A 57671-nucleotide genomic window follows, 5' to 3' on the forward strand; every position below is an offset into this window, starting at 1 on the left:
ACGCGCAGCGATTCGCGCACGACGGTGCGGGAGACCTCGAAGCGCTGCCCGATCTCCTCCGGGACGAGCGGCCGGTCGGCGCCGAGGTCGCCGGAGACGATCATCTGTCCCAGCTGCTGGACGAGCTGGCCGTGCAGGCCGCGGCCGCGGCTGCCGGCCGAGCGGCGGCCGACCCGGCCGAGGTCCGTCTCCGCTCCTTCCCAGGAGGGCGGGCCCACGCGGTCGGAGACGGGGGCCTCCGCAAACGGGTAGCGATCGAGATCGCCCGAGGCGCCGAGGCCGGAGTCGACGGGGCGGGCGGCGGTCATCATGGTGTGCGCAAGGGTACTCACGCATCCTTTGTCGGCGCGGCCCCAGTGACCCTTGAGGTCTTTGGTGAAAAGCACACGAAAGGGTGATCGGCACTCGCCACACAATTGACGATTAATCGGACATAACCAGCCATTCTCAAGTGAGTTGCCGCTCAGGCGGAGACTTTCGATCTGGAACCGATCACCAACGCGCCTTCCGGCGAAAGCCGGTGAACAGATAGGCGCAGAGCAGGGCGGTCAACGACACCGCCAGGGCCACCCCCACGGGCTGGGCGACCACCCGCAACGCCCCCGCCAGCCAGCGATCGGCCGCCGGCGGCCACTCCAGGCTGACGAATTCGCGCAGCCGGGCGGGGAGTCCGGCGATCGGGCGTCCCGAAGGACCGGAGCCGACCTTCCCCAGCAGGGGCGCGAGAACCACCGGCACCGAGAGGACCGCCGCCACACCCGCCGCGGCCACCCGGAAGACCCCGGCCCCGAGCACCCCGGCCCAGGCGCAGCCGACGATCAGACCGAGCCAACTCGCACACAGTGTCGGCCAGTTTTCCGGTACGGAAATCAACTCACGACCATAGACGAGGCGGAGGACCTGCAGGTCGGCCGCCACGACGAGGACGGCCAGGAGCAGGCCGACGGCCGCCGCGACGGTGAGCTTGGCGAGCAACAGCCCGAGGCGGCGCGGAACCGCGCCACGGCCGGTGGTGAGCGCCGGGTAGCGGTACTCGTCGGCGAAGGAGAAGGCGCCGAGCAACCCTGCCCCGAGGGCGGCGGGCGGCAGTGGGGAGAGGGCGGGCCAGCCGGCGAGGACCGTGGGCATGGGCGCCCGGCCACCGCGCGCCAGCACCAACGAGATCACGAGGGAGGCGATCAGGACCGCCGCCGCGACGAGCGGCGTGGCCGGCACCCCGAGCATCCTGCGGACCTCGTACCGCAGGGGCCGGAGCGGCGAACGGGCCGGCCGTCGCGCCGCCGGCGGCTCGGACTCGACACCCCTTGCGGCGGCGGGCGCACGGTCGCCCACGGCGGGCGGCGTGGGAGGTACGGACGGGGGGTGCGGGCCCGTGTCGCCGACCTCCTCGGACAGTTGGTGGATGAGCACCCCGTGCCGGAACGCGGTCTCTCCGATCGCGGCGCAGTCGCTGCCGTAGACGGACAGCCGGTTGCCCCGCTCGGTGATCACCTCGACGGTCCGGCGGGCGGCGCGCGCCTCCTGGGTGACGGCGGCGGCGAGCCGTGCGGCATGGGGCGTGCGTACCACCACCCGAGGCCGCAGCCGGGTACGGGCGAACTCGGTGACGTCCTGATCGGCGACGAGGCGGCCGTCGGCGACCGTGACGACCCGATCGGCGTTGCGGGCCGCGTCCTTGGGGTCGTCGGTGGTGTAGAGAACGGTGCCGCCCTCCACCGCGTGGGCCCGCAGGAGCTCGTGCAGCCAGGCTCCGTCGCGTGCGGACAGGCCGGCCCCGGGCTCGTCGAGCAGAAGCGCGTGCGGATCGGCCAAGAGGGCCGAGGCCAGGCCGAGTCGGCGGTCGATCGCTCGCGGCAGGGTGCCGATGCGCTGGCCCTGGAGACCGTCGAGGCCCACAGCCCGGAGCATCTCGTCGGCCCGTGTCACGGGAACACCCGTCGCCGCGCAGAGCATCCGCAACTGGCTGCGCACGGTGCGCGAGGGATGCCCCGGGACATCGCCCAGCAGGACACCGACCTCACCGGCGGGTTGTGCGATGCGGTGGAGCGGGCGACCGCGGAAGTGCGTGACGCCACGGCCGGGCTCCAGGTCGAGCATCAGCCGCAGGGCGGTCGTCTTTCCGGATCCGGCGGGGCCCAGAAGGGCGGTGACCTGACCTGGGTGCGCCTCGAAACTGAGATCGTCCACGGCGGGTGGGAGGTCGCGGCGGGGGCTGCTGGTGAGTCCGATGGCCTGGAGCATCGCTTCTCTCGCGGTAGGTGACACCGCTCCGCGGCAGGGCGGCTATCGAAGCAAGATAACGCTACATTTCGGACTTTCAGCGCAGGGTTGAGGCCCCGGGTCGCCTCCGAGCGCGCCGATCAGACCTCGGGACGCAGCATGGGAGGGTTGAGCAGTGTCGCGCCACCTGCCCGGAAGAGCTGCGCGGGGCGCCCGCCCTGGCGCGTGGTGGTGCCCCCGGCGGGGACGAGGAAGCCAGGGGTACCGGTCACCTTCCGGTGGAAGTTGCGCGGGTCGAGCGCGACCCCCCACACGGCCTCGTAGACCCTTCTGAGCTCGCCGACCGTGAACTCCGGCGGACAGAAGGCCGTGGCCAGCGAGGAGTACTCGATCTTGGACCGTGCCCGTTCCACCCCGTCGCCCAGAATCCGCGCGTGATCGAACGCAAGCGGCTCCCCCTGCCCCTCCTCGCGTTCGACGGAGCCGTCCTTGCCCAGCAGTTCCTCGACCGGGGCCCAGCGCGCGCTGTTCGCGTCGCCACCCGCGCGTGGCGCCGGCAGGTCCGGGGCGAGCGCCAGGTGCGCGACGCTGACCACCCTCATTCGGGGGTCACGCTGCGGGTCCCCGTAGGTCGCCAGCTGCTCGAGGTGGGCGCCGTTGCTCGGCATGGGCGACGGCGCGCCCGGGTCGTGGACGCAGAGTCCGGTCTCCTCGACCAACTCGCGCGCCGCGGCGGCTCCGAGGTCCTCGTCAGCACGGACGAATCCACCGGGCAGCGCCCAGCGGCCCTGGAACGGTGCCTCTCCCCGTCTCACGACCAGGGCGCACAGGGCGTGGCCCCGCACCGTGAGCACGACCAGATCGACGGTGACGGCGAAGGGCGGGAAGGCCGACGGGTCGTAGGGAGGCATGCTGCGATCATAGTCGTCTTCCTGACGATAAACACTCCCCTCCGTCGCTTCGACCATGACTTCTTCTCCCTCTCCCGACGCTTCGCTCTCGGTCCCGGCGCGTCCGGTTCAGCCCCCCAGCTGGAGACCGTCGGCGGCTTCCTCGACCATGCCGAGCCCGAGCCGGCTCACCCGCACGGCGAACGGTTCGGCCGCGACCCGCAGACCTGACAGCCGTACCGCACCGAGCGGAGCCGACCGGACGGGGTGCAGGGACACGGCCCGGGCCGGCGCGTCGGGCCGAATCCCGACGAGTGTCGCCAGAAGGTGGACGCCGGCGGCCGCGGCCACGGCAGCGGGCCGGCAGGCCGCCGGATGCGGCACCGGCACCGCCCCGGCCGTGCGCTGGTGGCCCGCGTACATCTCGGGCAGGCGGTGGTCGAACGCCTCGGCCGCGTCGAAGGCGCCACGGAGCAGGGACGTGGCCTCCCGCTCGTAGCCCGCCGCCGCGAGTCCGGCCACGGCGACCGCCGTCTCGTGGACCCGCACCGCTCCGGCCCGGTGACCGAAGGGGTTGTGGCCGGGCTCCTTGGCACCGAGGCTGCGCAGCCCCCAGCCGGAGTCGAGGGCCGGGGTGCCGAGCAGCCGGGCCAGCTGTTCGGTCTCGGACCTGTCCAGCAGGCCGGGAGCGAGGCGGCCGCCGCCCAGGAGACCGGTGTCCAGGAGGTGTGCCGCCCAGCCCCCGAGCTGGGTCCACGGCCGGCCGCCCGGCACGCGCGCCGCGGCGGGTCGGCCGCCGGACCGGTCGTCGAGCCAGAACTCCGCGCGGAAGCGGGCGCGGAGGGTGCTCGACCATTCCCGCCAGGCGTCCCCGCCCGGGATGCCGCAGCCGTCGAGGAGGTCGGCGCCGAGCACGGCCGCCCGGTGGGCATGGGCCTGTGTCTCGGCCCGCCAGGGACCGGCGGGGCCCGGGTCCGGGACGAACCCGTGCGGGTCGGAGGCGGTCCGCAGCCATCCGAGACACCGCTCCGCGGCGGGCAGGAGTTCCTCGAGGTCCTGGCCGGGCAGTCCCCAGCGTCTGGCCTCGGCCAGGACCGCGGGGAAGGCGAGGGTGGCCTCGATGCCGGTGCAGCGGGGTGGCAGGTAGGGCCCCGCGTCCCGGAGAGTGCCGGGGATGAGCCCTGAGAGAGGTCCGGAACCGCCGATCTGGGTGCGGGCCAGTGTCCGGAGCGTCGTGACCGCGAGCCGGGTGCCGAGCGGCAGGGCCATCCGAGCGGCCCAGAGCGCTTCGGCGGTGGCGGGCCCGCAGCGCCAGGGCACGCCGGCCGCGAGATGAACGTCCGCGGGGTGCGCGGGGTCTCGCTGGAGGAGAGCCCGCAGATCCTCCACAGCCGTGCGCAGGAGCTCGCCGGCCCGTGGATCGTCGCCCTCGGCACGGGCGTCCGCCAGGACGGCCCCGCCCGGCCGACCACCGGTGCCGGGTGCCGGAACGGGGGCGGACCCGGGTGCCCCATCTCCGCGCACCCTGAGCTCGAGGGTGGCGGCGGCGCCGGGCACCAGGTCGATCTCCCACCGCAGGAGCCCGGCAGCGGCCAGCGCGTCCATCGGAGGCGGGTCGGCGGTGACGGCCGCGGACCGGCCGTCGTGCGCCGTCCAGCGCATACCGGTGCCGTGGACGCTGGGGAAGATCTCGGGCCCGGGCTTCCCGGAGGCCACCGCCCCCAGCTCCGCGAGATCCGTCCCCAGAGCGATTTCCACCGGGAGCCGCAACGGCCGGTCGGCCGAGCTGCGCAGGGTGATTCGTTCGGTTCCGTCGGCGCGGCGTGAACGCTCGACGGTGATCCCGGGGTCGGGTCCGTTGTCCGCCGTCGTACGCAGGACACCGACGAACACGGCCCGGTCGGCTGCGGCCCGCCGGCCCTGGAGTGCGAGGGGCTCGCGGCCCGCGACCCGCAGCACGCAGCGGGCGAGCAGCCTTCGTCCGGACAGGTAGACGCCTTCGAGGCCCTGTCCGGTGAGCTGTCCGTGGTCGGCACAGATGGCGAGGGCGGGCAGGGCGACGCAGATGAGCGCGCGGTGCACCGACGGCAGGTCGCCCGGTCGTGGGCCGCCCGGGAGCGTGAGACCGGCGAGGGTCGCGGGCCCGGCGGGGCGTCCGGGGGCCGGGGCGGAACTGGGAGCCATGGGTGGTCTGTGGCGCTCTCTGTGCGATCCGGACTGCCGGTGATCGGTCGGCGGGACGGGTCGAGGCGCTCCGCCACAGAGCTGAACGCCGCCGCGGGCGGCCTGGTCACGGGCGTCACCGCCCGCTCCTCGTCCCCCGCTGTCCGGTGCGCCTGGCCGAGGCGTCCCGCGGCGGCTTCGGTGCGGCCTTGCCGGGTCGGGTGCCGGCGGTGGGTCCGCCCTTCCTGACCGTCCGCGGACGGGGGCCACGGGGTGCCACCCGGCGTGCCGTGGCGCGTGTCCCGGTGGTCGTCGCCGCTCTCGCCCCTCGTTCCTCTCGCAGGCAACTGCGCAGCGACTCCGGGTCGAGCCCCTCGTTGCATGCCTGATGCAGCAGCCGGGCGAAGACGTACTCGGGGTCGGCGTCCAGCGCGAGACCCAGGGCCACCCGGGCTGCCGGCTCGTCGCCGGTGGACCAGGCCACCCAGCCGGCGAGGGTGAGCGGCGCGGCCGCGTGCTCGTCGTAGGGGGCGACGCAGCGCCGGGCCAGCACCCGCCACAACCGCAGGGCCGCGGCCCCTTCGGGACCTTCCATCCACTCCGCGGCCCGGTCCCGCGTGTCACGGTCCTGCAGGCCGAGGATCAGCGCCGCCGCCTCGTCGGGATCGACCAGCGCGTCGTCGGCCGCGTCGCGCTCCATCGTTCCCAGACCTCGAACCCGTTCCGCCACGGACGTCCGTACCGGTGATTCCGCCACGGTGGCCGGCCCGCCGAACCGCAGCATCATCTCGCGGGCGAGCGTGAGCGTCTGCTCCCTGACCTCCTCCCGCCCCGCACCCGGCGGGTCGGCGAGGATCTTGGGGACGATCACGGCCGCGGCCGCGTTCAGGGCCTCGCGCTGCGCCTCGCCGTCGGACGACGCGGGGGGCTTGAGACGCGCCTCCATGTCACGCAGGGATCCCCGCACCTGGATTCCGGCGTAGGCGGCGGAGGCTGCCATGACCGACGTACCGGTCAGGGCGAGTGGGGTGCCGTCGGGCGGGCAGCAGCGGCTGTCGGGGCAGACGTACGAGAAGTAGAGGCCGTCGGAGATGCACAGGACCTCGTGGACGGGAATGTCGAGCTCACCGCAGGCCGTGCGCAGTCGCTGGGCGAAGGGCCGCAGCCGCTCCATGACCCGGCGGCCGGTCTCGCCGGGCTCGGGGTCCTGGCAGAGGAAGACGACGATGCCGTCCGGGCGGGTGCCGCGCCGGGCGCAGCCGTCGACGAGGCATCCGGCGAGGTGCTCCGCGGTCGCGGGCCACTCCTTCGCCGAGCTCGGGATGCCGAGCCTGACCCGCCCGCCGAAGCGGCCGTGCTCGCCGTGGAGGGCGACGAGGACGACGGAATCGGTGGGATGGAAGCCCAGCATGAAGGGGAGGGCGTCGGCCAGCTCGGCGGGGCCGCGCAGGGTGATCTGCTGCGATTCGGCCGGTCCACGGGATTCGTGCGGGTTCGTGTTCATGGTCACGACGGTCTCGCGCTCGGTCCCGGCTCGGAAACCCCTGTGGATAACCCGGTCGGCGACTCGGACCCGGTTGTCCACAGGCTGCGCGGCTCGTTCGCGCAATGTCCGACCCATCGGGTTGCATGGGGGCATGACCAACGCAGACCGACTCGCCGACCGCGCGGGCCTCCGAGCCACCGCCGATGCCGTACTCGCCCGCCTCGTCGGGGACCCGACCGGCACGGCGAAGCTGCGGGAGGACCAGTGGCGGGCCATCGAGGCGCTCGTCGCCGACAAGCGACGAGCGCTGGTGGTGCAGCGGACCGGGTGGGGCAAGTCGGCGGTGTACTTCGTGGCGACGTCGCTGCTCCGCGAGGCCGGCAGCGGCCCCACGGTGATCGTCTCCCCGCTCCTCGCGCTCATGCGCAACCAGGTGGAGGCGGCGGCCCGTGCCGGCATCCGCGCCCGGACGATCAACTCGTCGAACACGGAGGAGTGGGAGACCGTCCAGCAGGAGGTCGCGGCGGGCGAGGTGGACGTCCTGCTGGTCAGTCCCGAGCGGCTCAACAACCCGGACTTCCGCGACGAGGTCCTTCCCCGCCTCTCGGCCGCCACGGGCCTGCTCGTGGTTGACGAGGCGCACTGCATCTCCGACTGGGGCCATGACTTCCGACCCGACTACCGCCGCCTGCGCACGATGCTGGCGGAGCTCCCGGCCGGTGTCCCGGTGCTGGCCACCACGGCGACGGCCAACGCCCGTGTGACGGCGGACGTCGCCGAACAGCTGGGAACGGGCGCGGGGACGGACGCGCTGGTGCTGCGTGGCCCGCTCGACCGGGAGAGCCTGAGTCTCGGTGTCGTCCGACTGCCCGACGCCGCTCACCGGCTGGCCTGGCTGGGCGACCACCTCGACGAGCTTCCCGGATCCGGGATCATCTACACGCTGACGGTCGCGGCCGCCGAGGAGGTCACCGCGTACCTCCGCCAGTGCGGTCACACCGTGTCCTCGTACACGGGACGCACGGAGAACGCGGACCGGCAGCAGGCGGAGGAGGATCTGCTGGCGAACCGGGTCAAGGCGCTGGTGGCGACCTCGGCCCTGGGCATGGGGTTCGACAAGCCGGACCTGGGCTTCGTGGTGCACCTCGGTTCGCCGTCCTCCCCGATCGCGTACTACCAGCAGGTGGGCCGTGCCGGTCGTGGCGTCGAGCACGCCGAGGTGCTGCTGCTGCCGGGCAAGGAGGACGAGGCGATCTGGCAGTACTTCGCGTCCGTCGCCTTCCCGCCCGAGGAGCAGGTGCGCCGCACCCTGGACGTGCTGGCGCACGCGGACCGGCCGCTCTCCCTTCCCGCTCTGGAGCCGTTGGTCGAGCTGCGGCGGACCAGGCTGGAGATGATGCTGAAGGTGCTGGACGTGGACGGTGCCGTCCACCGCGTGAAGGGTGGCTGGACCAGCACGGGCCGGCCGTGGGTGTACGACTCCGAGCGGTATGCCTGGGTGGCCCGGCAGCGGGCGGCGGAGCAGCAGGCGATGCGTGAGTACGCGGCGGCGACAGGCTGTCGAATGGAATTCCTGCGTCGCCAGTTGGACGACGAGGAGGCCGCACCGTGCGGACGCTGTGACAACTGCTCGGGGTCGCGGTTCGACCCGAAGGTGAGCGATGCGGCGCTCGATGCCGCCAAGGGTGAGCTCGGGCGGCCTGGCGTGGAGGTGGAGCCGCGCAAGATGTGGCCGACCGGACTCACGGCAGTGGGTGTCGATCTGAAGGGCCGTATCCCGGCGGGCGAGCAGTCGTTCGGGGGGCGGGCGCTCGGGCGGCTGTCGGACATCGGCTGGGGGAACCGGCTGCGTCCGATGCTGTCGGAGCGGGCCGCGGACGGTCCGGTTCCGGACGATGTGATGCAGGCCGTGGTGAGCGTCCTCGCCGACTGGGCCAAGGGGCCCGGGGGTTGGGCGTCCGGGGCGCCGGACTCTCCTGCCCGGCCGGCCGGTGTCGTCACGGTCGCCTCGCGCAGCAGGCCGCAACTCGTGGGCTCGCTCGGCCGACGGATCGCGGAGATCGGCCGGATGCCGCTGCTGGGTGCGGTCGAGTACGTCCCCGAGGCCGAGGACGTACGGATCTCCCGAACGAACAGCGCGCAGCGGGTGGTGGGGCTCCATCAGGCGCTGACGGTTCCGCCGGGACTGGCCGAGCGACTGGCCTCGGCCGGCGGTCCCGTGCTGTTGGTCGACGACATGTCGGACAGCGGCTGGACGCTCGCCGTGGCGGCCCGGCTGCTGCGCCGCGCGGGAGCGGAGGGGGTGTATCCGCTGGTACTTGCCGTCCAGGGGTGAAACGGGGAGTGAACAGTGGGTGGCTGGGCAGGGATATGAGTGCCATACCTGCCCATTCCAGTCAGCGGCCTCAATTGCTCGTTGCCGCCCGCCCACAGGCCCGCAAGAATTGGGAATCCGCCCCGCACGGCCCTGTACGCGGTCCGGAAGGACTGTGCCGTGGTGCGCCCTCACTCGACCCTGCCCGCCCAGCGGGCGCGTATCCGAAGGGAGGACCGTGACCTTCGGATTCGCCCCGTCCGCAGCCGCCTCGATCAACTCGCCGTCCGAGTCCGCCAGCCGCCTCGCCAGGATGCTGGAACCGTCCGAGTGGGCCGCCGCCGGGATCCCGCTGCTCCGTAACCCCCGTGAGGTCGTCAGCGGCCTGCACAGCCGCCATCGGCCGACGCCGACGACCGCCGTCGTCGCCGTGCTCGATCACGAGGAACGGCTCGCCGCCAGCGCGTCGTTCACCCGGCGCTCCGTTCCGGCGGACGGCTGGGAGTTCCGCAACGCGCTCCTCGCGCATCTGCGCCGTGTCATCCCGCACGACCTGCGGCGCCGCGCCCCCGTACGGACGGCTGTGCTGCTCTACTGCCGCGAGGGCGACGAGCGTTGGACGGAGGAGGACGGTGCCTGGATGTGGGGGCTGCGCGATGCCTGCACGCTCCATGGGCTCCGCTGTGGTGCGTACATCACGCTGACCCGTGGCGGTTGGCAGGTGCTCGGTGAGGGCCGGGGCGGGCGGCAGCCGGGCTCCGATTCCCGCCCGGCGGCCCTGGGGGACGTCGCCACCGAACTCGGCCTCCCTGCTCCGCGTACGGCGGGCGGCGCGGCGGAGCCGCTGCGTCGCACGGCGGCGCGCTGAAGCGCCCGCGCGGGCACGTCGGGGCCGGGCCCGGCCGCCCTCAGGGGGCAGCCGGGTCAGGCCCGCGAGACGTACCGCGCGTCAGACACCCGCGCCGAGCGCGGCGTTGATGCGCTGCGGGTCGCCGCAGACGATGAGCAGCGCGGTCGCGCGTCCCCTCGCCAGGGGCAGGGCTCGTGCGGCGGCGTCATCGGCTCCGCCGTTGACCGCCACGACGACCACGGGCCGGGCGGACGCCCGCTCCACGGCGGCGGCGTCCGCGAAGAACACGTCGTCGCGGGCCTCCTGCTGCGCCCAGTAGGCGGCATCGCCGAAGGACAGCTCGTGCGCCGCCCACGGGTGCTGCTCACCGGTGGTGAGGACGAGGATGTCGCCGGGCGGGCGGCCGGTCTCCAGGAGCAGATCGACGGCCTCTTCGGCGGCGTCGAGCGCGCCGTCGACCGGGGCGGGGATCAGCTGTACCTGCGGACCGGACCGCTGTTCGGAACGATTCTCCGGGCGGGACGACGGGGACTGCCCGGCGCCGGGGGCCGGGCGCTGCGCCGGCGGGCCGGGCCTGGCCGGTGCCGGGCTGGGGCGCCCTGGACGCGGTGAGGCCGCGGAACGCGGGCCGGGGACGGGACGAGGGGTCGGCGCGGGGTGGCCGGCGGCCGTGGCGCGGGGACCCTGGGCACTCTCGTGAATCTGAGGCTCCTCGGGTGTGAGAGGCATGGGTGGATGTCTATCAAACGCCGGTGCGGGAGGCTCCGGCGGGTGGGCACAATCGTGCGACCCGGCTGCGCAGTGGGCGTTGCCGGGAGGTTCAGAAGTCGAAGCCGAGCTGGCCCCCGCTTTCCAGTGCGACCGCCTCGGCGGAGATACGGACCTTCTTGAGATGCCGCCACCGGGGCAGCGCGTCGAGGTACGACCAGGAGAGCCGGTGGTGCGAGGTGGGCCCCCGCTCCGCCAGCGCGGCCTTGTGGACCGGCGAGGGGTAGCCCGCGTTGGCGCCGAACCCGAAGGCCGAGCATTCCTCGGCCATGCTCTCCAGCTCGGCCATCATCGCGTCGCGCCGCACCTTGGCGATGACCGAGGCGGCCGCCACGGCGATGCAGGACTGGTCGCCCTTGATCACCGTACGGACCTTCCAGGGGCTGCCGAGGTAGTCGTGCTTGCCGTCGAGTATCACCGCGTCGGGGCGTACGGGCAGGGCGTCCAGTGCGCGCACGGCCGCCGTCCGGAGCGCCGCGGTCATGCCGAGCTCGTCGATCTCCTGGGGGGAGGCGTGCCCGAGGGCGTAGGCGGTGACCCACGTCTCCAGTTCCGCCGCCAGCGCGGTACGGCGCTTGGGGGTGATCAGTTTGGAGTCGGTGAGTCCCTCGGGGGGCCGGCGCAGGCCCGTGACGGCCGCGCAGACCGTGACCGGACCGGCCCATGCCCCGCGTCCGACCTCGTCGACCCCGGCAACGATCTTGGCGCCGGTGGTGGCTCGGAGCGATCGCTCGACGCTGTGGGTGGGTGGTTCGTACGGCATGGCGCCAGACAGGTTACGCCGACGGACACCGCCCGCGATACCCGGATTCCCGTCGGATGTCCGAAGCTCGCCACGCGAAGGCGCATTTACGCGCCGGAGGTCGGATCGGCGACACCAAGATGTGACCGGACATCGCGGGGATCTCGGCGCCCGTCGATTCACCGGCGCGCATCGTCGCGCGGCACTTCGGCGCCCCCGGACGACGTCGGAGACGGGTCACCCGTGGCGGGTTCGAGCTACGAGCCGGAGGTGGTCAGGTCTCGGGCCCGGCTCCGCGGAGGTCCCGCCCGCCCCTGCCCTCTTCCCCGGCGAGCGGGCGCAGGAGGCAGGGGGCAGCGGGCAGGGGCTCCACCGTTCCAGGTGGGACGCGGCGACCGGGCTCAGGGGGCGCCGTACGGATCCACCTCGGCGTCCGGGTCGTACTCGTCTTCCCTGCTGGGCCCGTAGCAGTCCACCCGGGACCGCTCGATCCCGCGCTCGGCCAGCAGCGAGCGGGCCCTCGCCTCCGACCAACTGGTGGCGAACCACGCGCCGTCGTCGGCCCGCAGCCGCGCGTCGATGTCCATCAGCGCGCAGGAACGTTGCGGCTCGGGGAGCCGGTCGAGCGCGGGTACGGCGTCGGCCGACAGCCCTGCGAGGTAGGGGACATCGATCTTTCCGAGACGCTCGTACCGCTCGACATTGCGCTCGGCGACGATCGCGTCCGGCGAGGCCAGTCCGAAGGCCAGTACGGCGGCGCCGGCACTCGCGGCCAGCGCGCGGGGCAGCAGGCGGGCACCGAAGATCCCCGCGGCCATGATCAACAGGATCACCAGCCCCAGCCAGATCTCCATGGTCGTCACCGAGATACGCAGCCGGGTGAGCCCGTACGCGTCCACGTACAGGTCCATCCTGCGCAGCGCGGAGGCGACCACGACCAGAGTGAGCACACACAGGGTGCCGAGCACGGCTCGCACGAGCGTCCGGTCGCGGGCCTCGGCGCGCGGTGCCCATCGCAGGGCGAGCCCGATCACCGCGAGGGTGAGCAGGGTGGCTGTCAGGAGCTGCCAGAAGCCTTGGCGTGCGTACGCGGAGTAGGTCAGGCCGGTCTCTTCGAGCACCTTGTCGTATCCGCCGAAGAGAACCGTGAGTTGGACCGCGTTGAAGGCCGCGAAGAGCAGGTTCAGGACGATGAGCGGAGCCGCCCACTCGAACCGTGCCCGTGCTCGGCCGGGACGGATGACCATGCGGTCCCAGCGCAGCGGCGCGGCGGCCGTACGGGCGAGGGAGATCGCGCCGAACAGGCCCAGCAGGAAGAACGAGAGCCGCCACGGCACCTGGGCCGGCGAGACATCGGGCATGAGCGAACCGAGGAGATCGGCGAAAGCCGCGTCGGCGCCCGCGAACAGCGCGCCGAAGACGACGAGCAGGAGGACGGCCACCCCGACCGTTCGAACGACCGGGCCCCAGCGGCCGCGGGAGCCGTCGGCGCGGTCACGCAGCCCCTTCCACGCCCAGGTCGTACCGGAGCCCAGCGAGTCGATCAGGCCGAAAGGCGCGAACAGCATGCTCGGCCAGCCCTTGCCGCCGTGCAGGGCGAAGGCGGTCAGTACCAGGGCGGAGACGATCGCCAGGAAGGTGGGCCAGCCGGCGTCCCGCAGGGCGGGTACGCCGAGGAGGGCGAGTCCCCCGATCGCCCAGACCAGCGTCCAGGGGCGAAGACGGCGGCCCGCCGCTCGCGCGGCGAAGGCCGCGGCGAGGGTCGCGGGGACGGCCACGAGCACCAGATTGAGGCCGAGTCCGTCACCCAGCAGCAGCGCGCTGAGGAACGCGGTGGCCACGATCGCCGCGAGGGTCGTGGACGTGGCTCTGGTCGGCGCGGCGGGGCGCAGCGGTGTGAGCGGGCCGGCTGTCGGAGGCGTCGGTGGTCTCCACGGATGCTGCGGCCCTTGCCCCGCCGGCCACTGGGTGGACGCCGGTGCCCGATGCTGTGGCGGTACGGGCGATGTGGCGCCGCTCGGCTTCGCCGGAGTGGCCGCGGTGGCCGGGGCGACCGGCTTCGCCGGCGTGGCCGAGGCGGCCGAGGTGGCGGACGTCGGCTCGGACGGAGCGCTGTCCTTCGGTGGTGGTGCGGACGGTGTGTCGGACACGGGACCCCCTCCCGACCCGGTACGCGCATGGGCCATGACGGCGGAAGGCTGCGTCCGGGTGTCTCGTCGGCGCTCTCTCTTCATGATCAGCGCTTGGGAGTGGCCGACTCTAACCCTGGCCCCGGGCCTTCGGTCCGGCCGGGGCGGGCCTGTGGCAGGACCGTGACACATGCCCCCGGCCGACGGGAGCTCGTGTCGACGGCTGTGCCCGTCGAAGGCCACGCCCCGGGGACGGCCCGGTCCGGAGGGGCCGGGCGGTCGGGCGCCAGGCGTCGGGCGCCAGGTGTCAGGGGTCAGGTGTCAGGGGTGTACGGCGGACGGGAGCCAGTCCGGCAGCTCCTCCGTCTGCTCCAGCCAGGCGGCGGGAGGCGCGCCGGTCGTGGCGGAGGCCACGACGCCACCCGCGATGGCGCAGGTGGTGTCGACATCGCCGCCCACCTGGGCGGTCGTCCAGAAGACCCGCTCGAAGTCGCCCAGGCCACGAGCCGCCGACCAGAGCGCGAACGGCACGGTGTCGTGAGCGCTGGTACGGCGACCGCTGCCCAGGACCGCGGCCACGGTCGCCGGGTCGCCGTAGTCGAGCATGTCGCGGGCCCGGCGCAGCCCAGCGCCGACGGCGCTGCGCGGCACGAGCGCGATCACGCCGTCCAGCAGGTCCGTGGGGGTCGGAGGGCCCGCCGGGTCGGCGGCCAGCGCTGCGGCGGCGGCCACGGCCATCGTCCCGACGACGGCTTCGCGGTGCTGGTGGGTCGTGTACGCGGAGATCTCGGCCTGATGCGTCGCCTGCTCGGGGTCGTCCGCGTACCAGGCGCCGAGCGGGGCGATTCTCATCGCGGCACCGTTCCCCCACGAGCCCTGGCCGTTGAAGAGCGCCGCGGCCAGCTCCCGCCAGTCGCTGCCCTCCCTGATCAGCCGCAGCATCCGGTTGACCGCGGGCCCGTAGCCGCGGTCGAAGTCGTGATGCTCGGCGAACGCCTGCGCGAGCGCGTCCTGGTCGATCCGGTTGTGCCGCGCGAGCACGGCGAGGACGGAGCAGGCCATCTCGGTGTCGTCGGTCCATTGCCACGGTCCGGACGGCACTTCGCGTCGTTTGAGCAGCGGATAGTTGACGGGGACGAAGAACTGGGAGCCCAGGGCGTCTCCCACGGCCAGCCCTCGAAGGCTGGCCAGGGCGCGGTCGAAGCGCCGGTCGAGAGAGGAGTCAGCGGTCATCGCCCTGCCACTCTATCCGGTGGGACCGTACGGCTCGGGGGCACGCCAGCGTTCGAACGGCCGGTCCAGATGGTAGCGGCCGTCCTCGCCGAGCAGGAGCATCCGCGTCTCGCCGTTGCCCGGATTGGACAAGGACTCGAAGTCGGCGACCGTCCAGTGGAACCAGCGCATGCAGAACAGGCGCATGGTCAGGCCGTGGGTCACCAGCAGCACGTTCGGCGGATGGTCCGGCGCCTCGAAGCTGCGGTAGAGACTCTCCAGGAACGCCCCGACGCGGTCGTAGACGTCGGCCCCCGACTCGCCCTGGGCGAAGCGGTAGAAGAAGTGGCCGTAAGCGTCGCGGTACGCCTTCTGCAGCCGTACGTCGTCCCGGTCCTGCCAGTTTCCCCAGTCCTGCTCCCGCAGTCGCGGTTCTTCGCGCACACGCACCCGTCCGGGATCGAGACGGAACGCCCGGAAGGTCTCGTGGGTGCGGCGGTACGGCGACACGTAGACGCTGACCCGCTCCGTCCCGAACAGTTCCCGCAGCCGCTCCCCCGTCCGCTCCGCCTGCCGCAGACCCGTCTCGGTGAGCCTGAGCGCATGATCCGGCTCCCGTTCGTACACCGTGTCGTCCGCATTGCCGTCGGACTCTCCGTGCCGTACGAGAACGATGCGCCGCGGTCGTGCCATGCCATGACCCTAGATCGCCCTCCTCGGCCGGGCTCAGCCGAGGAGGCGTCCCGAGTCCATCCGGCGTATGCGGCCGGTGAAACGGCGACGCAGCTGTCGGTCGTGGGAGACCACGACCAGAGCCCCGGTCCACTGCTCCAGCGCCTCCTCCAGTTCTTCGACGAGGCCGAGGGCGAGATGGTTGGCGGGCTCGTCCAGGAGCAGCAGGTCGGCCGGGCGGGCCAGCAGGCGGGCCAGGGCGAGCCTGCGACGCTGCCCGGCGGACAGAGTGCCGACCGGCACGAAGAGATCCGTGGAGCGGAACAGTCCGTACGAGAGGAGCAGTTCGGCCTGCTCCTCCTCGGTGAGTCCCAGCCCGCGGCCGAAGGCGGCGAGAAGCCGCTCCGCCGGCCGGTGGGCCGGTATCTCCTGGGCCAGGTGTCCGATCCGCCCGCGTCGGCGCACCTCTCCCACCTCCGGCTCGGCCAAGCCGGCCATCACGCGCAGCAGGGTGGACTTGCCCGCACCGTTGCCGCCGTGGACCAGCAGCTTCTCCCCCGCCCGGACGGTCAGGTGATCGACATTCAGCCGGTCCGCGACACGCACGCCGGTGAGGGTGACCAGATTCCCCTGTGCGCCGCCGGCGACCGGCTGCGCGGTGAAGGCGAGCGGACGCGGGGGCTTGGCCACCGGCTCGGCGCGCAGGCGGCGAAGCCGCTCCTGGGCGTTGCGTACGCGTCCCGAGACGGATGCCTGGACCCGGCCGCCGGCCCTGTCATAGGCCATCTTGTTGTTGTCCTTGATCGAGCGGCCGGTGGCGACTCCGTGCGCGGTGGTCTCCGCGTACGCCTCCAGCCGCGCGGTCTCGGCGCACCACTCCTCGTACGCCTGCTCCCAGCGCTGCCGGGCAGCCGCCCGCGCGGCGCGGAATCCGGCGTACCCGTCCCCGTACCGGACGACCGTGCGGCGGTCGCCGTCGACCTCGAGGACGGCCGTTGCGACCCGCTCCAGGAAGAGGCGGTCGTGGGAGACGGCCACGACGATGCCTCGGTGGGCCGACAACGTCTCCTCCAGCCAGCCGAGGGCCTGCTCGTCGAGGTGGTTGGTCGGCTCGTCCAGCAGGAGGACCTCCGGAGCGGCGGCGATAGCGCAGGCGAGGCCGAGTCGGGCCTGCTCGCCGCCCGACAGGCTGCCCAGTCGGCGCTCCCTGCGCATGGAGGCGAGTCCGAGGCCGTGCATGGCCTTGTCGACCCGCGCGTCCGCTTCGTAGCCACCCCGCAGTTCATACGCGGTCAGCAGTTCTCCGTAGGCGAAGAGCGTGCTTCCGTCGGCGGTGCCGAGTTCCGCTTCGAGTTCCCTGAGCCGCCGCTCCATGGTGCGGAGCTCTGCCAGGGAGTCGTCGATCGCATCAGCGACAGTGTGCTGGCCCGACAGCCGCGGGGTCTGTGCGAGCAGGCCCGTGCCGCCGTCGACCAGAGTGACGACCTCCCCCTCGTCGGGCGTTTCGAGTCCGGCCAGCAACCGGAGCAGGGTGGACTTGCCGGCACCGTTCTCCCCCACGACCCCGATCCGCTCACCGGGGCGCACGGTGAGCGAGATCCGGTCGAGCAGCAGGCGGTCGCCGCGGGACACGGTCACGTCGCGTAATGAGATCTGTGTGGGCAAGGGCGCCTCCGATGTCGATCAGGAACAAGCGTGGACGAAACAGGAAACACGCAGGGCCGTGCGGGAATTGGAAAGGCGACCACTACGCGCCGAGAGAGCCGGCCGACGGGCACCGCACCCCGACCCTTAAACGCAACCTGAGTGGCGTTATGAGGAGTGTGGCACACTCGGATCACTAACGCAACGGGAGTAGCAATTGAATGCATCCATCGAAGGCGAGCAGGCGCCCGCGCCCGGCAGCCGACGGCCCGGCGGCCGCACCGCCCGCACCCGGGCCGCCGTGCGTGACGCGGTCCTGACGGGCCTGGCCCAGCACGGCTATCCGGCCCTCACCGTCGAGTACGTGGCGGAACACTCCGGCGTCCACAAGACGACGCTCTATCGCCGTTGGGGCAGCCTGGAGGGGCTCGTCGCGGATGCCCTCGACCTCGCGGGCGAGGACGACTGGACGCCACCCGACACCGGAAGCCTGGAGGGCGATCTACGAGCCTTGGCCCGCGAGGTGGTCGACTCATTCGCCGACCCGGCCGTCGCGGCGGCCCCCACCGCGTTCGTGGGTGCCGCGTTCCAGTCCGAGCGGGCCGCCGAAGCGCTGCGCGCCTTCTACACCGAGCGCTTCGCGCGCTGCGAGGCGGTGGTCGAGCGGGCAGCGGCCCGCGGCGAGGCGCCCCCGGGCACGGACGCCGGCGCGGTCGTCCGAGCCGTCTCCGCACCTCTGTTCCTGCGCCTGTTCGTCACCCGCGAGCCGGTCGACACCGTGACGGCGGACCAGGCGGCCCGAGCGACGCGGGCCGCGGTCACCGCCGGCGCGTTCGTACGGCAGCGGGCTGAAGACAGCGGCCCGGACCCGTCCACCGACGAGTGACGGCAGCCCAGACCCAACCGCCGATGAGTGACGGGAGCCCCGATCCGTCCACCGACGAGTGATCAGACCGTCCAGGTCGGCTCGAGCTGCACCACGTCACCCGTCAAGGCCGCCACGTCGGCGTCCGTCTGGGCGCGCAGTCCGAGCCGCTCGACGCGCTCGACCCGGTACTTGCCGTGCTCGGCGGCGGACCGCCACATCGACAGCACCACGAACTCGTTCCCGGGCGCCTCGCCGAACAGCCCGCGCAGCATCCCGGGGGAACCGGCCATCGCAGGATTCCACACCTTCTCCTGCATCAGCGCGAAGTGCTCGACCCGGTCCTCATGGACGCGACAGTGCGCCACCCGTGCCACGTCGGCGTCGGCGAACTTCGGCTCGAAGCCGGTCTTCACGTCGAAGCGGTGGTCGAAGAGCTTCGCCTGGAAGTCCTTGTACGTGCCCGCCTGCGCGGCCGCGAGCCGGTCGTGCGAGCGCGCCATGAACGAGTCGTAGAACGCGCGGCTCTCCCAGAAGGCGAAGACATGGGCGACATCCGGCCGCGCACGGCTCCAACCTCCGCCCTGCCCCCGGAACCCCGGTTCACCGAGCAACCCCGCCCATTTCCGCTGCCCCCGCTCGAACCCCCGACGGTCCACCACGGTGCAGCGAATCCACTTGACCAGCACCGCGCCATCGTACGGGGCGGGACAGCGCCCCCGTCAGACTACGGAGCAGTGCACGCACAATGATCGCGAGAACACCGAACGCACATGACACCATGAACAACCTGTCCGAGACCAAGGGCAGTTGACCGGTCCATCGGCACGAGTCGTACACACAGAGAGGGAATTCACGGTGAGCGGACTCAACAAGGGGGTCGGCAAGGTCGAGGTGACGCTCAAGTGGGACCCCAGTCCGATCGGCGCCCCGGCGCACGACCTGGACATCATCGCCGGGGTGTACACGACGGACGATCCCTACGGCTCTCCCGCCTATCTGGTGCACTTCGACAGCCGCTCCCCCGACGGCACGATCGCGCTCAGCCGGGACAGCCGTACGGGACAGGGCTTCGGGTACGACGAGGCCATGGTCCTGGAACTGAACCGGCTCGCACCCCGGTACGCGCGCGTGGTGGTGGGCGTGGCCGTCCAGCAGGGCGGCGGCCGGCTGACCTTCGGCGACATCGCCAACACCGGCGTACGGATCCGCGAGGGCTACACCGACCTCGCCGAGCACGGCTTCGAAGACGTCGCCGGGGCCACGGCCGCGACGGTGGTGGAGTTCACCCGGGGCGACGAGGACCGCTGGTCGTACCGGTCGGTGCTCCGTGGATTCGACGCGGACCCGCAGACCTTCGCGACGCTGATGGGTGCCCGGCACGCCTGACGGCGCCGCGCCGGAGCCGGACGACCACGCCCGCGCCGGACGACCACGCCCGCGCCGGACGACCAAGCCCGCGCCGGACGACCAAGCCGGCGCCGGACGACCACGAAGGGGACCGGCCATGGGCCGGTCCCCTTCGTCAGTCACCGCTCAGCGGTTCAGCTGCAGCCGCTGGTCGAGCCGCAGCCCTCGCAGATGTAGCAGGAGCCCGCTCGCTGCATCTTCGTCCCGCAGGAGAAGCACAGCGGGGCGTCCGCGCTGATGCCCAGCTGCATCTCGACGAGTTCTGCCGAGGTGTGCGCCTGCTTGGGGGCCGGGACCTCCGCCTTGGCGGCCGGGGCGACGGCCTTCAGGGTCTCCGTCTGGCGCGGGGCGGACTGGGCCAGGCCCTCGACGTCGACCTCGTCCTCGGTGGGCTCGTAGGAGCCCGTCTCCAGGTGACGCTGACGCTCCTCGGCCGAGTGGATGCCGAGCGCGGAGCGCGTCTCGAAGGGCAGGAAGTCCAGCGCCAGGCGGCGGAAGATGTAGTCGACGATCGACTGCGCCATCCGCACGTCCGGGTCGTCCGTCATGCCGGCCGGCTCGAAGCGCATGTTGGTGAACTTCGAGACGTACGTCTCCAGCGGGACGCCGTACTGCAGGCCGACCGAGACGGCGATGGAGAAGGCGTCCATCATGCCCGCGAGCGTCGATCCCTGCTTGGACATCTTCAGGAAGACCTCGCCGAGACCGTCGTCCGGGTAGGAATTGGCGGTCATGTAGCCCTCGGCGCCACCGACCGTGAAGGAGGTGGTGATCCCCGGACGGCCCTTGGGGAGGCGCTTGCGGACCGGGCGGTACTCGACGACCTTCTCGACGGCCTCGCGGATCGTCGCCTCGGTCTTCGCGGTGACCTCGGCCTTCTCCGTCTCCTTCTTCTTGGCGGAGAGCGGCTGGCCGACCTTGCAGTTGTCGCGGTAGATGGCGAGCGCCTTGACGCCCATCTTCCAGGCCTCGAAGTAGACCTCCTCGACGTCCTCGACCGTGGCCGTCTCCGGCAGGTTCACGGTCTTGGAGAGGGCGCCGGAGATCCAGGGCTGGATGGCGGCCATCATGCGGACGTGGCCCATCGCGGAGATGGAGCGCTCGCCCATGGCGCAGTCGAAGACCTCGTAGTGCTCGGTCTTCAGACCGGGGGCGTCGATCACATTGCCGTGCTCGGCGATGTGGGCGACGATCGCCTCGATCTGCTCCTCCTGGTAACCCAGGCGGCGCAGGGCCTGCGGGACGGTGCCGTTGACGATCTGCATCGAGCCGCCGCCGACCAGCTTCTTGAACTTGACCAGGGCGAGGTCGGGCTCGAGGCCGGTGGTGTCGCAGGACATCGCGAGACCGATGGTGCCGGTCGGGGCGATGACCGAGGCCTGGGCGTTGCGGAAGCCGTTCTTGGCGCCGAGGCGGATGACGTCCTGCCAGGCCTCCGTGGCGGCGGCCCAGATCGGCGAGTCGAGGTCGTCCATGCGGACGGCCTCGGTGTTCGCGTCGGCGTGCTGCTTCATGACCCGCTGGTGCGGCTCGGCGTTGCGGGCGTAGCCGTCGTACGGGCCGACGACCGCCGCGAGCTCGGCGGAGCGCCTGTACGAGGTGCCGGTCATGAGCGAGGTGATGGCACCCGCCAGGGCGCGGCCGCCGTCGGAGTCGTACGCGTGGCCGGTGGCCATGAGCAGGGCGCCGAGGTTGGCGTAGCCGATGCCCAGCTGGCGGAAGGCGCGGGTGTTCTCGCCGATCTTCTGGGTCGGGAAGTCCGCGAAGCAGATGGAGATGTCCATCGCCGTGATGACCAGCTCGACGACCTTGGCGAAGCGCTCCGAGTCGAACGACTGGTTGCCCTTGCCGTCGTCCTTGAGGAACTTCATCAGGTTCAGGGAGGCGAGGTTGCAGGACGTGTTGTCCAGGTGCATGTACTCGCTGCACGGGTTCGAGCCGTTGATGCGGCCGGACTCGGGGCAGGTGTGCCAGCGGTTGATCGTGTCGTCGTACTGGATGCCCGGGTCGGCGCAGGCCCAGGCGGCCTCGGCCATCTTGCGGAACAGCGACTTGGCCTCGACCTCCTCGATGACCTCGCCGGTCATACGGGCGCGCAGGCCGAACTTGCCGCCGGACTCGACGGCCTTCATGAACTCGTCGTTCACGCGGACCGAGTTGTTGGCGTTCTGGTACTGGACGGACGTGATGTCGTCGCCGCCCAGGTCCATGTCGAAGCCCGCGTCACGGAGGGCGCGGATCTTCTCCTCCTCCTTGACCTTGGTCTCGATGAAGTCCTCGATGTCGGGGTGGTCGACGTCGAGGATGACCATCTTGGCCGCGCGGCGGGTGGCGCCGCCCGACTTGATCGTTCCGGCGGACGCGTCGGCGCCGCGCATGAAGGAGACCGGGCCGGAGGCGTTGCCGCCGGAGGAGAGCAGCTCCTTGGAGGAGCGGATGCGGGAGAGGTTCAGGCCGGCGCCGGAGCCGCCCTTGAAGATCATGCCCTCTTCCTTGTACCAGTCGAGGATCGACTCCATGGAGTCGTCGACGGACAGGATGAAGCAGGCGGAGACCTGCTGGGGCTGCGGCGTGCCGACGTTGAACCACACCGGGGAGTTGAAGCTGAAGATCTGGTGCAGGAGGGCGTACGCCAGCTCGTGCTCGAAGATCTCGGCGTCGGCGGGCGAGGCGAAGTAGCCGTACTCCTCGCCGGCCTTCGTGTAGGTCTTCACGATCCGGTCGATGAGCTGCTTGAGACCGGTCTCGCGCTGCGGGGTGCCGACGGCCCCGCGGAAGTACTTGCTGGTGACGATGTTGACCGCGTTCACCGACCAGAAGTCGGGGAACTCGACGCCACGCTGCTCGAAGTTGACCGAGCCGTCGCGCCAGTTGGTCATGACGACGTCACGGCGCTCCCAGACCACCTCGTCGTACGGATGCACGCCGGGGGTGGTGTGGATGCGCTCGATGCGCAGGCCCTTGCTCGCCTTGGCTCCCTTGGCGCGGGAACCTCGTGCCGGACCGCTCGCCGTCTCTGTCATGCCGCCTCCCATATACGGGCAAAACACCCTGAAGTGCCCAGATAGTCCCAGGGCACCGTCTTCTTGTCTGCTGTCGCGAGTCCCGCTCAGGGCACTCGCGACACGTCTTTTCGGCCGCTCGCGGCCGGCCGGGCCGGACCCTGGGGTCCGGCCCGCCGGTCAGTCGGCGGCGGTGGCGGGAACGGGGACCCCTGGGGCCGCTCCGGTCCCGCAGTCCTCTGCGGTGGGCCGCCGCTCGCGGAGTTCCGCGATGGCGGCCTCGAAGTCGTCGAGGCTGTCGAAAGCCTTGTAAACGGATGCGAAGCGCAGGTACGCGACGAGGTCGAGCTCCTGCAACGGGCCGAGGATGGCCAGACCCACGTCGTGGGTGGTCAGCTCGGCACTCCCGGTGGCGCGCACCGCCTCCTCGACCCGCTGGCCGAGCTTGGCGAGGGCGTCCTCGGTCACCGGCCGCCCCTGGCACGCCTTGCGCACGCCGGAGATGACCTTGGTACGGCTGAAAGGCTCGGTCACGCCGGACCGCTTGATCACCATCAGCGATGCGGTCTCCACCGTCGTGAAACGACGGGAGCAGTCGGGGCACTGGCGGCGGCGTCGGATCGACGTCCCGTCGTCGGTGGTGCGACTGTCGACGACACGGCTGTCGGGGTGCCTGCAGAAGGGGCAATGCATGGTTCCGACCCTCCCTCACGGCACGACTGAATAGCTTCGCCGGGCCCGTCAAGGCCCTTTGAAGCGACCACCAGCATAGGCGATGCGCGTACCCCCGTCAGACCCGGGGACCACAACTTGTAGGTGGTAGATGCAATCCAACCACTAGATCTGGGGTTGGGGCGCTTTTCCGGCACTTCGCGCGTGTCGCGCCGCCCCCGCATCCACGACCGGCCACGAGGGTACGGGAAGCGCGCGGCTCCGCCGATTCCGGGCCCCCGGGTGCCACACTGGAAAGGCACCCCCCACCCCCATGCGGCTGCATGGCGAACGGTACCGTAATGACCGAATTGGCACCGGCGCTCGGGCTCGCATATACACCCACCCGCGCATACACGTAAGGCAATCTGCGTTTTTTCACTCGAACGTGTGTTTGGCGCAACCTTTCGAAAGCCACTACCGTTGTGCCAGCCAGGGAGACCATTCGAGAGGGGCCGCCGACGTGACCACCACCGCAGACAGTGCCACCATCACTGCCCAGGACCGCTCCCAGGGCCGACTCGAGCCGGTGCATGCCATGCCCATGAATGACGCAGCCATGAACGGGGACGGGGAGCCAGGCCGACCTGCGCGCTCGTTGCCCGGGCGACCTCCAGGGATCAGGGCGGACAGCTCTGGGCTCACGGACCGCCAGCGGAGGGTGATCGAGGTCATCCGGGACTCGGTCCAGCGACGCGGCTACCCGCCGTCGATGCGCGAGATCGGCCAGGCGGTGGGCCTCTCCAGCACCTCCTCGGTGGCACACCAGCTGATGGCACTGGAGCGTAAGGGCTTCCTGCGCCGCGATCCGCACCGGCCCCGGGCCTACGAGGTGCGCGGCTCCGACCAGCCCAGCACGCAGCCGACGGACACCACGGGCAAGCCCGCCGCCTCGTACGTGCCGCTCGTCGGCAGGATCGCCGCCGGTGGGCCGATCCTCGCCGAGGAGTCGGTGGAGGACGTCTTCCCGCTGCCCCGGCAGCTGGTCGGCGACGGCGAGCTCTTCGTCCTCAAGGTCGTCGGAGACTCGATGATCGAGGCCGCCATCTGCGACGGCGACTGGGTGACCGTGCGCCGTCAGCCGGTCGCGGAGAACGGCGACATCGTGGCGGCCATGCTCGACGGCGAGGCGACGGTCAAGCGCTTCAAGCGCGAGGACGGCCATGTCTGGCTGCTGCCGCACAACGCGGCGTACCAGCCGATCCCGGGTGACGAGGCCACCATCCTCGGCAAGGTTGTCGCGGTCCTGCGGCGGGTGTGACACCACCCCGCCGGCTCTGACCGGGCCCCGGGACCCACTGCGCCGGTCCCGGGGCCCTGCCATGTCTCCCCACAGGGCCCCGGCCGGAGCGGCGGGGCCCTGTTCGAGTTCTCTAGACTCCCGCCGCCTTCGAGGCGGCGTCGATCGCCGCCAGGGACTTGCGCACCTGGTTACGGTCCGTGGTGTACCAGAAATCGGGCAGCGAAGCCTTGAGATAGCTGCCGTACCGGGCCGTGGCGAGCCGCGGATCGAGTACGGCGACGATGCCACGGTCCCCGGTGGCCCGCACGAGCCGCCCCGCGCCCTGCGCCATCAGCAGCGCGGCGTGCGTGGCCGCGACGGCCATGAAGCCGTTGCCACCCGCGTCCTCCACCGCCTTCTGGCGAGCGCTCATCAGCGGGTCGTCCGGGCGCGGGAAGGGGATCTTGTCCATCACGACCAGCTGGCAGCTGGCGCCCGGGACGTCCACTCCCTGCCAGAGCGAGAGCGTGCCGAAGAGACAGGTCTGCGGTTCGGCCGAGAAGTTCTTGATCAGCTCGCCGAGCGTGTCCTCACCCTGCAGCAGGATCGGATAATCGGGGATGCGGGACCGCAGCTCCTCGGCCGCGAGCTGAGCGGCACGCATCGAGGAGAACAGGCCGAGGGTGCGGCCGCCGGCCGCCTGGATCAGCTCGGTCAGCTCGTCGAGCATGTCCGTCCGGTCGCCGTCCCGCGCGGGGCGGGCCAGGTGCTTGGCGACGTAGAGGATGCCCTGCTTGGGGTAGTCGAACGGCGAACCGACGTCGATGCCCTTCCACACCGGCACGTCCTCGCCCTGAGTGCCCTCCGGGGCCAGGCCGAGGGAGGCCCCGACGCCGTTGAAGTCGCCGCCGAGCTTGAGCGTGGCCGAGGTGAGCACCACGGAGCGGTCCGCGAAGAGCTTCTCGCGCAGCAGCCCGGACACGGAGAGCGGTGCCACCCGCAGGGAGGCGCCGAAGCGGTCGTGGCGCTCGTACCAGACCACGTCGTACTCCGAGCCCTGCGTGATCCGCTCCGCGACGCCATGGACGGTCTCCACCGAGGCCATGGCCTGCTTACGGACGGCGTCCTCGTCCTGGACGGACTTGTCACGGGTGGAGCCGAGGGACGTGATGACGGCGCGCGAGGCGTCGCGCAGGGCCATCAGCGCGTAGGCCAGATCCTCGGGGATCTTCTCCAGCCGTCCCGGCAGCGCCAGCTCCATCAGCCGCTCGAAGCCCTCGGCGGCGGTCTGCAGCTGGTCGGCGACCTTCTCGTCGACCAGCTTCGCGGCACGGCGGACGGCGCGATTGACCTGGCCCGGGGTGAGCTCGCCGGTGGCGACGCCGGTGACCCGGGAGACCAGCTCATGGGCTTCGTCGACGATCAGCACCTCGTGCTGGGGCAGCACGGGGGCGCCCTCGATGGCGTCGATGGCCAGCAGGGCGTGGTTGGTGACGACGACATCGGCGAGCTTGGCGCGCTCGCGGGCCGCCTCCGCGAAGCACTCCGCCCCGTACGCGCACTTGCTCGCACCCAGGCACTCCCGGGAGGAGACCGACACCTGCGCCCAGGCACGGTCGGAGACGCCCGGCGTCAGGTCGTCCCGGTCGCCCGTCTCCGTGTCGTCGGACCAGTCACGGAGCCGCAGCAGGTCCTGGCCCAGCTTGCTCGTGGGGGCCGCGGCCTCGAAGGGGTCGAAGAGGCCGTCCTCCTCGTCCTGGGGCACGCCCTCGTGGAGTCGGTGCAGGCACAGATAGTTCGACCGCCCCTTGAGCATGGCGAACTCCGGGCGCCGGCGAAGCTGCGGGTGCAGCGCCTCGACCGTACGCGGAAGATCGCGCTCCACCAGCTGGCGCTGAAGCGCCAGGGTGGCCGTGGCCACGACCACGCGCTCGCCGTGCGCCAGCGCCGGCACCAGATAGCCGAGGGACTTTCCGGTGCCGGTGCCGGCCTGGACGAGGAGGTGGGAGCTGTCGTCGATGGCCTCGGCCACCGCTTCGGCCATGGTGACCTGGCCGGGGCGCTCCACACCGCCGACGGCGGAGACGGCAGCGTGGAGGAGGTCGGGGAGGGATGGCTTCGTCATAGCTCGTCCAGCCTACGGCGCGGCACTGACAGTCTGATCACGCGAGCGGATTCGGGACCGTCCCGTGGACGGCGGCATGGGGCCGCTGGGGACGGTCACGATAGCCGTCCAGGTGCAGACGGTTCCGGTTGAGACAGAGGCGCTCGATCCGGGGCGTGAGGAGATCGAAGAGCTCGAACCGTTCCTTCAGCTCGGGGAAGCGGGCCTGGTGCCGCAGGATCTCGGCGCGCACCAGTGCCCAGAAATCCTCCTCCGGGACCGCGAGTTGGTCCTCGCACAGAGGGGCGAGGAAACGGAAGACGCCCACGAACAGCCCTGAATGGATGAACTGGGTGAGGAAGCCGGGCTTCTCCCTGAGCAGGACGGACCGGACGTCGTCCGGCATCGCGTCGTGTTCGGGCAGGGGCCGGTCGCTGATGTTGATGTCGTCGACGAAGTCCTTGATCGCCAGGCGTACGGGGACGTCGTGGTCGTCGTAGACGACGATGGCGTTCTCGCCGTGCGGGGAGAAGACGGTGCCGTACTGGTAGAGGAAGTGCAGCAGCGGCGGAAGCAGGGCCGCGAAGAGGTGCTGGAGCCAGACGGCGGGGGCGAGACCGGAGCGCTCGACGAGTTCGGCGACGAACGCCCGGCCGTTCGGATCGGTGTGGAGCAGGGAGGCGAGCGTACGGGCACGCTCGTCGGCCGGGAGCCTGAGCGGTTCGCGCCAGATCGCTCCGAGGAGTTCCTTGTACTGGTACGGGACCTCGGGCAGCCGGTCGTAGAGGGGGTGCTCGACGGTGACGGAGGCGACCTCGCCGAGAAGGATCACCCCGCACTCGTCGCGCAGGAACGGGTCGGCGTCGCGCAGTCCGTGGACCCAGGAGGTGACGGCGGGGGCCGCGAGGGTCCGCTCCGTGGGGAGTCCGCGCCAGACGAGGGTGTTGAGGATCGACAGCGGCAGCTTCACGGTGTGCCGGTCGGGCCTGCTGGTGTTGAGGAACGTACGGATCGACTGCTGGGGCACGCGCAGGTCCCCGTCGGCCGGCAGCGGCACGACGGTCCCGGCGGCGACGGCGGGGGCGTAGAGCGGCAGGACGATCTCGTCCCACTGCCAGGGGTGGACCGGCAGGAGGAGGTACGTCTCGGGATCGAGGCCGCGGGCGCGCAACGTGGCGCGGAAGCTCTCGAGGGTGTCGGTGCCGAGCTCGCGTGCGTAGAGCCGGTCCGGGGTGTCGAGGCCGGGGACTCCGCGGTAGGCGGCGAGGTCGGTGCTCACGGCGATCCAGGGGAGACGGGTCGCGCTGCGAGCCTCGGGAGCCCACCGGGCCGCGTCGGTCGCGGAGAAACCGATCCGGCCCTTGTTGAGGACGAGCCACGGGTGACCTGTCTGGTGTCCCTCGAGTTCGGCGTAGGGGAGATCGGCCAGCCGGTCGGCCGTCAGCGCCGTCCGATCGAGGCGTGCGTCGGCGGCGAGGGTGGTGGTGAGCTCGCGGATGAGGTGGCCGAGAGTGGCGCCGTCGAGGCGGAGGAGCTTGCGGGCCCGCACGAGGAAGTCGAGGGGGTCCGTCATCGGCTGCCCGTCGAGGGCGAGCGAGTCGGGTGCGACCTGCCAGCTTCCGTACGCCCCGCGGCGGGCAGCGAAGGTCAGTGCCGATCCGTCGTCGAGGCGGAGGAGGTAGCGCCGGGGCTCGCGCGGGGCGTCGGCGGGATCGCGGTCGGCGGGGGCGGTCTCGGCACGGGCCGGGGTGTCGGCGGCGGTCGTGTCGGTCGCGGTGTCGAGGAGGACGGGCTCGACGATCTCCTCGTACGCGAACTCCGCGAGGGTCTTGGCGAGCAGGCGGGCAGCGGCCCTGGTCCAGGCCGCGGGGGTCAGCTCGGCGGGTGCGAGCAGTGCGGAGTCATGGGTGGCAGGGGACGACGGCACGGGGACTCCTCGGGGTGGGAACCGCTGTGGGTCGAGCGGTATGCAAGGCAGGGAGGCGTTCACAGGACGTGGCGAAGGGCGCGGTCGCGGACCATGAGGGCGGCTCGTTTGTCGGGGAGGTCGACTTCCGCGGAGAAGCGGAAGCCGGCGCTCAGGAAGGCGGAGACGGACGGGGTGTTGCGCAGGTCGGGTTCGGCGACGACACGGGTGCAGCGAGGCCGGTGGTCGAGTACGAGATCGGCAACGGCTCGCAGAAGAGTGCTGCCGACTCCTCGGCCGCGGTCGGCGACGCTGCCGAGGAGGAGGTGGATACCGGTGTCATGAGGCCGGGCGGGATAGTGCCGGGCGAGGGGGTCGAGGTCGGCGCGGTAGATCTCGAAGTAGCTCATCGGCAGGGAGTCGAGGACTCCGAGGCAGGGGACGCTGCGGCCGTCACCGTGGAGTTGGGCGAGGAGGTGTGCCTCGGTGACGGTCTCCGGGCCGGCGAGCTCCCAGAAGGCGGCCACGGCCGGGTCGTTCATCCAGCGGGTGAGGAGCGCCAGGTCCCGCTCGATCCGCACGGGTACGAGGTGGAAGGAGCCGGCGGGAGTGGGAGCCGGGCCCCAGGTGCCGACGTCGTCCAGGAGGTCGCCGTCGGTGGCGGCTGTGCCGTGGCCGGTGGCGAGCAGGGCGATGAGCTCGTCCGAGAGGTGCAGGTCGAGCGTGTCCTCGCCGCCCGTGTCGGACGGGGGTCGGGCGACGGGTCCGGGGCCGGCGTCCCCGACCAGGGCAGGGTCCGTGGCCTTGCCCGTGTGAGAGCCCGTGCCGGCGCTCGCATCGGTGGGAGGGATGGTGGCGCTCCTCTCGGCGGTTCGGTCCGATCGCGTTCCGCCACCCGCGCGCCCGCGCGGTCGGGTCGCCGGGTCGCCGGGTGGTCAGGTCGGGGTGGTTGGGTCGGGGTGGTCGGGTGGGGCCTCAGGAGCGAAGGGGGTTGGTGATGGTCACGTAGACCGACTGGGTGTCGACGGGGCCGACGAGTTCGTCGAGGCCGTGCAGGCGGGTGAGGAGGTTGGCCTTGCAGCGCAGGGTCGCTGCCTCCAGGAGCCGGTGCGGCAGCGGGGAGCCGAGTCCGGTGACGGAGGTGAGGAACTGGCGGAAGCCGGCGAGCAGGACGCGTTCGTCGGCGAGGTGCTGGGCGCCGAAGGCCCCGATGAGACCGAGGACGTTGTTGATGCCGAGGTAGTAGGCGAAGCGCTCGTCGGTGACCTGGTCGGAGACGAAGGTGTCGCTGGCGGCTCCGATGCCGGGGAGGCGGCTCTCCAGTTCCTCGCGGCGGGACTCGCGGAAGTAGTAGCCCTGATTGTCGCGGTAGCGCCCCCCGATGGGCCAGCCGTCGGGGTCGAGGAGTACCAGGGTGTTCTGCTGGTGGGCCTCGAGGGCGACGCCTGCGGTGCCGTCGAGCCAGAGCACGGGGCGAATGACCTGGTCGAGGTAGCGCAGGAACCACTCGGCGGCGACGGCCGTGGTGGGGCGGCCGGTGCGGGCGGCGAGCCGGGTGACGAGGTCGGCGAGGCGGGAACGCATCCGCGGGCTGCCGGGCCAGGGGCGGGGGGCGGTGAGGGCCGCGATGCAGACGGCGTCGTCCGTGGCGGTGAAGGGGTTGTGGCGGATCATGACGTCGATGCCGGGGACGGGCTCCCCGGCCGGGGTGTCGACGGCGAGCCAGGCGGGGTCGCGGACGATGTCGAAGCCGGGGTGGGCGGCCTGCCACTGGTCGACGAGGCCGGTGCGCAGGAGGCGGTGGACCTCGACACCGCGGTGGAGTTCCTTGCGGAGGTTCTCGCGGCAGGAGTTGGTGATGCGTACGCCGAGGGAGAGCTTGAGCATCGTGCGGGCGCCGGGCCGGTGCACGGTGCGGACGGAGGAGGTGGGGTGCCAGGCGGCGCCGTGGGGCCCGAGGTCGTGGAGAAGGCCGGCGTCGAGGAGGGCGGCGACGGCGGGACGGTGGGTCAGCTCACGCGCCTGCCAGGGGTGGAGGGGCAACGGCACGGTGCCGGGCGGGAGTTCGAGCCCGTCGGCGAGGCCGGTGGCAAGCTGGGCGGCGGAGACCGGACGCCCCTGTTCGGTCCAGGCGGAGTCGGAGGCGAGGATCGTGCTGTCGACGGCCATCCAGTGCAGGGGGAAGGAGCCGTGGAGCTCGGGTGAGTAGAGCCGCGCCTCTGCCTCGGAGAGCCCTTCACGGCTCTTCGGGGTGGGGTGGAGCGGGTGGCCGAGCAGCAGGGACTGCTCGGCGGTGAGGAAGAGATCGGCTTCCGGATCGGGGGCGGGGCGGCGGCGCCGGTCGGCGATGAACGCGGCGGTGCGGCGGGTCGAGTCGGCGACCCTTCCGACGAGTTCGGTCCCTTCGGGGCGGCCGGTCTCGCGGCTGAGGAGGGCGGCGACGGTGACGGCGTCGACCGTGGGGGCCGTGGAGTGCAGCCCTTCGAGGGTGGGAGCGCCGAAGCGGTGCCACCCGGTCCGCGACCAGTAGTGGACGGGGACGAGGAGGGCGGCGCCGCTGGCTTCGAGGGGGATGCGGAGGGTCGAGGTCCTGGGTGCGGGCAGGTTCTTCTCGCGTACCCAGCAGCGCAGCAGGTTCTCGATGGTCGCGGTGTCGGCGGCGCGCCGCGTGTCCGGATCGTCCAGGTGGTCCGGTCGGCAGGCCGCACCGGTCAACGCCGCGGGAGCATGCGGCGTGGGAATGGACCGGGGATCGTACGGCCCGGAGTGCTGGCGGGGGACGGTGGCCTGCTCGACGGTGAGGGGGCCGGAGGCGGCGTTGCCGGCGTCGGACGCTTCGGAGGCGGGGCTGGCGTTCACGGGGCTTCCTTGTGAGGGTGTCCGGATTCGGTCCGGGATCGGTGGGACGGTCCGGTCGATCCGGTCGGTCCGGTGTCGGTCCGGGGACGCGTGACGTGTGCGGGCCGCGCGGGGCGATGGGCGCGTTCGGCGGCGGCCAGGGCGTCGGCGAAGCGGTCCAGGACGGCTTCGGCCTGCTCGTCGGTGAGGGTGAGCGGGGGGAGGAGGCGCACGACTCCCGAGTGGCGGCCGCCGAGTTCGACGATGAGGCCGCGGTCGAGGCATTCCCGCTGGACGGACGCCGCGAGCACGGGGTCCGCCGGTGGGGCGGTGGTGGCGGGTTCCTCCGGGTCCACTGCCTCCGGGTCGACCAGCTCGACACCGATCATCAGGCCACGGCCTCGCACGTCGCCAATGCAGGGGTGGGCGGCGGCCAGGCCCTCGAGCCGTCCGAGCATCCGGGCGCCGAGGGTGGCCGCGCGGTCGGCGAGCCGGTTCTCCCGTACGTACGCGAGGGTGGCGGCCCCGGCCGCCATGGCGAGCTGGTTGCCGCGGAAGGTGCCCGCGTGGGCGCCCGGCTCCCAGGCGTCGAGCTCCGACTTGTAGACGACGACCGCGAGCGGGAGGGAGCCGCCGATGGCTTTGGAGAGGACCATGACGTCGGGGACGACGCCGCTGTGCTCCACGGCCCAGAAGGCGCCGGTGCGTCCGACACCCGTCTGGACCTCGTCGGCGATGAGCGGGATGGAGCGCGCCGCGGTGATCTCCCGCATGCGGCGCAGCCAGGCGTCGGGGGCGGGGATGACGCCGCCCTCGCCCTGGACGGGTTCGAGGATCATGGCGGCGGGGGTGGCGACCCCGCTCTTGGGGTCGTCGAGGAGGTTCTCCGTCCAGCGCGCGGCCAGTTCGGCTCCCCGCTCGCCGCCCACGCCGAAGGGGCAGCGGTAGTTCTGCGGGTAGGGCAGCCGGGTGACGCGCACGTCCGTCGCGCCGCCCGAGGCGTCGAGGGCCCCGGCCGTCATGCCGTGGTAGGCGCCCGTGAAGCTGAGCAGTCCGCGCCGCCCGGTGGCCGTGCGCACGAGTTTGAGGGCGGCCTCGACCGCGTCCGTGCCGGCCGGCCCGCAGAACTGGATGCGCGCGTCCCGGGCGAGTGCGGCGGGCAGCGTGGCGAACAGCTCGGTGGTGAAGGCGTCCTTGACCGGGGTGGCGAGGTCGAGGACGTGGAGGGGGGCTCCGGAGTCGAGGACCTTCCTGATGGCTTCGAGGACCACGGGGTGGTTGTGTCCGAGCGCCAGGGTCCCGGCTCCGGACAGGCAGTCGAGGTAACGCCGGCCGTCCGCGCCCTCGATGGTCAGTCCCCTGGCTCGTACGGGGACGATCGGCAGAGAGCGCGCGTAGGTGCGCGCGGCCGATTCCCGCAGCGACTGGCGGCGCAGAATGCCCTCGAGTACGCCCCCTTCGCCGGCTCTCCGCTCCCCGTGGTGCGCGTGCGCGGCCGACGGTACGGCCGGAGCTGGTTCGGTCACGGCCACGGCTCGGTGTCCTCCCGCTGTAACAGTTGCGTTGCACATCGGTACGTTGCTCCACCGCGCGGGCGGTGGCGCTGAACGCTTCCTCTGGGTCCCCCGTACGTACCAACGACAAGGGCTGCCAAGGATCACGGCGAAAACGCAAGATCCTTGGAGCGGCCGGGATCACAGCCCGGCAACGGCCGTACGCAGGGCGGAACCGCGGACCTGCCGCGCACCGTCCCCTCCGGCACCGGCATAGTGGGGGCGCACATCGGCGCCGGTCATGGCGCCATCACAGTTCACTCATGCACAAGTTGACGTAGTCCCAGGGGGATCACGAGATGCGATCGATTCGTCCGCTGCTGGCCGCGGCAGCCGCCGTCGCGGCCTTGACGCTGACGGCGACGGCCTGCGGCCCGACCGAGGAGAACGCGGGGGACAAGCCCAGCGCTCCCGCGAGCCCCACCACCGCCGACAAGATCACGATTCCGGACGATCTCAAGGACCGGCTCAAGGAGCACGGGATCGACCTGGACAAGTGGAGGAACGGCGAATGGAAGAACTGGGACCGCGACAAGTGGCTGCGTGAGGCGAAGGACTACGTCAACCCGATCATCGAGGACCTCTGGGACCCGGACCGGATGCGCGATGCGCAGCGCCCGGACAAGCCGGTCGAGGAGGAGGACATCTCGGGCGACGAGGGCGTCACCGACCCGACTCCCGCGCGGGTCAGGGCGAAGAGCGTCCCGACGCCGTACCACGCCAACGCCCCCGAGGCGGGCAAGGTGTTCTTCGACGGCCCCGAGGGTTCGATGGTCTGCTCGGCCACGGTCGTGAAGGACCCGGCGAACCCGGGGAAGTCCAACATGGTCTGGACCGCGGGTCACTGCGTGCACGCCGGCAAGAAGGGCGGCTGGTACCGCAACATCGCGTTCGTCCCCTCGTACAACGACCATGCGCTGCCGACCGCGCAGCTGGAGAACGCCACGCGTGAGCAGGTCGCTCCGTACGGCGTGTGGTGGGGCGACTGGGCCCAGACGTCCGAGCAGTGGATCTCCCAGGGCGCGGCGACCGGTGGTCAGGGCGCCGCGTACGACTACGCGGTGATCCATGTGACGCCGGAGAAGGGAAGCACCGGCAAGTCGCTGGAGGAGACGGTCGGTTCCGCGCTTCCCGTGGAGTTCAACGCTCCCGCGGTACCGAAGATCGCGAGCATGACGGCGACCGGCTACCCGGCGGGCCCGCCGTTCGACGGGCAGAAGATGTACCAGTGCACGGACAAGCCGGGCCGTCTGTCGCTGAAGGTCGAGCAGCCCACGATGTACCGCATCGGCTGCACCATGACCGGTGGTTCGTCCGGCGGCGGCTGGGTGGCCGCGGGCCGGGACGGCAAGCCGGCCCTGGTGTCCAACACCTCCATCGGGCCGGTGACGGCCGGATGGCTCGCCGGTCCGCGCCTGGGCGCGGAGGCGAAGGGCATCTACGACGCGGTCAGCAAGAAGTTCGCCGGCCGCTAGCCGACTCGTTCGACGGGGCGGGACCCTGCGGGTCCCGCCCCGTCCTACGGGCATACTGTGCACCGCTAGTGACGCGTCCATGGCAAGCAGGCCGTGACCTCAGGTCCACGGCCGGGCCAGGGCGCGGGAATCATCATCAGGGGGATCCCGAGCTCATGCGCACCACACGACTCATACCGGCCTTCGCCGCGCTGGCTTCGGCGCTCGCGCTGACCGCCACCGCCTGCGGCCCGACCGAGACACCGGCGGCCGACAAGCCCGCGGCCGGGGCGAGTGCCTCCGCCTCCGCCACGGGAGAGGGCCAGGCCGCTCTTCCCAAGGACCTCGCCGACAAGCTGAAGAAGCACGGCGTCGACCCCGACAAGTGGAAGAACGGCGAGTGGAAGAACTGGAACACCGACACCTGGCTGCGTGAGGCCGAGGACTTCGTCAACCCGGTCATCGAGGGTCTCTGGGACTCCGAGCGCATGCAGACGGCGAAGAGCCCGGACCAGACGATCGCCACGACGGCCGGCGGTGGCAGCGACCCCTTGCCGCGGCCCGTCCAGGCCCAGCGGGAGAAGACGCCGTACCACCGCAACGCGGCGCCGGTCGGCAAGATCTTCTTCGATTCGCCCAAGGGGCACATGGTCTGCTCCGGCACGATCGTGAAGGACCCGCGCCGGCCCGGGAAGTCCAACATGGTGTGGACCGCGGGCCACTGCGTCCACGCCGGTCAGCGGGGCGGCTGGTACCGCAACATCACCTTCGTCCCGGCCTACAACGACCTCGGCAAGTCCCCGTCCGCGCTGCGCAACGCCCAGCCGCACGAAGAGGCGCCCTACGGTCAGTACTGGGCCGACTGGGCCGTGACCTCCGGTGAGTGGATCAACCGCGGCGGGACGAACGCCGCCTGGCCCTACGACTACGCCGTGCTGCACGTCCAGCCGCAGCGGGGCAAGAAGTCCCTGGAGGAGACCGTCGGTGCCGCGCTGGCGGTCGACTTCTCGGCACCGACGCCCGCGCAGGCCGGGACGATCGGCGCCTGGGGCTACCCGTCGGCGCCGCCGTACAACGGCGTGATCATGCACAAGTGCCTCGACCGGGCGAGCCGTATGGTCACGGCACCCGCCACGCCGACCATGTACCGCATCGGCTGCACGATGACGGCGGGTTCCTCCGGCGGCGGCTGGTTCCGGGTGCTGCCGAACGGAAAGACCGCCCTGGTCTCGAACACCTCGATCGGCCCGGCCGGCAGCAACGGCTGGCTGGCGGGACCGCTCCTGGGCCGGGGTGCGCAGAGCGCGCACGAGATGGTCAGCAAGAAGTTCGCTCGCTGATCCGTCGCTGCCGACCCGGGCCACGCCGCGCGGGTGGAGGACCGAAGCGCGACACGATGTCACGGTTGCTGACGCATGGGAAAGGCCCCGCCCCCTCGACGGAGGGGGCGGGGCCTTTCCGCATGAGCGGGAAGAACCGGTCAGTGAGCGGCCGGAACGTACGGCATCAGGAACGCCGCCAGCTCCTCGTGCACGCGCGCCTTGACCAGCGTGCCCTCCGGCGTGTGCTCCTCGGAGAGGAGTTCGCCCTCGGCGTGCACGCGGGACACCAGACCGCCCTCGGTGTACGGCACGAGCGCCTCGATCTCGACCTGCGGCCGCGGCAGCTCGGCGTCGATGAGCGCGAGCAGCTCCTCGATGCCCTCGCCCGTACGGGCGGAGACCGCGATCGCGTGCCGCTCGGCCCGCATCAGCCGCTGCAGGACCATCGGGTCGGCCGCGTCCGCCTTGTTGACGACCACGACCTCCGGCACGTTCACCGCGCCGACGTCCCGGAAGACCTCACGCACGGCGGCGAGCTGCTCCTCCGGCGCCGGGTGCGAGCCGTCCACCACGTGCAGGATGAGATCGGAGTCGCCGACCTCCTCCATGGTGGAGCGGAACGCCTCGACCAGGTGGTGCGGCAGGTGCCGTACGAACCCGACGGTGTCGGCCAGGGTGTACACCCGGCCGCTGGGCGTCTCGGCCCGGCGCACGGTCGGGTCGAGGGTGGCGAACAGCGCGTTCTCCACCAGCACACCCGCGCCGGTCAGACGGTTGAGCAGCGAGGACTTGCCGGCGTTGGTGTAGCCGGCGATGGCGACCGACGGCACCTTGTGGCGGCGCCGCTCCTGCCGCTTGATGTCCCGGCCGGTCTTCATCTCCGCGATCTCCCGGCGCATCTTCGCCATCTTCTCGCGGATCCGACGCCGGTCGGTCTCGATCTTGGTCTCACCGGGACCACGGGTGGCCATGCCGCCACCGCCGCCGCCACCCATCTGACGGGAGAGCGACTGACCCCAGCCTCGCAGTCGCGGCAGCATGTACTGCATCTGCGCGAGCGCGACCTGCGCCTTGCCCTCTCGGGACTTGGCGTGCTGAGCGAAGATGTCCAGGATGAGGGCGGTCCGGTCGACCACCTTCACCTTGACGACGTCTTCGAGGGCGATGAGCTGGCCGGGGCTGAGCTCTCCGTCGCAGACCACCGTGTCCGCGCCGGTCTCGAGCACGATGTCCCGCAGCTCACGGGCCTTGCCGGAGCCGATGAAGGTGGCCGGGTCCGGCTTGTCACGGCGCTGGATCACGCCGTCGAGCACGAGGGCGCCCGCCGTCTCGGCGAGGGCCGCGAGCTCCGCCAGGGAGTTCTCCGCGTCCTGAACGGTCCCCGAGGTCCATACGCCGACCAGCACGACGCGCTCCAGGCGCAGCTGCCGGTACTCGACCTCGGTGACGTCCTCGAGCTCGGTGGAGAGTCCCGCGACGCGCCGAAGGGCCGCGCGCTCGGAGCGGTCGAACTGATCGCCGTCCCGCTCTCCGTCGATCTCGTGGCTCCAGGCGACGTCCTCTTCCATCAGGGCATCGGCCCGAAGGCTCTCGGTGCGGCTCGTCTCCGCGAAGCTCTGCTCGTCCTGGGAAGGGGATGAAGAGGAGGTCATTTGATCCTTACGTCGATAGGAAAGTCGTTACGTCGATCACAACGTGTGACGGCACGGAAAGATTCCCGGTCGGCCGCGTCGTCGACCTGACGATGGTGACACGCTCCGCCCTGGGCCGTCACCCGGGTTTCGCCGCGCTGCGGGCTTCACCGGCCGGACGGGAGCGCCAGTCCGGGTGGCCGGGCATCGGTGGTGTCTTCTCCGCGTACAGCCAGCCCGCGAAGAACGACGTGAGATCACGGCCCGCCACCTGGGAGGCGAGCGCCGTGAAGTCGGCGGTGGTGGCGGTGGAGTGGGCGTGATCACCGACCCAGCGGCGCTGAAGCAGCTGGAAGGCATCCTTGCCGATCTCCTGGCGCAGTGCGTAGAGGACCAGGGCGCTGCCGTCGTACACGACGGGCCGGAAGAGGCTGATCTTCTTGCCGGGCGAGGGCGGCTCGGGTGCGGCCGGGGGCCCGCCAGCCGCCCGCCAGCCGTCCGAGGCACCGTAGGCGGCCTTCATGCGCTGCTCCAGCGACTGCTGGGCGGTCTCCTCCGCGTACAGCGCCTCGTACCAGCTCGCGTGGCCCTCGTTGAGCCACAGGTCCGACCAGGTGCGGGGGGAGACGCTGTTCCCGAACCAGTGGTGGGCGAGCTCATGGACCATGATCGAGTCGACGTACCACTCCGGGAACCCGGGCTCGGTGAAGAGCCTTCTCTCGAAGAGAGAGAGGGTCTGCGTCTCCAGCTCGAAGCCGGTCTCGGCGTCGGCCACCAGCAGCCCGTACGTCTCGAAGGGGTAGCGGCCGACCTGGCGCTCCATCCACTCCAGGTGGCCGGGGGTGCGCTTCAGCCAGGGCTCCAGGAGGTCACGGTCGGCGGTGCGCACCACGTCCCGCACGGGCAGCCCGTGCGGTCCGGTGCGGTGGACGACGGTGGTGCGGCCGATGGAGACCTGGGCGAGCTCGGTGGCCATGGGGTGGGTGGTGCGGTAGGTCCAGGTGGTGGTGGACCCGTCCGTGGTCCGGCCCGTCGGCAGACCGTTGGCGACGGCCATCAGGGAGCTGGGAACGGTGATCCGGAAGGTGAAGAGCGCCTTGTCGGCGGGGTGGTCGTTGGAGGGGAAGACCCGGTGGGCGGCGTCGGCCTGGTTGGCCATGGCGAGACCGTCGCCCGTGCGGACCCAGCCGCCGGCGTCGGCGGGGCCTCGGGGGTCGCTGGTGTGGGTGACGGCGATGGTGAGCGGGTCGCCGTCCTCGGTCGGCCCGGCCGGTGTGACCACGAGGTCCTCGCCGCTGGTCACGAAGTCGGCCGCTTCGCCGTCGACGGTGACGGAGGCGACCTTGCCGTGCGTGAAGTCGAGGTTGATCCGCTCCAGGTCGGCGGTGGCGACTGCCTCGATGCGGGTCACCGCCGCGAGCGGCTCGGTGTTCTTTCCCCCGTACGTGAGGTCGATGTCGTACGAGAGGACGTCGTACCCCGGGTTGCCGAGGTGGGGGAAGAGCGGGTCTCCGATGCCGAGCGGCGCGGGCGCGGGCAGGGAGGCGGCGACGAGGCCGGCCGAGGCGGCGACCAGGACCGCGGAACGCAGCCACCGCGCGCGTGGGGCGGGATGTCGGGGTGTGAGCGGCATGGGCTACGGCTACCAGGGTCGGCGCCCCTCCCCCGGGCGGCGCGCTCGCCTGCCACCCGAAGGGGTCACCGGCGCCCTGACGTCACTCGTCGTGCGAGGCGGGGTGCCGGGCTCGGCTGACGTCGTACACCCCGGGCACGTCCCGCATGGCGCGCATCAGGGCGGGCAGCCCGGCCGCGTCCGGGAGTTGCAGGGTGTACGTGTGCCGCACCCGCTGCTCGCTGGGCGGCTCGACGGTCGCCGAGACGACCGCGACCCCGGCGGCGGCGATGACCTCGGTCAGGTCCGCGAGGAGGCGGGGGCGGCCGAAGGATTCGGCGACGAGTGTGACGCGGCACTCGGCGGTGTCGCCCCAGTGGACGGTGACGGGGATGCGCCCGTGCCGTCTCATCGTGTCGACGGCGGCGCATCCGGTGCGGTGGACGGTGACCGATCCGCCGCGGACCTGGAAGCCGGTGATCTCGTCGGGGGGTACGGGGGTGCAGCAGCCGGCCGGTCGTACGGCGGCGGGCGTGGCGTCCGGCAGGTCGGCCTGGAGCTTGGCGCCCGACCGCCGGTCGGCGGTGAAGGAGGCCTGTGGCCGCGGGTCGGCAGCGGGCGCTTTCGCGGCTTCCGGGTGCGTCTGGAGCCATGCGGTGATCGCGATGCGCGCGGCGGGGGTGCGGGCGTGCTCGAGCCACGCGGGGGACGGCCCCGAGGTGGTGTCCTGGGAGAGCAGCAGCTGCACGGTGTCACCGTCGTTCAGCACGGTACTGAGCGTCGCCAGACGGCCGTTGACGCGTGCTCCGAGGCAGCCGTGGGCGGCATCCCCGTGCTGGGCGTAGGCGGCGTCGACGCAGCTGGCTCCGGCGGGCAGGCCGAGGGTGCCGCCGTCGGCGCGGAAGACCGTGATCTCCTGGTCCTCCGCGAGATCCGCGCGCAGCGAGGTCCAGAAGGTGTCGGGGTCGGGGGTGGCCTCCTGCCAGTCGAGGAGCCGGGAGAGCCAGCCGGGGCGGGTGGGGTCGGCGCGTTCCCCGTCGTCGGCCGGTTCGGTGCCGTCGCCGCCCGTCGGAGGGGTGTACGGGTTGCCCAGCGCGACGACGCCGGCCTCGGCGACCTTGTGCATCTGGTGCGTACGGATGAGGACTTCGGCGACGGCCCCGTCCGGGGCGGCGACGGCGGTGTGCAGCGACTGGTACAGGTTGAACTTGGGTGCGGCGATGAAGTCCTTGAACTCGGAGATCACCGGGGTGAAGCACGTGTGGAGTTCGCCGAGGACGGCGTAACAGTCGGCGTCCTCGCCCACGAGGACGAGCAGCCGCCCGAAGTCGCTGCCCCGTAGGTCGCCGCGCTTGAGGCGGACACGGTGGACGGAGACGAAGTGCCGCGGCCGTACGAGGACTTCGGCGGCGATGCCCGCCTCGCGCAGCACCGTTGTGACGCTATCGGCGATGACGGCGAGCGCGTCGCCGGCGCCGGTGTTCTCGGCGATGAGCGCGCGGGTGTCCTCGTACTCCTCGGGGTGGAGGATCGCGAAGACCAGGTCCTCCAGCTCGGTCTTGAGCGCCTGGACGCCGAGCCGTTCGGCGAGCGGGATGAGGACGTCGCGTGTGACCTTGGCGATCCGGACCTGCTTCTCGGGGCGCATCACGCCGAGCGTGCGCATGTTGTGGAGCCGGTCGGCGAGTTTGATCGACATGACCCGGACGTCGTTGCCGGTGGCGACGAGCATCTTGCGGAAGGTCTCGGGTTCGGCGGCGGCGCCGTAGTCGACCTTCTCCAGCTTGGTCACGCCGTCGACGAGGTAGGCGACCTCGTCGCCGAACTGCTCCCGTACCTGTTCGAGCGTCACCTCCGTGTCCTCGACGGTGTCGTGGAGGAGGGAGGCGGTCAAGGTCGTGGTCTCGGCCCCGAGTTCGGCGAGGATCAGGGTGACCGCGAGCGGATGGGTGATGTACGGCTCGCCGCTCTTGCGGAACTGTCCGCGGTGCGAGAACTCGGCGAGGACGTACGCCCGCCGCAGCACGGCGAGGTCGGCGTCGGGATGGTGGGCGCGGTGCGCCTCGGCGACATGCCCGATGGCGTCGGGCAGCCGGCCCCGGGAGGCGGGACCGAGGAGAGCGGCACGGCCCAGCCGGCGGAGGTCGATCCTCGGCCGGGCGCGCCTGCGGCTGGGAGCGTCGGGGCCGTTGGCCTCCGCTGCGCTCACAGGATTGGTGGCCTCTGCACTCATGGGCACCTCCGGCGGCGTCGACCGGCGGTGGGCGGGCAAGGCGTGCACGCCGGGCCGGTGCTTGATGCTACCGACCCCACCACGGAGCGCAGTCCTGCTCTCGCCCAGCGTGAACCGGATCACCCGATCGAGCGAAGGATCAGTCGTTGACTGTTTCGATTTCTCCGTCGGCGAGCCAGGACGGGTCGATCGTGCCCTCGGCGACGATCACCGCCGGACCGGTCAGCTCGATCTCGCCGTCGGGGTGCTCGGTGATGATCAGCGTGCCGCCGAGGACGTCGACGGTGTACGTGACGGGGGTGCCGCTCAGGGCGGGGTCGGCGCCGTCCCGGCGCGCGGTGGCCACGGCGACCGCGCACGCGCCCGTGCCGCAGGAGCGGGTCTCCGCCGCGCCGCGCTCGTGGACACGCATGGCGACGTGGCGGGGGCCTCGGTCGGCGACGAACTCGATGTTGACGCCGTCCGGGTACACCTCGGCGGGGCTGTACGGCGGCTCGGTGAAGAGGTTCCCTGCGTGGTCGAGGCTCTCGACGAAGGCGACGGCGTGCGGGTTGCCCATGTTCACGTTGCGGGCGGGCCAGCTGCGGCCTTCCACGGTGACGGTGACGCCGTCCTCAGGGAGGAGGGCGCGGCCCATGGAGACCGTGACGGAGCCGTCCTTGTCGAGGTGGACCCGCTTGACCCCGCCGCGGGTGGCGACGGCGACCTCGCCGGCGGTGACGTGTCCGGCGTGCTGGAGGTAGCGGGCGAAGACGCGGACTCCGTTGCCGCACATCTCGGCGACCGAGCCGTCCGCGTTGCGGTAGTCCATGAACCACTCAGCCTCGCCGGCCATGTCCCGGGCGTCGGGATGGGCGGCGCTGCGGACGACGTGCAGCAGACCGTCGCCGCCGATTCCGGCCCGCCGGTCGCACAGGCGCGCGACGGCCGCGGGGGGAAGGTCGACGGCGTTGTCGGCGTCGGGGACGATCACGAAGTCGTTCTCGGTCCCGTGGCCCTTGAGGAATGCGAGCGGCGAGGTCTGCGTGGTGGTCACGGGATCAACTGTACGGGGCGGGTCCGACAGGGCCCTCGACGGTCCACGGAGCGAGCGGCGGCGCGGGGAAGGTCCGGGCCGGGGCTCCGGAGCGGGGAGCCGGGGCGGGCTCCGGCGCGGGGAGCCGTGGGGCGTCCCGGAGCGGGGAGACGGGGTGGGTCCCGGAGCGGGGAGCCGGGGCGGGGAGACGGGGTGGCTCCCGGTCGGGGAAGGCCCGGGCTGGAGCGGGCGCCCGGAACGCCGTCGGTGCCGGGTCCCGGGTTGTCCCGGTCAGCGGAGGCGGGCCACGCGCCAGACGGCCAGGACGACGAGGAGCGCGCTGAAGAACGTGTACAGGGCGATCACGCGCCAGTTCGGCCGCTCGCCGGAGCCGCGGGCCGGGAGGCCCGGCCAGGTGTGGCCCACCTTGCGGGCGGCCATCATGCCCCAGCCGGCCGCGCAGGAGCTGATCAGCAGGCCCAGCATGGCGACGACGGCACCGCCCTCGCCGGAGCCGAAGGCGAGGGGGAAGGCGAACATCAGCGAGCCGACGGCGGCGAGGCCGACGATGGGCGCGAGCTGCCAGATCCGCAGGCGACGCTGCGGCCGCAGCTCGACCTCGACCTCGTCGGTGTCGACCTCGACGGACGTGCCCTCGGCGTCGTCGGGACCGTCCGGGCTCAATCCGGGCGTGTCACCTGCGGCTTCACCGCGGATCGCGTCGTGCTGTTCTCTGTCGCGAGGGCCGGCCTCCATCGCCACGCGCCCTCCCACTCGGACTCCACTGCGTCGATCGATGCTCGATGATGGCACGCCAAGGACCGCTGGAATGACGGGCATGGCGTCCCGATGCCATCACGTGATCAGGCTGTAACCGCTCGTTCGATCAACGCCAGCGCCTCACCAGGGAGTTCCCCGCGGTGTTCCGCGGCGCCACTGAGCCAGTGGACCCGCGGGTCGCGCCGGAACCAGGAGTCCTGGCGGCGCGCGAAGCGTTTGGTGGCGCGCACGGTCTCGGCGCGCGCCTCTTCCTCGGTGCACTCTCCCGCGAGCGCCGCCAGCACCTGCTGATAGCCGAGCGCGCGGGCGGCGGTGCGTCCCTCTCGCAGGCCCTGTGCCTCCAGCGTGCGGACCTCCGCCACCAGCCCGGCGTCCCACATCCGGTCCACGCGCGCGGTGATCCGCTCGTCCAGCTCCGGGCGCTCGACGTCGACGCCGATCTGCACGGTGTCGTAGACGGAGTCCGGGCCGGGCAGGTTGGCCGTGAAGGGCTTGCCGGTGATCTCGATGACCTCGAGGGCCCGGACGATGCGGCGGCCGTTGCTGGGCAGGATCGCGCGCGCGGCCTCGGGGTCGGCCGCGGCGAGGCGGACGTGCAGTGCGCCGGGGCCCCGCTCCTCGAGCTCGGCCTCCAGGCGCGCCCGTACGGCCGGGTCGGTGCCCGGGAACTCGAGGGCGTCGATGGCGCCGCGCACGTACAGGCCGGAGCCGCCGACGAGGACGGGGGTCCGGCCGTCGGCGAGCAGCCGGTCGATCTCGGCGCGGGCGAGGCGCTGGTACTCGGCGACGCTGGCGGCCTCCGTCACGTCCCAGATGTCGAGGAGGTGGTGGGGGACGCCACCGCGTTCCTCGAGCGTCAGCTTGGCGGTACCGATATCCATCCCTCGGTAGAGCTGCATCGAGTCGGCGTTGACGACCTCGCCGCCGAGCTGCTGGGCCAGAAATACTCCCAGATCGGACTTTCCGGCCGCTGTGGGACCGACGACGGCGATGACCCGCGGGGCGGGAGCTGCACTTCTCACCGCCCCAGTCTCGCAAACCTCCCGGCGGGTCCCCGAACGAGCGACGTGACGGCCCGCAACCGGGTTCGTTGCCAGTTGCGAGGTTCCGACCGCCGGTTTCCGTACCGGCTGCGCCGGGTGGCGCAATGGGGCGCCCCGGGCGCCGCGGGACCTCTCCCACACGAGTACGCTATGGAGTGGTAATGGGCGTTTTTGCATTGTTTCGCCGCAAGGGTAAGGAAGCTGCCGAGGCGTCGACGGAGGAGGCCCAGGCCGTCGCTCTGACGGAGGAGTCGGAGGAGGCCGAGGCCACTTCCCGCGAGGCCGGGGACTCCGAGCCCGAGGCCACGGAAGGCGCCACCGGGGCCGAGGTGACCGGGGTGGCGGAAGAGGGCGACGACGGAGCCGAGGCCGCGGTCGAGGCGGTCGAGATCCCGAAGCAGCAGTCCGCCGAGGCGGCCGCGGACAACGAGGCCGGCGAAGGCGCCCGGAAGTAGCTCCTGGCGACAGGGCTCGGCACAACGGACGTACCGGAGGGATGGTGACCCATGGGTCTCCTGGATTCACTGAAGGCCAAGCTCGCCCCTGCCAAGGACAAGGTCTCCGGTCTCGCGCAGCAGCACGAGCAGAAGATCGACCACGGCCTGGAGAAGGCCGCGAGGCTGGTCGACGAGAAGACCAAGGGCAAGTACAGCGCCAAGATCGAGTCGGGCACCGGCAAGGCCAAGGGCGCCCTTGACCGGATCGCCCACAAGGACGGCGGCCCGAAGGGCGAGAGCCCGACACCGCCGCCGCCGGCCGGCTGACGCCCGGCGTCACCGACAGCCCCTCCGCCCGGCGGACGGCCGCAGAGCGCGCTGCTCCGCGGCCGTCCGCCGTTCGCGCTGCGGGGCCTGCGGCAGCGCCAAGGAAGCCGGTCTACGCCCAGGCGGCCACGAAGTAGCCGACGCCGTACGGCGCGTCCTCGTAGAGCAGCCTGCCGTCCAGGCCCGCTCCTTCGGCGGCGCCCGCGAGGATCTGCCAGGGGGCCCGCCCGGCCGCCTTCAGCTCGTGCGCGAGGTTCGGGTCCAGCGCGACGAGGGCGTCCAGGTCGGCCTCGCCCAGGGCACGGGCGGCCTCCGCGTCGAAGGCGGCGGCGCGCTCGTCCAGGTAGCCCGGGGCCTTGAGCGTCCGGCACGCGCTGCCGTCACCCATCACCAAGAGCGCGACACGGTCGGCCGTGGCGGCCAGCTCCCGTCCGGTGGAGACGCACCTCGCGGTGTCCAGCGACGCGTCGACGCCCAGCCCCTCGACCGGCGCCGCGGCCCAGGCCGTGCGCTCCAGAAGCCAGGCGGCGACGGCGAGGGAGGCGGGCAGCGGCCGCTCCCCGGCCGGCCCGTCACCGAGCCGTACGGAGACGTCGACGCCGAAACCCGCGAAGCCGCCGGCCGAACCGGCGGGGAATGCTCCGCCCCCGCTCTCGTCCGCCGGGCCGACGACGTGGAGCCGGTCGGGCCGGGAGGCGGCGAGCAGTGCGAGGGCGTCGGAACAGGCCGTGCGGGCTCCGTCGAGCTCACCGGCGGCCCCGGCCGCCACCTCGGGCAGGAGCAGGGGAGGACAGGGGCACACAGCTGCGGCGACAAGCATGATCCGCAGCCTACTGCGAGACCCTCCCGCCTCGGTCACCGAGCGCGAACGGGCACCCGGCGTGGCCTGGTGGACCGCCCTCGCACGGGCCAGGCCGTAGCCTCGCCGGTCTCGGTCGCCGGTGTCAGTGGCTTCCGCAGGCCGGCGCCGAGGCCGTGGGCAGCGGCTCCGGAACGCCGATCTTCGGCAGTCCGAGCAGGACGCCGGCCGGCTGGGTGACGGCCGCGGTGGTGCGCTTCTCCCAGGCGTCGCCGGCGCGGGTACGGCGTACCGATGCCGTCGGGCCCTCGGCGAGCAGGTGGTGCGGGGCGGCGTAGGTGATCTCGACGGTCACCACGTCGCCGGGGCGGACGTCCTCGTCCGGCTTGGTGAAGTGGACGAGCCGGTTGTCGGGGGCGCGACCGGAGAGGCGGTGCGTGCTGCCGTCCTTGCGGCCCTCGCCCTCGGCGACCATGACCTCGAGCGTCCTGCCGACCTGCTTCTTGTTCTCCACCCAGGAGATCTCCTCCTGGAGGGCGACGAGACGCTCGTACCTCGCCTGCACGACCTCCTTGGGGATCTGCCCGTCCATCTCGGCGGCGGGGGTCCCGGGCCGCTTGGAGTACTGGAAGGTGAAGGCGTTGGCGAAGCGGGCCTCACGGACGGTGTGCATCGTCTGCTCGAAGTCCTCCTCGGTCTCGCCGGGGAAGCCCACGATGATGTCGGTGGAGATGGCGGCGTGCGGGATGGCCGCGCGCACCTTCTCGATGATGCCGAGGAAACGCTCCTGGCGGTACGAGCGGCGCATCGCCCTCAGGACGGTGTCCGAGCCGGACTGCAGCGGCATGTGGAGCTGCGGCATCACGTTGGGCGTCTCGGCCATCGCCGCGATGACGTCGTCGGTGAAGTCGCGGGGGTGCGGCGAGGTGAAGCGGACCCGCTCCAGGCCCTCGATCTCGCCGCAGGCGCGCAGCAGCTTCGAGAAGGCCTCGCGGTCGCCCAGGTCGGAGCCGTACGCGTTGACGTTCTGGCCGAGCAGGGTGATCTCCGAGACGCCCTCGGCGACCAGCGCCTCGATCTCGGCGAGGATGTCGCCGGGACGGCGGTCCTCCTCCTTGCCGCGCAGCGCCGGGACGATACAGAAGGTGCAGGTGTTGTTGCAGCCGACGGAGATCGAGACCCAGGCGGCGTAGGCGGACTCGCGGCGGGTCGGCAGGGTGGAGGGGAATGCCTCCAGCGACTCGGCGATCTCGATCTGCGCCTCTTCCTGGATGCGGGCGCGCTCCAGGAGGACCGGCAGCTTGCCGATGTTGTGCGTGCCGAAGACGACGTCGACCCAGGGGGCTTTCTTGACGATGGTCTCGCGGTCCTTCTGGGCGAGGCAGCCGCCGACGGCGATCTGCATGCCCGGACGCGTGGTCTTCCTGGGGGCGAGCCGGCCGAGGTTGCCGTAGAGCTTGTTGTCGGCGTTCTCGCGGACCGCGCAGGTGTTGAAGACGACGACGTCGGCGTCACCGTCGGAGCCCTCGGGGGCCCGGACGTACCCGGCGTCCTCCAGCAGACCGGAGAGCCGCTCGGAGTCGTGGACGTTCATCTGACACCCGTAGGTGCGCACTTCGTAGGTTCGCTGAACGTCCACTGTCTGGCTCCGGTCGCTGCTGGTCATGGAACAAGGGTATGCGGTGCCAGGCATTGCCCCGCCCCGAGCCGCCGCCGGGTGGCCGGGAGGCCACCAGGAGGGCGTCGCGTCGCGCCCGGTGCCCGCCGCCTGCCCTCAGCCCGCGGCCGTGGCGGTGGCCGCGACGACTGCCGCGAGCTGGGCGCCGAGTGTTCCCGCGTCGGGGCGGAGTGAGCCGTTGAAGGCGGCGGAACCGATGGTGAAGGCGTCGGCTCCGGCGTCCGCGAGGGCCTGTATCTGACCGGCCGTGGTGATGCTGCCAGCGACCACCAGCCGGCCCGTGGTGGCGGCCCGGGCGGCGCGGACCAGGGCCGGCGGATCGGCGTCCGTGGCGCGGTGGGCGAGCAGGTCCACGCCCGCGCAGCCGGCCGCCTCGGCCCGTCGGCAGTCCTCGGCGATGCGGGCCGGATCGCCGGCCAGGCGTGTGGGACGGCCGAGCGGCTCGCCCACGAAGGGGAGGTACTCGATGCCGGTACCGGCGAGGAGCGCCAGTGTCTCGTCGATCCAGGTGCCGCCCATCAGCCGGTCGACGCCGAGGTCGATCGCGGACCGCACCGAGGCGAGGGCCTGCTCGCGGGTGGTGCTGACGACCTCGAGGTAGCTGGTGGCGCCCATGTCCTTGATCTCCTGGTGGAGGCGGGCGAGCGTGGTGGGACCGACGCCGACGTCCTTGAAGCCGATGTGACCGATGGGGGCGGTGCCGAAGTCCCGGACGGCGTCGAGGACGTCGAGGCAGTCGGTGACCGTCCGGTCGTCACGGGTGAGCATGAAGATGAAGTCCACGGTGGGATTCCTCGGGGTCGGTGCGAGACGGATGGGGACGAACCTGTGCGAGGGTGCCGCCGGTCACCTGCCGGTCGGCGTGGAACGACCGGCTTTGTCGGTCGGCGTGGAACGGCGACCGGCTTTGTCGGTCGGCGTGGAACGGCCGGCTCTGTCGGCGTTCACTGGTCGGGATCGCCATCGGGGCGGCGACGGTCACTCCCCCGCGAGGTCGTCGGCGTGGTGCAGAGCCGTGAGCAGGCTGGTGTGGTCGGCGGTGCCCTGGCCGGCGAGGTCGAAGGCCGTGCCGTGGTCGACGCTGGTCCGTACGAAGGGCAGGCCGATGGTGATGTTGACGCCGTGCTCCAGGCCCAGGTACTTGACGGGTATGAGCCCCTGATCGTGGTACTGGGCGACGACGGCGTCGAACTCGCCGGCGCGGGCGCGCATGAAGACGGTGTCGGCGGGCCAGGGGCCGCTGGCGTCGATGCCTTCGCGCTGGGCGGCTCGGACGGCCGGTTCGATGATGTCGAGGTCCTCGCGGCCGAAGAGCCCGTTCTCCCCCGCGTGGGGGTTGAGGGCAGCGACGGCTATACGGGGACGGAGTCCCGTTCGACCGCCGGTCCGGAGCGTACGGTGCGTCAGCCGGATGATCTCCAGCTCGCGGGCAGTGGTGAGCGAGTCGAGTGCCGAGCGCAGTGATTGGTGGACGGTGACCAGGACGATCCGTAGCTCGTCGTTCGCCATCATCATGGCGTAGTCGCTCGTGCCCGAGAGCTCGGCGAGGATCTCCGTGTGCCCCGGGTAGGGCAGACCCGCCAGTCTCAGGGCCTCCTTGTTGATCGGCGCGGTGGTGAGGGCCCGGATCTCGCCACCGAGGGCGAGCTCGGTGCCACGGCGTACGTAACGGAAGGAAGCCGCTCCGGCGCGGGCGTCCACCACCCCCGGCGCGAGGTCCGCGGGCAGCGTGCCCTCGGTCAGGACCTCCATGACGCCGGCGCTGTGGGTGGCCTCGGCGACGGAGTCGACCGGCCGGACGGTCAGCGCGGCGCCCGTGATGCGGCAGGCCCTGGAGAGAACGTCCGGGTCACCGATGACGACGACCGGAGGGCGGCGGCGGGGGTCGGCGTACGCCTTGACGGTGATCTCGGGCCCGATGCCGTTCGGGTCGCCCATGGTGACGGCGACGGGGGGTGCAGCGGTGTGAGGGTTCATGCGGCAGGCCCGCCCTCCATCAGGAGACGGCACAGCCGGTCGAGGGTCCCCTCGTCACCGAAGCCGCCCGCTTTGATCAGAACGGGGATGGGGGAGGGTCCGGGCAGGACGCCGCGAGCGACCCCGGGCTCGGGTTCGTCGACCAGGTCGATGCCTTCGGAGCGGAGAGCTTCGAGGACCGCCACGGCGGTCTCTCCTCCGGTGAGGACGAGTCCGTCGACCGGCCCTCCCGTCACCAGATCGCGTACCACTCGGGCCAGGTCGGCCGTGAGCGAGCCAGGTGCCGCCGCGCGGCGCTCGTCGGGGGTGTGGACGGCGAGCACGGGAGCGGGAGACCTGCGCAGGGCGTCGACGGCCGTGGAAACGTCGTCCACGGCAGCGGCTGCTGTCACGTCCACCCTCGCCCGTAGGCGGTCCAGCTGGCGCCGTGTGGCGGGGTTCGCACTTCCGACGACCACCAACGGGCGCCGGGCGACGGGGGGTTCGGGGACTGCGCCCGCCGGGGTACGGGGGTGGTGCCGGGCCAGCGCCGTGGCGAGGCCCGGGGAGCCGACCCAGAGCACCTCGCCCGCTCGTGGCACTGAGGCGACGAGGCGGTCGAGGTCGGCGTCCGTGGTCGCCGCACAGACGAACGTACCTCCCCGCTCGATCAGTTCGGGCAGCTTCCCGAACTGGTCCGGTTCCAGAAGGTCGGCTTCCGGCAGCAGCCGTGCGAGGTCCGAGCAGCTCACGGGGTGGGCGGGGTCGTGGGCGAACTCCGTCTCGTGCACGGGCACGCCGTGCACGTACTGGACCCCCTGGACCGTGGTCCGGCCCTCGGCCGGGAACGCGGGCGCGACGACGACGGCCCGTCGGCCCGAGGCGGCGTGGGCGGCGCGGACCTCGGCCGCCACATGCCCCCGGAGCGTCGAGTCGACCGTCTTGATCAGCAGCTCGGCCGCCGCGAACGCACCGGCGGCCCGCGCGGCCGCGAGAACGGCCGCGGGCTCGTCCAGCAGTCGGCTGCCGAGGTCGACGGCGACGACCCCGTCGAACGCCGGCGCGGGCGCCGAGATGTCGAACGCTGACCCGGCGCCGGGTTCCAGGAGGACCCTCGCCCGGTGGCCGGCTCTGCGAAAGGGCGCCGCGCCGTCGCCGGCGCTGGTGAGGTCGTCCGCGAGAACCGCGATGCCCGCGATGCCCGCGATGCCCGCGACAGGAACGCGAACGGGCTCGGGGACGGCATCGGGGCCGGGGTCGGGGACGGGATCGGCCTGGGGTCCCACCATCATGCTGCGCCCTCCTCGGATCTGTGACCGGTGACGAGATCAACACTGGCGTTCGGAGAGCGGCTGGACAAGCGATTCCTTCTCACCGCATCTGTGAGTAAATTGCACGCATGCGCTGGCCCGATCTCCCTCCGCTGAATTCACTGCTGCCCTTCGAGGCGACCGTGCGCCACGCGAGCATGACCCGGGCCGCCCAGGAGCTCCATGTGACCCACGGTGCGGTCAGTCGTCAGATCCAGAACCTGGAGAAGTCCCTGGGCATCACGCTCTTCGAGCGTGGGACCAGATCCCTGCGACCCACGCCGCAGGCCCGCCGCCTGGTGGCCGCCGTCCGCGACGCGCTCGACCAGGTGAACACGGCGGTCCGGGAGGTCTCGCGCCGGGAGCGCGGCGGCCCGCTCGCTCTCTCCTGCGAGCCCACCCTGCTGATGCGCTGGCTCATCCCTCGTCTGCCGGACCTCGCCGATCGGGTGCCCGGTCTCGACGTGCACCTGTCGGCGGGAGGCGGGCCCGTGTCCTTCGACCGGGACCCTGTGGACGTCGCGTTGCGCCGCGACGACTTTCCCGTGCCCGAGGGCGTGAGCCGCTCTCCGCTCTTCCTGGAGCGGATCGGTCCGGTCTGCGATGCGGACATGGCGGAGCGGGTGATGGGCAAGGGTGGCGTCGTCGGCGTGACGATTCTGCACACGAAGACCCGGCCGCGGGCCTGGGACGACTGGAAGCGGCTCACGCGCCACCGGGTCGACGCCTCGGGAGAGCAGACCTTCGAGCACTTCTACCTGGCCCTGCAGGCGGCCGTCGCCGGGATCGGCGTCGCCATCGGTCCGTACGCGCTCGTGCACGACGACCTCATGCGCGGCCAGCTCGTGGCGCCCTTCGGACTGGTGGAGGACGGCACGGGCTACCACCTGCTCAGCCCGCAGCCGCCCGAGCAGGACGAGCGGGTCGCCGGCCTGCTCGGATGGCTGAGGAGCCAGGCGGCCGAGCTGTGACCCACGGGCCCACCGCGCCCGGCTCCCGACGAGGCGGGTCGGCCCCCGTGGGCGCCTCATGGCGTTCACGGGCGATGTCGTCACGGAGTCTCGCGCCGTCCGGGGCCACGCGCGCGTGATCATGGAGCCGAATGATCGGCCTGGCCAGCATGGGGAGGGAGCTGGCAGGATCGCGCCATGTTCGCCTCGCTCTCCCGTGCCGCCCGCCGCCGCCTCCTCCAGGCGTCGGCGGCGTTGCTGGTGGTGTGTGGGTTGCTCGTGTGGTGGCTTGTTCCGTTCGGTACACCGGCGCCCAGCGGCCGGGTCACGTTCAGTACGGGCGTCCCGACCGGCGTCTACCAGCGGTACGGGGAGCTGCTCAAGCAGGCCCTGGCCCGCGATCTGCCGGACGTGTCGATAGCGCTGAAGAACAGCGAGGGCTCCCAGCAGAACCTCGCGCGGCTGGCCTCCGGCGAGGCGGATTTCACCATCGCGACGTCCGACGCCGTGGCCCAGTACCAGCGGGACCGCAAACCGGGCTTCGACCGGCTGCGCGGGTGCGCCCGCCTCTACGACGACTACGTACAGCTCGTCGTCCGCAAGGATTCGCCCGTGCGGTCGGTGGCCGACCTGCGCGGGCTGCGGGTCGGAGTCGGCCAGGAAGGCTCCGGGGTCCGGCTCATCGCGGACCGCGTCCTGGCCGCGGGCGGCCTGACGCCCGACGTCGAGATCGAGCCCGTGCCGGCCGGCATCGACACCATGCCGGGCCTGCTGGAGCGCCGGCAGCTGGACGCGTTCTTCTGGTCGGGCGGCCTGCCCACCCAAGCCGTCCAGTCGCTGTCCGAGCGGTTCCCGGTACGACTCGTTCCGCTGGACGCGACGCTGATCGACAACCTTCACGACGTCGGCGAGTCGAACCGCCACTACCGCTCCGCCGTCATCCCGGCGGACGCCTACACCCGCGCGCAGGACGGCCAGCCGGTGGAGACCCTGGCCGTGGCCAACCTCCTGGTGACGACCGAGGCCGCGGATCCGGCGCTCGTGGAGGGTTTCACCCGCACCGTGATCAGAAGCCGCGACCGGATCGGCAGTCAGGTGCACCCCGCCCAGCTGGTGGACCTGCGGACCGCCGTCTACACGGAGCCCTTGACCCTCCATGAGGGTGCCCGGCGCTACTACCGCTCCGTGAAGCCGTAGCCGCGCCGTAGCGCAAGCCGTGCCGACGCCCAAACCCAAGTCGGTGCCGAAGCCGGTGCCGAAGCCGGTGCCGGTGCCAACGCCGTAGCGACGCCGCAGCCGTGCTCGACCCCCTCGCCGGAACCGCCCTTCAGTACCCCTGCGGTCGCGTCCTCGGCACCGTGACCGTCACCCTCAGCCCGTGCGGCTCGTTCGGCGCGTACGTGATCGAGCCGCCCCCCGCCGTCAGCAGCACCCGGGAGATGGACAGGCCCAGCCCCGAGCCCTTGATGTTCTGGTGGCGGTTGCTGCGCCAGAAGCGGTCACCGACCCGTTCGAGCTCCTCGCTCGTCAGCCCGGGCCCGCGGTCCGCCACCACGATCGTGCAGGTGTCGCCGCCGGAGGCCACGCTGACCGTGACCTCCTCCCCCGCCGGCGTGAACTTCAGCGCGTTGTCGATCACCGCGTCCAGCGCGCTGGAGAGCGCCACCGGGTCCGCCCACGCCGTCACCGCCCGCCGCTCCCCGGTCAGCCGCACGCCCTTCTCCTCGGCCAGCGGGCGCCAGGCGGTCATCCGCTCGTCCGCCAGCGCGCCGATGTCGGTGAGCCGCAGATCCGCGGAGGTGTGCTCGGCGAGAGCCAGGTCGAGCAGGTCGTCCAGCACCTGCGCGAGCCGCTTGCCCTCCGTACGGACGGACGCGATCTCCGCGTTTCCCTCGGGCAGTTCGAGGGCGAGCAGCTCGATGCGCAGCAGCAGCGCGGAGAGCGGGTTGCGCAGCTGGTGGGAGGCGTCGGCGACGAACGCGCGCTGCTGTTCCAGCACGTCCTCGACGTTGTCGGCCATCTCGTTGAAGGAGCGGGCGAGCCGGCGCAGTTCGGGCGGTCCGCCGGCCGCGGCCACCCGGGACTTCATCCGCCCGGTGGCGATGTCGTGGGTGACGGCGTCCAGCACGCGGACGGGCCGCAGCACCCACCCGGTGAGCCGGAACGCGGCGCCGACGGCCAGCAGCATCGCCGCCGACTCGCCCGCCGCGATGATGAGCCAGCCGTGCAGGATGCGCGAACGGAGCTGCCCGGTGGGCGAATCGGTGACCACGACCGCGACGACGTCACCGTCCCGCACGACGGGCGAGGCGATGATGAGACGAGCGTTCGGCTGCCAGGGCCAGACCTGCGGCGGGTCGTGGCTGCGGCGGCCGAGCAGCGCCTCCTGGAAGGCACGGCGGCCCTCCCCCTCGTACGGGACGATCCAGTCCTCGGGCGCGGCGGCCATGGCCTGGCGGTCGCGGTAGAAGATGCCGGTCCGGATGCCGTACACGTCGTGGTAACTGGCGAGTTCGCCGCGGAGTGTCGTGCGGCGCTCGTCGATGCCGGGGTCGGACTCGCTGACGAACTGGGCGAGCGCGGCGAACCGCGCCGCGTCGTCGAGCCGGTCGACGACGACGCGCTGCTGTTCGGCCGCGGCCAGGCTGGCGGCGAGCGGGAAGCCGAGGGCGAGCAGGACCCCGGCCATGAGGACGAGGAGGAGCGGGAGGAGACGCGTGCGCACGTGGGACCCCGGCGGCTACGCGTCCGGGGCGACCAGGCGGTAGCCGACGCCACGCACGGTCTCGATCAGGGCGGGCATGGCCAGCTTGGAGCGGAGCGAGGCGACGTGCACCTCGAGCGTGCGGCCGGTCCCCTCCCAACTGGTGCGCCAGACCTCGCTGATGATCTGCTCCCGCCGGAAGACCACACCGGGCCGCTGGGCGAGCAGCGCGAGCAGGTCGAACTCCTTGCGGGTGAGCTGCACGGCGTTGCCGTCGACGCTGACGCGGCGGGTGGGCAGCTCGATGACGACGGAGCCGAGCCGCAGCGCGGCTTCCTCGCCGGCCGCGCCGGACTCCTCGCCCCCGGCCGTGCGCCGGCTGACGGCGTGGATCCGGGCGAGCAGTTCGCCGGTGTCGTACGGCTTGACCACGTAGTCGTCGGCGCCGAGGTTGAGCCCGTGTATGCGGGAGCGCACGTCGGCCCGCGCGGTCACCATGATCACGGGGGTGGTGGTGAGCTTACGGATCCGGCCGCAGACCTGGTATCCGTCCTGGTCGGGCAGGCCGAGGTCGAGCAGGATCACGCCGTACGAGGGGCGCTCTCCGTGCGCGGCGGGCAGGACCGCCTGCAGGGCCTCCTCGCCGTTGCGGGCGTGGGTGACCGCGAACCCGTGCTTCGCCAGTACGGCGGACAGGGCCGCGGCGACATGGTCGTCGTCCTCGACGAGCAGGAGTCTCATGGCCCCCCTCCGGTGGCGTCGTGTGTCGCGCGAGCGGGTGGCTCGTGAGCGGGTCTCTGGCGAGCGGGTGGCTCGTGAGCGGATGGCTTCGCGTGACTTCGTGAGCGTGTGATGGCTATCTGTGTACCAGGGCATGAACGCCGATCATCGGCGTCACAGTCAAGTGTCCCTCTGTCACGCCGGGGTTTCTGTTATCCACCCGGTACGCCACCGGCCGTCCCGTTCACGCAGTGTGTCCGGTTGCGGCCGTATCGTTATCCTCAATTTCCGCTCAGATGTAATGACGCTCGTCGCACCACGTGCCTAGTGTCCTCCCAACCGAGGAGGACGGAGCAAGAAGCCGATGAGCGGAGTGTCAGTGACCAAGGGCTCGGAAGACGCCGTTGCGGCGGCGGGCGACCTGGTCGTGCTGTCCGACGTGAACAAGCACTTCGGCGCGCTGCATGTGCTCCAGGACATCGACCTGACCATCGCCCGTGGCGAGGTCGTGGTCGTCATCGGACCCTCGGGGTCCGGTAAGTCCACGCTGTGCCGCACCATCAACCGCCTGGAGACGATCGACTCCGGCACCATCACCATCGACAACCAGCCGTTGCCCCAGGAGGGCAAGGAGCTGGCCCGGCTGCGCGCCGACGTCGGCATGGTCTTCCAGTCGTTCAACCTTTTCGCGCACAAGACCGTGCTCGAGAACGTGATGCTGGGGCAGGTCAAGGTCCGCAGGACCGAGAAGAAGGCCGCCGAGACCAAGGCCCGCGCGCTGCTCGACCGGGTGGGTGTCGGCACTCAGGCGGACAAGTACCCGGCGCAGCTCTCCGGTGGTCAGCAGCAACGCGTGGCCATCGCCCGGGCGTTGGCGATGGACCCGAAGGTCATGCTGTTCGACGAGCCGACGTCGGCTCTGGACCCCGAGATGATCAACGAGGTCCTCGAGGTCATGCAGCAGCTGGCGCGCGAGGGAATGACGATGGTGGTCGTCACCCATGAGATGGGTTTCGCGCGCTCCGCGGCCAACCGCGTCGTGTTCATGGCGGACGGCAAGATCGTCGAGCAGGCCACGCCGGACGAGTTCTTCAGCAACCCGCGCAGCGACCGGGCCAAGGACTTCCTTTCGAAAATCCTGCACCACTGACGACGGTCAGCCCGCATGATTCACCCTGCGTCCAACAACCCACGAACCAAGGGATGTTCACCATGAAGCTCCGCAAGTCCGCGGCCGTGGCCGTCGCCGTGCTCGCGCTCACCGCGACCGCCTGTGGTGGCAAGGAGGGCTCGGCCGGCGACAAGCCCGCCGTGAAGCCCGGCGACTCGAGCGCCCCCCAGCTCCCCAAGTACATCGTCGCCACCGACGTGAACCTTGACTCGCCGACCTTCAAGAAGGCGAAGGAGCGCGGCAAGCTGATCGTCGGCTCCAAGGCCGACCAGCCCTACCTCGGCTTCGAGGACCAGGCCACCAAGGAGCGGTCCGGCTTCGACGTCGAGATCGCCAAGATGATCGCGGCGGAGCTCGGTTTCACCGAGGACAAGATCGAGTGGAAGACGGTCGACTCCAAGTCCCGCGAGACGGCGATCTCCGGTGGCACGGTCGACTACTACGTCGGCACGTACACGATCAACGACAAGCGCAAGGCGCAGGTCGGCTTCGCGGGCCCGTACTACAAGGCCGGCGCCGACCTCCTGGTCCGCAAGGACGAGACCGCGATCACCGGTCCGGAGACCCTCAAGGGCAAGAAGGTCTGCTCCATCACGGGTTCCACCCCGCTGCAGGAGATCAAGAAGCCCCAGTACGGCGCCGAGACCACCGAGCTCGCCAAGTACTCGGACTGCGTGCAGCAGCTGCTGACCAAGCAGGTCGACGCGGTCACCACCGATGACTCGATCCTCAAGGGTTACGCCGCCGCCAACGCCGGCAAGCTCAAGGTCGTCGGCAAGCCCTTCACCGAGGAGCCCTACGGTGTCGGCGTGCCCAAGGACGACAAGGTCCTGCGTGACAAGATCAACGACACGCTGGAGAAGTACGTGAAGGACGGCACGTACAAGAAGATCTACGAGGCGACTCTGGGTCTGTCCGGCTCCGCGTACGTCGAGCCGCCGGCGGTCAACCGCTACTGATCCTTCGCCTGAAGTCGAGCGCCCCGTACGGGAGTACGGGGCGCCCCTCCTCCTGCCCGTAAGCCGCTGACCGCCGACGCGGAGACCTCATGAACGTACTGCTCGACCATTTCCCGGAGTTCCGCGACGGCTTCATAGGAACCGTGTCGATCACCGCCGTCAGCTCGGTCATCGCGCTGGTCCTCGGCATCATCGTCGCCGGCTTCCGGGTCTCGCCCGTGCCGCCGCTGCGCTTCTTCGGCACCCTCTGGGTCACGCTGCTGCGCAACACCCCGCTGACCCTGCTCTTCCTGGTCTCGTTCTTCGTGATCCCGGAGATCCTCTTCCCGGGTATGAGCCCCTTCGTGCTCGGCTCGCTCGCGCTCGGCTTCTACACCTCCGCGTTCATCTGCGAGGCCGTCCGGTCCGGCATCAGCACGGTGCCGATCGGCCAGGCGGAGGCGGCCCGCTCGCTCGGAATGACGTTCTCCCAGACCCTGCGGATGATCGTGCTGCCGCAGGCCACCCGGACCGTGCTGCCGCCGCTGAGCTCGATCTTCATCGCGCTCACCAAGAACTCGGCCATCGCGGGTGCCTTCAGCGTCACCGAGCTGTTCGGCTGGCAGACCCTGATGAGCGAGCAGGGCTACGACATCGTCCCGATCTTCGTGTGGGTCGCCGCCGCCTACCTCGTCGTCACCTTCACGATCAGCGGGATCTTCACTCTCCTTGAGCGCCGCATGGAGGTCGCCCGATGAGTGCCAGCGTTCTTTACGACACCCCGGGCCCCAAGGCGCGCGTCCGCAACCGGATCTACGCCGTCCTGGGCACCGTAGCCATCATCGCGCTCCTGGCCGTGAGCATCGTCCGGCTGAGCGAAAAGGGTCATC

General features: G+C 71.8%; 47 protein-coding genes (2 of these 47 cut by a window edge). 15 read left to right on the top strand and 32 right to left on the bottom strand.

Going from position 1 to position 57671, the window contains the following annotated elements:
- From ACZ4VW_RS26760 to ACZ4VW_RS26780, 5 genes are all read right to left on the bottom strand, one after another.
- Window positions 1-332, bottom strand: partial view of a FadR/GntR family transcriptional regulator gene (locus tag ACZ4VW_RS26760; RefSeq protein ID WP_467966667.1) — the 5' portion only. 556 nt of this gene lie to the left of the window's left edge; only the first 332 of its 888 coding nucleotides appear in the window; its start codon is at window positions 330-332; the stop codon falls past the left edge of the window.
- 160 nt (window positions 333-492) lie between these two features.
- Window positions 493-2241: an ATP-binding cassette domain-containing protein gene (locus tag ACZ4VW_RS26765; protein WP_467966669.1), complete on the bottom strand. Its 1749-nt coding sequence runs from the start codon at window positions 2239-2241 to the stop codon at window positions 493-495.
- Between the two features lie 119 nt (window positions 2242-2360).
- Complete coding sequence (locus ACZ4VW_RS26770) at window positions 2361-3131, bottom strand: NUDIX hydrolase (RefSeq protein ID WP_467966671.1); 771 nt, start codon at window positions 3129-3131, stop codon at window positions 2361-2363.
- A gap of 108 nt (window positions 3132-3239) precedes the next feature.
- Window positions 3240-5294 carry a glycogen debranching N-terminal domain-containing protein gene (locus ACZ4VW_RS26775; RefSeq protein WP_467966672.1) on the bottom strand — a complete coding sequence of 685 codons (2055 nt, stop codon included), beginning with the start codon at window positions 5292-5294 and terminating at the stop codon, window positions 3240-3242.
- A gap of 115 nt (window positions 5295-5409) precedes the next feature.
- Complete coding sequence (locus tag ACZ4VW_RS26780) at window positions 5410-6777, bottom strand: DUF4192 domain-containing protein (RefSeq protein ID WP_467966674.1); 1368 nt, start codon at window positions 6775-6777, stop codon at window positions 5410-5412.
- Window positions 6778-6910: 133 nt separating this feature from the next.
- Between ACZ4VW_RS26780 and ACZ4VW_RS26785 the strand changes: the two genes are divergently transcribed.
- Complete coding sequence (locus ACZ4VW_RS26785; protein ID WP_467966676.1) at window positions 6911-9094, top strand: RecQ family ATP-dependent DNA helicase; 2184 nt, start codon at window positions 6911-6913, stop codon at window positions 9092-9094.
- Between the two features lie 217 nt (window positions 9095-9311).
- Window positions 9312-9941 (top strand): hypothetical protein, encoded by a 630-nt coding sequence (locus ACZ4VW_RS26790; RefSeq protein ID WP_467966678.1) that lies wholly within the window; start codon window positions 9312-9314, stop codon window positions 9939-9941.
- An 81-nt stretch (window positions 9942-10022) separates the two neighbouring features.
- Here the strand turns inward: ACZ4VW_RS26790 and ACZ4VW_RS26795 are convergent, their stop codons facing one another.
- The 6 genes from ACZ4VW_RS26795 to abc-f all read right to left on the bottom strand — a co-directional run bounded on the left by ACZ4VW_RS26795 (window position 10023) and on the right by abc-f (window position 17111).
- Window positions 10023-10652, bottom strand: a complete 630-nt coding sequence (locus tag ACZ4VW_RS26795; RefSeq protein ID WP_467966680.1) for a hypothetical protein — start codon at window positions 10650-10652, stop codon at window positions 10023-10025.
- A 91-nt stretch (window positions 10653-10743) separates the two neighbouring features.
- Window positions 10744-11454, bottom strand: coding sequence for a ribonuclease HII (locus tag ACZ4VW_RS26800; protein ID WP_467966683.1), 711 nt, complete (start codon window positions 11452-11454; stop codon window positions 10744-10746).
- Between the two features lie 380 nt (window positions 11455-11834).
- Entirely contained in the window at window positions 11835-13274 is a 1440-nt protein-coding gene (locus ACZ4VW_RS26805; RefSeq protein ID WP_467966685.1) for a DUF4153 domain-containing protein, read from the bottom strand.
- A gap of 609 nt (window positions 13275-13883) precedes the next feature.
- Window positions 13884-14795, bottom strand: a complete 912-nt coding sequence (locus ACZ4VW_RS26810; protein WP_467966686.1) for an ADP-ribosylglycohydrolase family protein — start codon at window positions 14793-14795, stop codon at window positions 13884-13886.
- Between the two features lie 12 nt (window positions 14796-14807).
- On the bottom strand, window positions 14808-15467 hold the full coding sequence (locus ACZ4VW_RS26815) for a histidine phosphatase family protein (protein WP_467966688.1): 660 nt from the start codon (window positions 15465-15467) through the stop codon (window positions 14808-14810).
- 33 nt (window positions 15468-15500) lie between these two features.
- A complete protein-coding gene (gene abc-f, locus ACZ4VW_RS26820) occupies window positions 15501-17111 on the bottom strand; it encodes a ribosomal protection-like ABC-F family protein (protein WP_467966690.1) in 1611 nt (536 codons plus the stop codon).
- Window positions 17112-17307: 196 nt separating this feature from the next.
- Between abc-f and ACZ4VW_RS26825 the strand changes: the two genes are divergently transcribed.
- On the top strand, window positions 17308-17976 hold the full coding sequence (locus tag ACZ4VW_RS26825) for a TetR/AcrR family transcriptional regulator (protein ID WP_467966692.1): 669 nt from the start codon (window positions 17308-17310) through the stop codon (window positions 17974-17976).
- Between the two features lie 62 nt (window positions 17977-18038).
- On the opposite strand, the gene ACZ4VW_RS26830 is transcribed toward ACZ4VW_RS26825, so the two are convergent.
- Window positions 18039-18644 carry a YdbC family protein gene (locus ACZ4VW_RS26830; protein WP_467966693.1) on the bottom strand — a complete coding sequence of 202 codons (606 nt, stop codon included), beginning with the start codon at window positions 18642-18644 and terminating at the stop codon, window positions 18039-18041.
- 169 nt (window positions 18645-18813) lie between these two features.
- Between ACZ4VW_RS26830 and ACZ4VW_RS26835 the strand changes: the two genes are divergently transcribed.
- Window positions 18814-19344 carry a TerD family protein gene (locus ACZ4VW_RS26835; RefSeq protein WP_467966695.1) on the top strand — a complete coding sequence of 177 codons (531 nt, stop codon included), beginning with the start codon at window positions 18814-18816 and terminating at the stop codon, window positions 19342-19344.
- A 155-nt stretch (window positions 19345-19499) separates the two neighbouring features.
- On the opposite strand, the gene ACZ4VW_RS26840 is transcribed toward ACZ4VW_RS26835, so the two are convergent.
- Both ACZ4VW_RS26840 and nrdR read right to left on the bottom strand, forming a co-directional pair.
- The gene (locus ACZ4VW_RS26840) at window positions 19500-22388 is read right to left on the bottom strand and encodes a vitamin B12-dependent ribonucleotide reductase (RefSeq protein WP_467966697.1); all 2889 of its coding nucleotides are present in this window, start codon (window positions 22386-22388) and stop codon (window positions 19500-19502) included.
- 159 nt (window positions 22389-22547) lie between these two features.
- Window positions 22548-23060 carry a transcriptional regulator NrdR gene (gene nrdR, locus ACZ4VW_RS26845; RefSeq protein ID WP_467966699.1) on the bottom strand — a complete coding sequence of 171 codons (513 nt, stop codon included), beginning with the start codon at window positions 23058-23060 and terminating at the stop codon, window positions 22548-22550.
- 481 nt (window positions 23061-23541) lie between these two features.
- On the opposite strand from nrdR, the gene lexA reads away from it, so the two are divergent.
- Window positions 23542-24339 carry a transcriptional repressor LexA gene (lexA, locus tag ACZ4VW_RS26850; protein WP_137992887.1) on the top strand — a complete coding sequence of 266 codons (798 nt, stop codon included), beginning with the start codon at window positions 23542-23544 and terminating at the stop codon, window positions 24337-24339.
- Window positions 24340-24451: 112 nt separating this feature from the next.
- Here the strand turns inward: lexA and ACZ4VW_RS26855 are convergent, their stop codons facing one another.
- From ACZ4VW_RS26855 to ACZ4VW_RS26875, 5 genes are all read right to left on the bottom strand, one after another.
- Entirely contained in the window at window positions 24452-26425 is a 1974-nt protein-coding gene (locus ACZ4VW_RS26855; protein WP_467966701.1) for an ATP-dependent DNA helicase, read from the bottom strand.
- A 37-nt stretch (window positions 26426-26462) separates the two neighbouring features.
- Window positions 26463-28331, bottom strand: a complete 1869-nt coding sequence (locus ACZ4VW_RS26860; RefSeq protein WP_467966703.1) for an IucA/IucC family protein — start codon at window positions 28329-28331, stop codon at window positions 26463-26465.
- Window positions 28332-28390: 59 nt separating this feature from the next.
- Window positions 28391-29161 (bottom strand): GNAT family N-acetyltransferase, encoded by a 771-nt coding sequence (locus ACZ4VW_RS26865; RefSeq protein WP_467966816.1) that lies wholly within the window; start codon window positions 29159-29161, stop codon window positions 28391-28393.
- 124 nt (window positions 29162-29285) lie between these two features.
- Complete coding sequence (locus ACZ4VW_RS26870) at window positions 29286-31169, bottom strand: IucA/IucC family protein (protein ID WP_467966705.1); 1884 nt, start codon at window positions 31167-31169, stop codon at window positions 29286-29288.
- Window positions 31166-32680 (bottom strand): diaminobutyrate--2-oxoglutarate transaminase family protein, encoded by a 1515-nt coding sequence (locus ACZ4VW_RS26875; RefSeq protein ID WP_467966707.1) that lies wholly within the window; start codon window positions 32678-32680, stop codon window positions 31166-31168. The genes ACZ4VW_RS26870 and ACZ4VW_RS26875 overlap by 4 nt, the downstream gene beginning before the upstream one ends.
- A 320-nt stretch (window positions 32681-33000) precedes the next feature.
- Here ACZ4VW_RS26875 and ACZ4VW_RS26880 point away from each other — a divergent pair, with 320 nt between their 5' ends.
- Entirely contained in the window at window positions 33001-34176 is a 1176-nt protein-coding gene (locus ACZ4VW_RS26880; protein WP_467966709.1) for a trypsin-like serine peptidase, read from the top strand.
- Window positions 34177-34331: 155 nt separating this feature from the next.
- On the top strand, window positions 34332-35495 hold the full coding sequence (locus ACZ4VW_RS26885; RefSeq protein ID WP_467966711.1) for a trypsin-like serine peptidase: 1164 nt from the start codon (window positions 34332-34334) through the stop codon (window positions 35493-35495).
- A gap of 140 nt (window positions 35496-35635) precedes the next feature.
- Here ACZ4VW_RS26885 and hflX read toward each other — a convergent pair whose 3' ends face one another.
- The 6 genes from hflX to miaA form a co-directional block, all read right to left on the bottom strand.
- Window positions 35636-37129 (bottom strand): GTPase HflX, encoded by a 1494-nt coding sequence (gene hflX, locus ACZ4VW_RS26890; RefSeq protein ID WP_467966713.1) that lies wholly within the window; start codon window positions 37127-37129, stop codon window positions 35636-35638.
- A 118-nt stretch (window positions 37130-37247) separates the two neighbouring features.
- Window positions 37248-38741, bottom strand: coding sequence for a M1 family metallopeptidase (locus tag ACZ4VW_RS26895; RefSeq protein ID WP_467966714.1), 1494 nt, complete (start codon window positions 38739-38741; stop codon window positions 37248-37250).
- A gap of 82 nt (window positions 38742-38823) precedes the next feature.
- Complete coding sequence (locus tag ACZ4VW_RS26900; RefSeq protein ID WP_467966717.1) at window positions 38824-40953, bottom strand: RelA/SpoT family protein; 2130 nt, start codon at window positions 40951-40953, stop codon at window positions 38824-38826.
- A gap of 139 nt (window positions 40954-41092) precedes the next feature.
- Window positions 41093-41989, bottom strand: coding sequence for a diaminopimelate epimerase (gene dapF, locus ACZ4VW_RS26905; RefSeq protein WP_467966719.1), 897 nt, complete (start codon window positions 41987-41989; stop codon window positions 41093-41095).
- 270 nt (window positions 41990-42259) lie between these two features.
- Window positions 42260-42724: a hypothetical protein gene (locus ACZ4VW_RS26910; RefSeq protein ID WP_467966818.1), complete on the bottom strand. Its 465-nt coding sequence runs from the start codon at window positions 42722-42724 to the stop codon at window positions 42260-42262.
- Window positions 42725-42831: 107 nt separating this feature from the next.
- Window positions 42832-43770 carry a tRNA (adenosine(37)-N6)-dimethylallyltransferase MiaA gene (gene miaA / locus ACZ4VW_RS26915; protein WP_467966721.1) on the bottom strand — a complete coding sequence of 313 codons (939 nt, stop codon included), beginning with the start codon at window positions 43768-43770 and terminating at the stop codon, window positions 42832-42834.
- A 182-nt stretch (window positions 43771-43952) separates the two neighbouring features.
- On the opposite strand from miaA, the gene ACZ4VW_RS26920 reads away from it, so the two are divergent.
- On the top strand, window positions 43953-44246 hold the full coding sequence (locus ACZ4VW_RS26920; RefSeq protein WP_467966723.1) for a hypothetical protein: 294 nt from the start codon (window positions 43953-43955) through the stop codon (window positions 44244-44246).
- Window positions 44247-44297: 51 nt separating this feature from the next.
- Window positions 44298-44555: an antitoxin gene (locus ACZ4VW_RS26925; protein ID WP_467966725.1), complete on the top strand. Its 258-nt coding sequence runs from the start codon at window positions 44298-44300 to the stop codon at window positions 44553-44555.
- 112 nt (window positions 44556-44667) lie between these two features.
- Here ACZ4VW_RS26925 and ACZ4VW_RS26930 read toward each other — a convergent pair whose 3' ends face one another.
- The 5 genes from ACZ4VW_RS26930 to ACZ4VW_RS26950 all read right to left on the bottom strand — a co-directional run bounded on the left by ACZ4VW_RS26930 (window position 44668) and on the right by ACZ4VW_RS26950 (window position 50280).
- Window positions 44668-45375: a class III extradiol dioxygenase subunit B-like domain-containing protein gene (locus ACZ4VW_RS26930; RefSeq protein ID WP_467966727.1), complete on the bottom strand. Its 708-nt coding sequence runs from the start codon at window positions 45373-45375 to the stop codon at window positions 44668-44670.
- 124 nt (window positions 45376-45499) lie between these two features.
- Entirely contained in the window at window positions 45500-47020 is a 1521-nt protein-coding gene (miaB, locus tag ACZ4VW_RS26935) for a tRNA (N6-isopentenyl adenosine(37)-C2)-methylthiotransferase MiaB (RefSeq protein WP_467966729.1), read from the bottom strand.
- A 108-nt stretch (window positions 47021-47128) separates the two neighbouring features.
- Window positions 47129-47815 (bottom strand): HisA/HisF-related TIM barrel protein, encoded by a 687-nt coding sequence (locus ACZ4VW_RS26940; RefSeq protein ID WP_467966731.1) that lies wholly within the window; start codon window positions 47813-47815, stop codon window positions 47129-47131.
- A 195-nt stretch (window positions 47816-48010) separates the two neighbouring features.
- Entirely contained in the window at window positions 48011-49009 is a 999-nt protein-coding gene (pdxA, locus tag ACZ4VW_RS26945) for a 4-hydroxythreonine-4-phosphate dehydrogenase PdxA (RefSeq protein ID WP_467966733.1), read from the bottom strand.
- Window positions 49006-50280 carry a four-carbon acid sugar kinase family protein gene (locus tag ACZ4VW_RS26950; RefSeq protein WP_467966735.1) on the bottom strand — a complete coding sequence of 425 codons (1275 nt, stop codon included), beginning with the start codon at window positions 50278-50280 and terminating at the stop codon, window positions 49006-49008. The genes pdxA and ACZ4VW_RS26950 overlap by 4 nt, the downstream gene beginning before the upstream one ends.
- 107 nt (window positions 50281-50387) lie before the next feature.
- On the opposite strand from ACZ4VW_RS26950, the gene ACZ4VW_RS26955 reads away from it, so the two are divergent.
- The gene (locus ACZ4VW_RS26955; RefSeq protein WP_467966737.1) at window positions 50388-51269 is read left to right on the top strand and encodes a LysR substrate-binding domain-containing protein; all 882 of its coding nucleotides are present in this window, start codon (window positions 50388-50390) and stop codon (window positions 51267-51269) included.
- 177 nt (window positions 51270-51446) lie between these two features.
- Window positions 51447-52445 carry a TAXI family TRAP transporter solute-binding subunit gene (locus tag ACZ4VW_RS26960; RefSeq protein WP_467966739.1) on the top strand — a complete coding sequence of 333 codons (999 nt, stop codon included), beginning with the start codon at window positions 51447-51449 and terminating at the stop codon, window positions 52443-52445.
- A 130-nt stretch (window positions 52446-52575) separates the two neighbouring features.
- On the opposite strand, the gene ACZ4VW_RS26965 is transcribed toward ACZ4VW_RS26960, so the two are convergent.
- Both ACZ4VW_RS26965 and ACZ4VW_RS26970 read right to left on the bottom strand, forming a co-directional pair.
- A complete protein-coding gene (locus tag ACZ4VW_RS26965) occupies window positions 52576-53973 on the bottom strand; it encodes a sensor histidine kinase (protein WP_467966741.1) in 1398 nt (465 codons plus the stop codon).
- A gap of 15 nt (window positions 53974-53988) precedes the next feature.
- Window positions 53989-54693 (bottom strand): response regulator transcription factor, encoded by a 705-nt coding sequence (locus ACZ4VW_RS26970; protein ID WP_467966743.1) that lies wholly within the window; start codon window positions 54691-54693, stop codon window positions 53989-53991.
- A gap of 343 nt (window positions 54694-55036) precedes the next feature.
- On the opposite strand from ACZ4VW_RS26970, the gene ACZ4VW_RS26975 reads away from it, so the two are divergent.
- The 4 genes from ACZ4VW_RS26975 to ACZ4VW_RS26990 form a co-directional block, all read left to right on the top strand.
- On the top strand, window positions 55037-55822 hold the full coding sequence (locus tag ACZ4VW_RS26975) for an amino acid ABC transporter ATP-binding protein (protein ID WP_467966745.1): 786 nt from the start codon (window positions 55037-55039) through the stop codon (window positions 55820-55822).
- 62 nt (window positions 55823-55884) lie between these two features.
- Complete coding sequence (locus ACZ4VW_RS26980) at window positions 55885-56802, top strand: glutamate ABC transporter substrate-binding protein (RefSeq protein ID WP_467966747.1); 918 nt, start codon at window positions 55885-55887, stop codon at window positions 56800-56802.
- Window positions 56803-56891: 89 nt separating this feature from the next.
- Window positions 56892-57539: an amino acid ABC transporter permease gene (locus ACZ4VW_RS26985; RefSeq protein ID WP_467966749.1), complete on the top strand. Its 648-nt coding sequence runs from the start codon at window positions 56892-56894 to the stop codon at window positions 57537-57539.
- On the top strand, window positions 57536-57671 hold the beginning of the coding sequence (locus ACZ4VW_RS26990) for an amino acid ABC transporter permease (protein ID WP_467966751.1). Its footprint extends 776 nt past the window's final position; the window shows 136 of its 912 coding nt (coding positions 1-136); it begins with the start codon at window positions 57536-57538; its stop codon lies off the right edge, out of view. Before ACZ4VW_RS26985 ends, ACZ4VW_RS26990 begins: the two co-directional genes overlap by 4 nt.

Source organism: Streptomyces sp. NPDC029139 (assembly GCF_055564335.1).

What these genes read in the sequence shown, in the direction of transcription:
- ACZ4VW_RS26765 (WP_467966669.1), bottom strand. Translation starts at nt 2,241, where the DNA reads ATGCTCCAGGCCATCGGACTCACCAGCAGCCCCCGCCGCGACCTCCCA.
- ACZ4VW_RS26770 (WP_467966671.1), bottom strand. Translation starts at nt 3,131, where the DNA reads ATGCCTCCCTACGACCCGTCGGCCTTCCCGCCCTTCGCCGTCACCGTC.
- ACZ4VW_RS26775 (WP_467966672.1), bottom strand. Translation starts at nt 5,294, where the DNA reads ATGGCTCCCAGTTCCGCCCCGGCCCCCGGACGCCCCGCCGGGCCCGCG.
- ACZ4VW_RS26780 (WP_467966674.1), bottom strand. Translation starts at nt 6,777, where the DNA reads ATGAACACGAACCCGCACGAATCCCGTGGACCGGCCGAATCGCAGCAG.
- ACZ4VW_RS26785 (WP_467966676.1), top strand. Translation starts at nt 6,911, where the DNA reads ATGACCAACGCAGACCGACTCGCCGACCGCGCGGGCCTCCGAGCCACC.
- ACZ4VW_RS26795 (WP_467966680.1), bottom strand. Translation starts at nt 10,652, where the DNA reads ATGCCTCTCACACCCGAGGAGCCTCAGATTCACGAGAGTGCCCAGGGT.
- ACZ4VW_RS26800 (WP_467966683.1), bottom strand. Translation starts at nt 11,454, where the DNA reads ATGCCGTACGAACCACCCACCCACAGCGTCGAGCGATCGCTCCGAGCC.
- ACZ4VW_RS26810 (WP_467966686.1), bottom strand. Translation starts at nt 14,795, where the DNA reads ATGACCGCTGACTCCTCTCTCGACCGGCGCTTCGACCGCGCCCTGGCC.
- ACZ4VW_RS26815 (WP_467966688.1), bottom strand. Translation starts at nt 15,467, where the DNA reads ATGGCACGACCGCGGCGCATCGTTCTCGTACGGCACGGAGAGTCCGAC.
- ACZ4VW_RS26840 (WP_467966697.1), bottom strand. Translation starts at nt 22,388, where the DNA reads ATGACAGAGACGGCGAGCGGTCCGGCACGAGGTTCCCGCGCCAAGGGA.
- nrdR (WP_467966699.1), bottom strand. Translation starts at nt 23,060, where the DNA reads ATGCATTGCCCCTTCTGCAGGCACCCCGACAGCCGTGTCGTCGACAGT.
- ACZ4VW_RS26855 (WP_467966701.1), bottom strand. Translation starts at nt 26,425, where the DNA reads ATGACGAAGCCATCCCTCCCCGACCTCCTCCACGCTGCCGTCTCCGCC.
- ACZ4VW_RS26880 (WP_467966709.1), top strand. Translation starts at nt 33,001, where the DNA reads ATGCGATCGATTCGTCCGCTGCTGGCCGCGGCAGCCGCCGTCGCGGCC.
- ACZ4VW_RS26885 (WP_467966711.1), top strand. Translation starts at nt 34,332, where the DNA reads ATGCGCACCACACGACTCATACCGGCCTTCGCCGCGCTGGCTTCGGCG.
- hflX (WP_467966713.1), bottom strand. Translation starts at nt 37,129, where the DNA reads ATGACCTCCTCTTCATCCCCTTCCCAGGACGAGCAGAGCTTCGCGGAG.
- ACZ4VW_RS26895 (WP_467966714.1), bottom strand. Translation starts at nt 38,741, where the DNA reads ATGCCGCTCACACCCCGACATCCCGCCCCACGCGCGCGGTGGCTGCGT.
- ACZ4VW_RS26900 (WP_467966717.1), bottom strand. Translation starts at nt 40,953, where the DNA reads ATGAGTGCAGAGGCCACCAATCCTGTGAGCGCAGCGGAGGCCAACGGC.
- ACZ4VW_RS26910 (WP_467966818.1), bottom strand. Translation starts at nt 42,724, where the DNA reads ATGGAGGCCGGCCCTCGCGACAGAGAACAGCACGACGCGATCCGCGGT.
- ACZ4VW_RS26920 (WP_467966723.1), top strand. Translation starts at nt 43,953, where the DNA reads ATGGGCGTTTTTGCATTGTTTCGCCGCAAGGGTAAGGAAGCTGCCGAG.
- ACZ4VW_RS26925 (WP_467966725.1), top strand. Translation starts at nt 44,298, where the DNA reads ATGGGTCTCCTGGATTCACTGAAGGCCAAGCTCGCCCCTGCCAAGGAC.
- ACZ4VW_RS26930 (WP_467966727.1), bottom strand. Translation starts at nt 45,375, where the DNA reads ATGCTTGTCGCCGCAGCTGTGTGCCCCTGTCCTCCCCTGCTCCTGCCC.
- miaB (WP_467966729.1), bottom strand. Translation starts at nt 47,020, where the DNA reads ATGACCAGCAGCGACCGGAGCCAGACAGTGGACGTTCAGCGAACCTAC.
- pdxA (WP_467966733.1), bottom strand. Translation starts at nt 49,009, where the DNA reads ATGAACCCTCACACCGCTGCACCCCCCGTCGCCGTCACCATGGGCGAC.
- ACZ4VW_RS26950 (WP_467966735.1), bottom strand. Translation starts at nt 50,280, where the DNA reads ATGATGGTGGGACCCCAGGCCGATCCCGTCCCCGACCCCGGCCCCGAT.
- ACZ4VW_RS26955 (WP_467966737.1), top strand. Translation starts at nt 50,388, where the DNA reads ATGCGCTGGCCCGATCTCCCTCCGCTGAATTCACTGCTGCCCTTCGAG.
- ACZ4VW_RS26960 (WP_467966739.1), top strand. Translation starts at nt 51,447, where the DNA reads ATGTTCGCCTCGCTCTCCCGTGCCGCCCGCCGCCGCCTCCTCCAGGCG.
- ACZ4VW_RS26970 (WP_467966743.1), bottom strand. Translation starts at nt 54,693, where the DNA reads ATGAGACTCCTGCTCGTCGAGGACGACGACCATGTCGCCGCGGCCCTG.
- ACZ4VW_RS26975 (WP_467966745.1), top strand. Translation starts at nt 55,037, where the DNA reads ATGAGCGGAGTGTCAGTGACCAAGGGCTCGGAAGACGCCGTTGCGGCG.
- ACZ4VW_RS26980 (WP_467966747.1), top strand. Translation starts at nt 55,885, where the DNA reads ATGAAGCTCCGCAAGTCCGCGGCCGTGGCCGTCGCCGTGCTCGCGCTC.
- ACZ4VW_RS26985 (WP_467966749.1), top strand. Translation starts at nt 56,892, where the DNA reads ATGAACGTACTGCTCGACCATTTCCCGGAGTTCCGCGACGGCTTCATA.